This is a genomic window from Streptomyces sp. NPDC056527, assembly GCF_042794475.1.
Lineage (GTDB): Bacteria > Actinomycetota > Actinomycetes > Streptomycetales > Streptomycetaceae > Streptomyces.
On sequence record NZ_JBHTTQ010000010.1, the window covers coordinates 1 to 55,853 of the forward strand.

Consider the following 55,853-nt stretch of genomic DNA (forward strand, 5'->3'; position numbering starts at 1 on the left):
GTGGGCTTGTGTTGTCCACCCCCCGTATGATTCCGGGGGGGGGGTTTGTGTGGGGGCCGGCCCCCGCGGGGGGGGGGGGGGGGGGGGGTCCGTCTCCGCCCCCCCCCCCCCCCGCCCTGCTTTCCGGGCCCGCCATCCCCCGCCTGGCGGAGGTCGGCCGAGGACCACCCGCTCGGCCCAACGCGGTCGCGCGATCCGTCGAGATTCATCTCTTCGGGGGAACCGGGGAACTGACGGTGCCGAAGGTGACGCCGCAGCTCGACGACCTCGCCCCTCCCGCCGTCCCCGTGCGGGGCGACGGAGCCCAGGCCCGTCGGATCGGTCGCCGAGCGCGACCGGGCGACGCCGTCCGTATACCGGTACGCACCAGGCTCTTGTGAATTGATTCACCTGACCCCTTGGCCCGGCGCACCCGTTCGTGTTGAGATGCGGGCCTGACTCAACAGCTCAATGGCGCGCTCGGGGAGGGCAATGTGGCGGACACCGCCATGTCTGGTTCCGAAACGACGGGTGGCGACGATCCGTCCTCTGCGTACGGCAGGAAGACGCCCATGGAGACGGCCATATGGCGACTCCGCTCACGCGGCTGTTGGACGGACGCGGCCGCTCTGCTCGCACCACGCGCGACCGAACCGGCGGCGGCCCTGGAAAGGGCGGCCCTGCTGATCGAGCGCTGTCTGTACACCGAGAAGGGCTGGGCAGAGGCGGAGGAGGCCCTGCGGGCGGCCGAGGCGGTCGCGCAGAGCGACGAGGAGCGCGGGGCGGCGGCGTGTGAACGCGGCTATCTCGCCTACGCGTCGACACTGCTCGGCGTACGGGACCGGGCCGACGAGGCCACCGCGGCGCTCGGCCGTGCCGCCGCGCTGATCGGGCCCTCGGCCGAAGGGCGTCCGCTGCTGGACTTCCGGCGCGGGCTGATCGCCCAGAACCTCGGTGACTCGCCCCAGGCCGCCCGGGCCGCATTCCGGCGCGCACACGCGGGTGCGACGGACCGGGGGGACACCCTGCTGCTCTCCTCCACCTGGCGCCATCTGGCCGGAATCGCCCTGCGCGAGGGCGAGTTGGCGGAGGCACGGCACGGATTCGCCGAATCGCTGCGGATCCGCGAGGAGCTCGGCTTCCTGGTGGGCACAGCTCCGGCCCTGACCGCCCTCGCGGACACGGAGACGGAGCCGGAGGCGGGCCGACTGCGGGCCGAGGCGGGACGGCTGTTCCGTCTCCTGGGCGGAGTGCCGACCTGGCTCGGCGCCCAACTGTCGCCCCAGCCCGCGACATGACGGTGCCTCACGTCGTCTGACGGCGTCCCTCGTCCAGCCGGAGGAGCGCCTCGTCCATGCCCGCGACCACTCCCCCGTCCGGGGTGATCACCACCGCACGGACGGGTGGGCCGGGGCGGAACGACAGGCGCTCCTTCGTGTCGAGGTGGTGGAGTTCGATCAGGCCGTCGGCCCAGGCGATCGCGAGCGACGGGCCTTCGGGAGTCGGCGCGGCGTGCAACGCCACGACCGGGCAGGGACGTTCGGCCAGGGGCTCGGGGTGCGGGTCCTGGCCGGGGGTCCAGAGCCGTACCGTGCCGTCGAGCCCCCCGCTGCACAGGAAGGGCGTGGGTGGTGCCTCGACCGCGGTGACGGCCGTGACGCGTCCGCTGTGCAGCGCGGCCTGGTGAATGCCCGTCAGACCGAAGGCGTGCACGGATCCGAGCCGGTCGCCCACCACCACGGACCCGCTGATCGCCGCGAGCGCCGTGCCGGGGTGCCGGGTGAGGGTCGCCGCGACGGCCGCGGTGAGCCGCTCCAGGTACGGCGGGCGCGGTCCGGGCAGCCCGCGCACCGTGTGCAGCCGGCCCCGTTCGTCCAGGAGCAGCAGGGTGCCGTCCGGCGCGGGCGCGAGCGTCTTGATACGCCGGGCGGGGCTGGCGAAGGTCTGTCCGGCGGGGGCCGCGTCGGCCGTGCGCAGCAGGTGCACGGCGTCGGTCGGACCCGCGACGAGGAGCCGGTCGCCGATCGTCCCGAGCGCGGTGACGGGTCCCGGCCAGGGCGGCGTCAGATCCCCCCGTACCCGGGTCCACCGCATCCGCCACGGCGCGTCCGCGGCGAGTTCCCGCAGGGCGGGCCGGAGCCGGGGGTCGGCGCCGTCACCGAGGGCGCCGAGCAGCACCAGGGCGCGGTCCTCGGGCTCCTGGTCCCGGCAGAGCGACTGTCCGGCGCGCAGCCAGGCGGATCGCAGACCGCCACGGTCGTCGCCGGAGCCGCCCGTGTAGCCGGCGGTGACGAGCAGCGGGTCGGCCTCGCACACGGCGACGGGATCGGCGAGATCGACCGCCGCGCGTACGAACCGCTCCGCGGCCCGGCCCGCCCGTCGCCGCTCGGCCGCGCCGTCCGTGTCGGCCGGCTCGGGCACGTCCACGACCGTGGCGCGGCGGGCGGCGAGGAGGGTGTGGGCGGGGGTGCCCGTGCGGACCTCGACGACGAGCCGGATCCGGCCCAACTCCGAGAGCTCTCCGATGAGTTCGGCGATCGCCTCCGGCTCCGCCGCTCCGTGCAGGTCCGTCAGGACGAGGAGCGCGCGGCGGGCTTCGGTGGTGGCGAGGACCTGGACCAGTTCGCCGGGTGTCCGAGCCACGACGCCGAGGCGGTTCGCGATCGTCCAGGCCGTACCGAGCGCGCTCTGCCCGGCGAGCGGGATCAGTTCGCGCGTCGTTCGCCTGCGGCGCGCCCCGGAGCGGGCGCCGTGCGCGGCGAGCCAGGAGAGGAGTGCGGACTTGCCTCGGAGGGGATCACCGGTGACCAGGCAGAGCCGGGGCGCGTCCGGGTCGGTGAGCCAGCCGAGCAGGGCCGCCGCCTGGGCCTCCGTACCGGCGGCGGGGCGCCCCCCGCGGGCGGATCCGGTCACGGGCGCCGTCCCCGTGCCGGGGACGGAGTCGCGGACGGCATGGGACACCTCACGGACGGCGCTGTGCGAGCGGGCTGACGGCAACGACCTTAGTCGTCAGCCCTGCGATCCGGTGAAGTGCTCCCGTACGAGTGACTGCACGACGGTGAGATCCTGGGCGATGAGCGCGTCGAGGAGGGCGGTGTGTTCCGCCGCGTCCGCGACCAGTTCGCCGTGGCGGGTCGCCGGGGCGCTCATCAGGGGCCACTGGGAGCGGCGGTGGAGGTCGTCGGCGACGGCGAGCAGCTGTTCGTTCCCGGCCAGGGAGAGGACGGCGCGGTGGAAGGCGCGGTCGGTCTCGGCGTAGTGGGCGCGGTCGCCGCGGGCGGCGGCTGCCGAGGTGGCCTCGGCGAGGGGACGGAGCTCGGACCAGCGGGCGGCCGGGACCGTACGGGCCAGGCGGAGCATGACCGGGATCTCGATGAGCGCCCGGACCTCCGCGAGTTCGGCGAGTTCGCGCGGGGTGCGTTCGGTGACGCGGAAGCCGCGGTTCGGCACCACCTCGACGGCGCCTTCGGTCGCCAGTCGCTGCATCGCCTCGCGGACGGGGGTCGCCGATACGCCGAAGCGTTCGGCGAGCACGGGGGCGGAGTAGACCTCGCCGGGGACGAGTTCGCCGCCGACGAGGGCGGTGCGCAGGGCCTGGAGGATCTGCCCGCGCACGGAGTGGCGCCGGACGGGACGGGGGACGAGCCCGGGCGCGGGCGGCTCGCTGTGGGTGTGCTCGCCGCGGGCGGGCGCGGAGGGGGACTCCGAGGGGTGCGCCGGGGGTACGGACCTGCCGCCGCGCGCCTGTCCGGGGACCCGTACGGCGTCGCCGAACGGAGGGTACGGCTCCTGTCGCGCCCGCTCGCGCGCTCTGCCCTGCTCCACCCGGGTCCTCCTGCGGGGTCGTGCCGGGCCCGGCTCGCGATACCGGTGCCCCCTGTGCACCATATGCGAGACAGGACCGCATCGGGGGGTTCGGGGCTTGCCCACCGGACGGTAGGGGCAAACTTCGATCGCGTCGGGTAAGGTAAGGCTAACCTGCTAACGATCGCGATTCGGTGGTCCCGTATGGCCGTCCCCGCTCTGCTCCCCGCCCCCTTCACCTCGCCTGTCGCGGCTTCGTACGCCCGCCTCGGCGAGGTGTTCTCCGGCCTGCGGATAGAGGAGCTGGACCAGGCCGGCAGTGCGCCCAGAGGCGGCGGCTGGGTCGGCGCGGACGAGCTGGCGGCCGGGGGCCCCGCGCTGGACGCCTTCCTCGCCTGGGACAACGCCCAGGTGCTGCGCGACTACGGGCAGCAGGCCCGCCCCGACGTGGTCGCCAGCTTCGGACTGCACCGGTACGCCTGGCCTGCCTGCCTCCTGGTCACGGTCCCCTGGTTCCTGCACCGCCGGGTTCCCCGGATGCCCGTCCGGAACGTCGCCTTCCAGCGCGCCCTGGGCCGGATGACCGTCCGCGTCGAGGAGTTCGCCTGCCTCCCGGACGATCCCGCCGCCACTCTGCCCGGCGCCCGGGTCGTCCCTGACGAGGAGGCGCTGCGCGCCGAGGTCCGGGCCTCGCTCGCCGAGCACTTCGAGTCCGTCCTGGCCGGCTTCGGACCGCGGATGCGGCGTGGGCGGCGGGCACTGTGGGGCATGGCGACGGACGAGATCGTCGAGGGCCTCTGGTACATCGCGGCGCTGCTCGGCGAGGAGGAGCGGGGGATGCGCGAGCTGGATCTGCTGATGCCGGGCACGGCCAAGCCGTACGCCGGCGCCGCCGGCTTCCGCGAGCTCGCCGGTTCCGTGGACGCCGACGGAACGACCCGCTCCACCCGGGACCGGGCGACGTGCTGCTTCTTCTACACATTGCGCCCCGAGGACACGTGCATGACGTGTCCGCGCACCTGCGACGCCGAGCGGGTCCGTCGGCTCGCGGCCACCGCCTGACCCTCCCGTGGGATTACGCCACCCGCAGGGGTGGCGTAAATCGAACGCAACTCCCTTGATCCGCGCGACCGTTCGACCAGATGGCACCTATTCGTATGCTGTGCGGTCCCAATGGCGTGCTCTTGCCGCGAAACCCCTTGTGGGCCCTCCGAGGTCGGCCAGTATGGGCGGCCGAAAGGCCCTACTGCGATGCAAGGGACACCGCATGAGACTGACCGACATATCGCTGGACTGGCTGCTTCCGGGTGGCGTCATGGTGGCCGGAGTCCTGACGGCGGTGGCGGTGCTCGCGCGCGGCAAGCGCGCCGGTGACCAGGCCGCGGCCGAGGACTCCTGGGAGCGCAGCGAGGAACGCCGCAGACGCAAGGAAGCCGTCTACGGGACCGCCTCCTACGTCCTGCTCTTCTGCTGTGCGGCCGTCGCCGCCGCACTCTCCTTCCACGGACTCGTCGGCTTCGGCCGGCAGAACCTCAGCCTCACCGGGGGCTGGGAGTACCTCGTCCCCTTCGGCCTCGACGGCGCGGCGATGTTCTGCTCGGTCCTCGCCGTCCGCGAGGCCAGCCACGGTGACGCGGCTCTCGGCTCGCGCCTCCTCGTGTGGACGTTCGCGGGCGCGGCGGCCTGGTTCAACTGGGTCCACGCCCCTCGCGGCCTGGGCCACGCGGGCGCCCCGCAGTTCTTCGCGGGCATGTCCCTCTCGGCGGCGGTCCTCTTCGACCGGGCCCTCAAGCAGACCCGCCGGGCGGCGCTGCGCGAGCAGGGCCTGGTGCCCCGCCCGCTGCCGCAGATCCGGATCGTGCGGTGGCTGAGGGCGCCCAGGGAGACCTTCGCGGCCTGGTCGCTGATGCTGCTCGAAGGCGTGCGCACGCTCGACGAGGCGGTCGACGAGGTCCGCGAGGACCGTCGCGAGAAGCAGCAGAACCGGCTGCGCAGGCGCGATCAGGAGAAACTCGACCGGGCCAGGCTGCGGGCGATCAACCGGCAGCACCGGGCTTTCGGGCTCGGCCGCGGCGGCGGCCGTCAGGTCGAGATGCCGGCGCTGAACTCCGGCGCGGGATCCGCGGGCTCCGCGACGGCGTCCGTGGGGACACCCGTCGCGGAGCCGGCCATAGCGGACCCCGGACAGCTGCCGCTTCGACACCGGCCCTCCCTCCAGGCCGTGGGTACTGAGCCGCGGACGGTGGATCTCACCGCCGAGGACGACACCCAGGCGCTGCCACGGCTCGACTCCCTGGAACGCAAACTCAAGGACCTCGAGCAGCAGTTCGGCTGAGATCGGGAGAACACACGAACGGCGGGGCCGGCTGTCAGGCGGCCCCGCCGTTCAGTTCGAACCACACCACCTTGCCCACGCCGTGGTCCTCGACCCCCCAGGAGTCGGCGAGTTCCTGGACCAGGACGAGGCCCCGCCCGTGCGTACCGTCGTCGGCGACCGGTACCCACGGCTCGGGCAGTCCGGAGACGAAGTCGCGCACTTCGACCCGGAGGCTGTCGGGGACGACGGTCGCGGTGACGACCGCGCCGTGGTCCGTGTGGATCAGCGCATTGGTGACCAGCTCACTGGTGAGCAGCTCCGCCACGTCGGAGGCCCCGGGCCCGCCCCACTTCCGCAGCATCGCCCGTAACGCATGACGCACCTCCGGCACCGCGGTGAGATCCGCGCATCCCACCTTCCTGAGCAGTTGAGTCGGCTGTCTCGCCTCCCCGGCCATAACCCCCACCCACATATCGGAACGACTCGCCTCGAACAGGCTCACGGGGATGCATGCCCCACCGACCGTCCCGCATTCATGCCGGAGCGTCACCGAACGGACATGGCCTACGGGCAGCTGTTGCGGGTGTCTCCCGCGTCGGTCGTGCAGGTGTCGAAGCCGAGGCCCCCGAACGCCTGGTCGTTTCCGGTGACGCCGTCCCTGGTGTCGAGGTTGTCGTTTCCGGAGTCGCCGTTGAGGCGGTCGTTGCCGCTCTGGCCGATCAGCCGGTCGCCGCCGTTGCCACCGTTGACCACGTCGTTGCCGGGCCCGGCGTGGACCGTGTCGTTGCCGCCGCCTCCGTTGACGGTGTCGTTGCCGCTGAGTGCGCAGATCACGTCGTTGCCGAAGGTGCCGGTGAGCGTCTCGCCGGTGCTCCTGCCGATGATCGTGCAGCCGCGGGCGTTGTTCACCGTGGTGGTCGCGGTGGCGGTGTTGTTCGCCGGGACCGGATCGGCCTCGGCCGCCGTCGTCGTCACCCGGTCGGTCAGGGTGCCGGTGGCCCGCGGTTCGGCGACCACGGTGACGATGGCGGTGGCGCCGGGGGCGATCGCGCCCAGGGCGCAGGTCATGGTGGTGGCGTTCACGGTGCAGGGGCCGCCCTGGCCGGGCGTGGCCGACAGCAGGGTGCCGGAGGCGCCGGTGAGGGTGTCGGAGACGGATACCCCGGTGGCGGTGGCGGTGGTGCTTCGGTTGGTCACCCGGACCGTGTACGTGGCCTGGTCACCGATGCTGATGGTGGCGGGTCCGGTCTTGGTGACCGCCAGGTCCACGGTGGGCGGCACGGGCGTGCCGGTGACCGAGTAGCGGGCCACCGCGTGGTTGTCGCTGCCGTTGCCGGCGACGACGATCCTGCCGTCGGTCTGCAGGGCCACCGCGCGGCCCTCGTCCCAGTTGCCCTCGAAGTCGGTGGTCACCCGGCCGTCGCCGCCGCCGAAGTCGCTGTCCAGGGTGCCGGCCGTGGTGAACCGGGCGAGGGCGAAGTCGCCGTTGGCGACGCCCGCGACGACGATCTTGTCGTCGTCCTGGAGCGCCATGTCGTGCCCCGTGGCGCCGTTGCCGCCGAAGCCGGTGGTCACCGTGCCGTCCCCGGCGAAGGTCGGGTCCAGGTCGCCGTTCCCGTCGTAACGGGCCACCGCGAACTGGGTGCTGACACCGGTCCCGTGGGACCCGGCCGCGACGATCTTGCCGCCGGCCGCGAGCTCCACGCCCTCGACCGCGTTGCCGAACGGGGTCGACACCTGGCCGTTGTCACCGAAGGTCGCGTCCCGGCCGCCGAACTCCATGTAGAGGCGCACCAGGCCGAATCCGGCCGGGCTGGAGCCGCCCGCGATGATCGTCTCGCCGCCGTACACGGCCAGGGAGTGGATCGCCGAGTCGCCGCCGGCGAACGGGAAGACGGCCTTGCCCGAGTTGTCGTCGCCGAAGACGTCCAGGCCCCCGGAGGCGGTCAGGCGGGTCACCATGGCGTCGCCACCGTAGGAACCGCCGATGAGGATGTTGTCGTCGGTCCCCATCAGCACCGCGTTGCCGATGGTGGGGACGGTCCCGCCGAAGCTGGTGACGACCTTGCCGTCGCCGTCGAAGGTGGTGTCCAGCGAGCCGTCCGCGTTGTAGCGGGCCGCCGCGAGCTGGGGCCGGCCGCCGTCGGCGGTGTCGCTGCGGCCCACCGCGACGATCTTGCCGGGGCCCGCCAGGGTCAGGGCGTGGGCCTCGTCGTCGGTGGAGCCGCCGAAGTCGGTGTGGACGATGCCGTCTCCGCCACCGAAGGTGGTGTCCAGGGTGCCGTCGGGGTTGTAGCGCACCAGGATGAAGTCGTTGGGGCCGTCGAAGTCGAAGCCGATGCCGAGCGTGACGATCTTGCCGTCCGGCTGGATCACCACGTCCCGGCTGTCCTCGATGGCGGCGGTGTCGGTGATGACCTTGCCGTCGCCGCTGAAGGTGGGGTCCAGATCGCCGGGGGCGGCGGTCGCCGCTCCGGGCAGGCTCACGAGCAGCGCGAGGGCCGCCGCGCTCACCGTGGCGATGCGCCCGGCCCGGCGCAAGGGGGAATGGAGGGACATGAGAGAGCACTCCGTCTGTCGGTACATGGGGCACACAGCTTTCTGCGGCGCCGGTGCCTTCCGGGTCACGGCATGACGGGGCTGCGCCCACTGGACCCCGGGTTCCACCCCCAGGAGTGAGGCGTCAGGGACGGGGCACGTTGCGGAGGTTGGAGCGGGCCATCTGGAGCATGCGGCCGACGCCGCCGTCCAGGACGATCTTGCCCGCGGAGAGGGCGAACCCGGACACCATCTCGCGGCTGATCTTCGGCGGGATGGAGAGGGCATTGGGGTCGGTGACGACGTCGACGAGCGCCGGGCCCTTGTGCTTGAAGGCGTCCTTGAGGGCGCCCGCGAGCTGCTTGGGCTTCTCGACGCGGACGCCGTAGGCGCCGGCCGCCCGGGCGATCGCGGCGAAGTCGGGGTTGCGGTTGGTCGTCCCGTACGAAGGGAGTCCGGCCACCAGCATCTCCAACTCCACCATGGAGAGCGAGGAGTTGTTGAAAAGCACGATCTTCACGGGCAGGTCGTACTGGACCAGGGTGAGGAAGTCGCCCATCAGCATGGTGAATCCGCCGTCTCCGGACATCGAGATCACCTGACGGGAGCGGTCCGTGAACTGCGCGCCGATGGCCTGCGGCAGGGCGTTGGCCATCGAGCCGTGCGAGAACGACCCGATGATGCGGCGGCGCCCGTTCGGCGAGATGTAGCGCGCGGCCCAGACGTTGCACATACCGGTGTCGACGGTGAACACGGCGTCGTCGTCGGCGAGTTCGTCCAGGACGGAGGCGACGTACTCGGGATGGATCGGGACGTGCTTCTCGACCTTGCGGGTGTACGCCTTGACGACACCTTCGAGCGAGTCGGCGTGCTTCTTCAGCATCCGGTCGAGGAAGCGGCGGTCGGTCTTGGCGCGCACGCGCGGGGTGATGCAGCGCAGGGTCTCCCGTACGTCACCCCAGACGGCGAGGTCGAGCGTGGAGCGGCGGCCGAGGCGTTCCGGCCTGACGTCCACCTGCACGATCGACACGTCGTCGGGCAGGAAGGCGTTGTACGGGAAGTCCGTCCCGAGCAGGATCAGCAGGTCGCACTCGTGGGTCGCCTCGTAGGCGGCGCCGTAGCCGAGCAGACCGCTCATGCCGACGTCGAACGGATTGTCGTACTGGATCCATTCCTTGCCGCGCAGCGCGTGCCCGACGGGCGACTTCACGCGCTCGGCGAACTGCATCACCTCGGCATGGGCGCCGGCCGTGCCGCTGCCGCAGAACAGGGTCACCCGATCGGCCGCGTCGATCATCCGCACCAGGGCGTCGATCTCGGCGTCCCCCGGACGGACGGTGGGCCGGGAGGTGACCAGCGCGGTCTCCCACGCCTTCTCCGGGGCGGGCTCGGAGGCGATGTCGCCGGGCAGCGAGACGACGCTGACTCCGCCCTGTCCGACGGCGTGCTGGATGGCCGTCTGGACCAGTCGGGGCATCTGCTTCGGGTTGGAGATCAGCTCGCTGTAGTGGCTGCATTCGGAGAAGAGCCGGTCGGGGTGGGTCTCCTGGAAGTAGCCGAGTCCGATCTCGCTCGACGGGATGTGCGAGGCGAGCGCCAGGACGGGGGCCATCGAGCGGTGGGCGTCGTACAGGCCGTTGATGAGGTGGAGATTGCCGGGGCCGCAGGAGCCGGCGCAGGCCGTGAGCCGGCCGGTGATCTGTGCCTCGGCCCCGGCCGCGAACGCGGCGACCTCCTCGTGCCGGACCTGGATCCAGTCGATGTCGCGGGTGCGACGGATGGCGTCGACGACGGGGTTCAGACTGTCGCCGACGACTCCGTACAGCCGCTGGACGCCCGCCCGGACGAGGATGTCGACGAACTGTTCTGCGACATTCTGTTTGGCCATGCGTCCATCAACACATGGGCCGAAGCGTTACGCCTCCCAGACGGCCACGCCCGTACGGTCATCGGCGTACCCCTTCACCCTGAGCTGTACGTCGGCGAGGAACGCGGCGAGCCCGGGCGGCTCGGGGGCGGCCCAGCGCTCGGCGAGCTCCTCGGCGAGGGCGGGCTCGCCGCGCATCGGCTCGGCGAGTCCGTTCGACGCGAGGAGGAGGGTGTCGCCGGGGCGGGCGACCGAGGCACGGAAGCGGAACGGTTCGGCGGGAGGGCGCGAGCGAACCGAGCCGGGGGTCCCCTCGGCCGGAGGCTGGGGTTGTTCCTCCGCGAACGGGGCGCCCGGAGGGCCGGTGACGCCGAGTCTCATGGTGTGGCGGTCACCCTCCTCCGTCTCGGCGGGAGGCGAGCCGAAGCCGACGACGGGTGCACCGCCGAGCGCGGCCGGTTCGGGGATCAGCGGCTCTATGTCCTGCCAGGCGCCGTCGCGGAGCCGGAAGAGCCCGCCGCGGCCGATGCCGAAGAAGACGCGGGTGCGGCAGTCCGGATCGGCGGAGAGGAGCAGACAGCGCAGGCTCGCGGTGTACTCCTCGGGCTCCACGCCCAGTTCGGCGGCGCGGGCACGGAGTCTGCCGAAGGTGCGGTCGGTGAGGCGGTGGAGCCCCGACTTCAGGTCTCCGCGGCGGCCGGCCCTGATGTCCTCGGAGAGCCGGGCGTGGCTGCGGCCGACGGCCTCGCCGATCCAGCGGCAGGCGTCGGCGGCGGCGAGATGGGCGGCGTCGGCGGTACGGGCGCCGCCGGCCACGGCGACGAGGACGAGCGCCGCCTCGGCGTGGCCGAAGCGGGCGGTGAGCAGGGCGTCTCTTCGTGGGTCGCCGCGATAGCGGGCGGAGTCGCCGCGCAGGGAGGCGGCTCGCAGGGTGTAGGCGCCGTAGCGGGCCCCGTCGAGGACGGTGTCGGCGACGAGATCGAGGAGTTCGTCGGGCCGGGCGGCGGGCAGCGCGGTGGGCTCGGGCTCGTAGGTGGGCGGTCTGCTGCCGATGTGGGCGGTACGGGGTCGGGGCACGGTCGGGCGGGTGGCGTCCGGGACGGTGTCGCCGTCCGGCCGCTCGGACAAGGGGCGCTGCTCCGGCGCGGGCGAGGCCGCAGCGGCGGGCGGGGCGGTGGGATCCGGCGGCGCGGGTGGCGCGTCCGGCGGAGGCGGCACCGCTTCGGGCGCCCGCCCGGCGGGCGTCGGGGGCAAAGGCGGGGCGACCGGGGCCGGTGGCTGCGGTGACGCCGGTGGTGGCGGGAAGGCGCGGGGGCCGGGGGCCGGATCGTCGAGGGGCTCCCAGGGGGCCCGGGGCGGCGGCTGCTGCGCCCCCGGGCGAGTCGCCTGTGACGCCGAGTCGAAGCGGTCGTCGAGTGTGTCACCCGTCGCGTTCGGCACCGTGTCCGGTGCCGCGTCGTCGTAGAGCTTGTCCCACCAGTTGTCCCCCTGCTGAGTCATGCCCTTATTGTCCACCGCGCAGGCAGCCAGAAAACGGGACATGACGAAAAAGGGGGTCCGCCGGACGACCCCACCCCCCACGGGAAGGACGTCCGGCGGACCGGCGTGATCAGCGCACGTCGTAAGCGCGGACCACGGTCTGGGTGACGGAGTTGCCGTTGGCGTCCGTCAGTTCGGTCTTCAGGGTGACCGGCTTGCCGGCCGCGCCCGCGTGGTTCACGGTCGCGGTCCACACACCGCCCTGCTGCGAGACCTGCGCCTCCGTCCAGGTCGTGCCTCCGTCATAGGAGTACGAGAGCCTGGCCGAGGTGAGCGCGGCCACCTGATAGGCCGCGTGACCCGTCGCGGTGAGGCCGATCTTCTGGCCGTCGGTCGCGGCGAGGGTCTTGAGTCCGTCCTCCGGAAGGGTGTACCGGGGGAAGAGAATCGGGATGCCTTGAGAGTAGACGCTCTCGTCGGCCTGAGAGGTGAATTTCCAGACCGAGTTGACGGAAGTGGAGCGGTTCCACACCTTGCTGCCGATCTTCATCGTCCGCTGTTCGAGCGTGTACGTGCCGCGCTCGGACGGGACTTCGAAGACTCCGAACGGCCATCCGGTCTCGCCGAGGACCTCGCCGTCCTTGCTCAGCGTCAGTCCGCCGATGTCACCGAACGAACCCTGCTCGGCGTGGTGGGTGCTGTCGCCCCACATCGAGTTGGCGAAGCCGATGAGGTTGCCCTGGCGCTCGGCGACGAGGACCGGCTTGCCGGCCGCGTCGCGCGGGGCGGTCGGGGCGACGACGCCGTCGTACCAGCGCTCGGTGCGCTTCTCCCCCGCCTTGTAGGCGCGCTTGGACCCGATCATGAACTCGCCGAACGGGAAGCTGGAGGACAGCATCTGGTCCCACCGGGTGTCCCCGGGCGTGTAGTACTCGGTCCGGGTGCCCGGCGCGGGGACCGGCTCGATGGCTCCGAAGTAGACGGACGTGCCGTTGGGACGGTACGCGGCCGCGTTGTCGATGAAGTCGGTGGCCACGCCCATGGAGCCGTAGGTGGACTCGGTGCGGCCCAACTCGCCGTCCCGGACCCGGTAGGTCCTGTCGTCGCGGATCGAACCGGCCTCGGGGAAGGCCAGGTTGTAGAGGTACGGGCTCTTCGCCGTGGCCTTCCAGGAGAGGGTGACCTCGCCGGCGGCGAGCTTGGCGAGCAGTGCGGCGCCCTCGGCGGAGTCGACGGCGAGGACCGGGAACCCGGCTCCCGTGAAGCCGGCCGTCGGGTACCAGCGGGCGGTCGAGGTGCGGTACGCGAGGACCGCGACGGCTCCCTCGGCCTTGGCGTTCCGGGCGACCGTGGCCGCGTTGGTGGAGGTGTCCGGGAAGCGGACCAGGGCGACGCGGCCCCGGACGCCGGCGGCCTTCAGCTCCTCGGGGGTTCCGGTCCCCGCGTCGACGAGCCGGGCGGAGCCGGTGCCGTCGAGGTTGTCCGAGCCGAGGGAGGCGGTGACCGGGTGCAGGACGGTGCCGTCGCCCGTCTTCAGCTCGGAGATCTGCGGGGCGACGGTGCGCCAGTAGCTGCCGAACTCGAAGTCGCCCTCGTCCGCGCGTCCTTCGACCGAGGCGTAGTAGCCGCGGATCGAGCGCACACCGGCGGCCGAGCCGGAGTGCATCCAGGTGTCGTCCCAGGAGCGGGAGAACGCCAGGGTGGTGCCGCGCTGCTCACCGGGCTTGTCGGTCCTCACCGACAGCTTGTGGGCCTTGCGGGCGTCGAGGACGACGGTGGTGTCCTTCTTCACCTCGATCTGCGGGCGGGCCAGGTAGCTGAGCGAGTCGTTCAGCGTGGCGCCCTCGCCCGTGTCGCCGGTGGTGACGAAGGAGGTGAGGAAGTAGCTGCCGGGCCGCACCTGGAAGACCTGGTCGGCGGCGCCCTCGTTGAAGCGGCGCTCGCCGCTGGCGTCGTCGGTGCCGATGAGGTCCAGGGACGAGGCGCCGGCGGCGGGCTTGCCCTGACGGTCGATCAGCTTGACCCGCAGGGTGACCGTCTCGGGCTGGACGTAGAGCGAGAACGGCGTCGAGACGTGGATTCCGCCGGGTCCGGTGGCGACCACACGGCCGGTGACGTCGCCGTACTGGGCGCGCTCCAGTTGGGCGGCCGGGTCCAGGTGCAGCGGGACCTCGACGGTCGCGCCGGCCGGGACGGTGACCGTGTGCTTGGCGAGGCGGGCGACGGAGGACCGGACGCGTGAGCCGTCGTTTCCGGTGACCTTCTCGACGGCGAGCGTCAGGGTGACCGCCTTGTCGGAGGTGTTGCTGTAGGGGACGGAGACCGAGGTGCGGTCGCTGTCGTCCTGGGGCCAGTCGAAGGTGCCGCCCTGGACGGCGTCGGCGCCGAGGACCGTCTGGTCGATCGCGGCCTTGACGTCGAGGCGGCCGCCACCGACCTCGCGTACGTCGCCGGGGACGGAGGTCGCGGCGGAGGAGACGAGCGCGGCCTTGATCTGCTGGGCCGTCCAGTCTGGGTGGCGCTGCTTGACGATGGCGGCGGCGCCCGCGACGTGCGGCGTGGCCATCGACGTACCGGACATGGCCTGGTACGCGTACACGCCCCGGCCGCCGGCCGCTGCGGCGGAGATGCCGACGCCGGGGGCGGCGATCTCCGGCTTGAGGGTGTGGCCGAGGGTCGTCGGGCCGCGGCTGGAGAAGTACGCGGTGGAGTCGTCGCGGTCGGTGGCGCCGACGGTGAGGACGCTCGGGGCGCAGCCGGGCGAGGAGACCGTGTTGAGCGAGGGGCCGGTGTTGCCGGCGGCGACGACGAACAACGTGCCCTCGTTCTGGGCGAGTTCCTCGGCGGCGATGCTCATCGGGTCGGTGCAGTCGGTCTCGGAGGGGTTGCCGAGGCTCATGGAGACGACGTCGGCGCCCTGGGCGACGGCCCATTCCATGCCGGCGATGATCCAGGACGTCGCGCCGGAACCGGAGTCGTTGAGGACCTTGCCGTTGAGGAGCTCGGCGCCGGGCGCGACGCCCTTCATCCTGCCGCCGCTCGCCGCGCCGGAGCCGCCGACGGTGGAGATGGTGTGGGTGCCGTGGCCCTGGCGGTCGTCGGCGCTGTCGGAGTCGGTGAAGTTCTCCGAGGCGACGACCCGGCCCTTGAGGTCGGGGTGCTCGACGTCGGCGCCGGTGTCGAGGACGGCGACCTTGGTGCCCTTGCCATCGAAGCCCGCGGCCCAGGCCTCGGGGGCGTGGACCTGCTTGGTCGAACGCTCCAGGGTGGCCTCGACCTTGCGGTCGAGCCAGAGCTTCTTCAGACCGGAGGCGGAGCGGGCGGCGGGAGCGTTCACGTCCGCCCAGAACGCCGCGGCCTGCTTCTTGTCGGCCTTGAGGGCGACGCCGTCGACGGCCTTGAGGACCTGCCCGCGCTGGGCGCCGCGCGGGGCGGCCGGGACGGAGCGGGCGAGGTCGGAGCCGTAGACCGCGATCAGGGGGAGCGTCTTGGTGCCGGCGTCGTCGTAACCCTGCCGGATCAGGCCGGTGACGTTGAAGAGCTCCTCGTCGACACGGCCCGCGGCGAGGGCGGTGGTGGCGCCCTCGGGGTAGACGTACAGGTCCTGTCCCGAGCGACGGGTCTGGACGAAGGGCACCGTCCCGTCCTCGCGGGGCAGCGCGGCGGCGGCCGGGTTACCGGCGGCGTCGCGGGTGACGAGGACCCGGTCACCCGTGACCAGCGTGACGGTGGCGGCCCGCTCCCCGGCGCGGGCCTGAGCCTCGCTGCCGACCAGCGGTCGATTGCCGGTCGTGTCGTCCTGCGGCGCGGCTGCCGTGGACGGCGCGACCGCGGTGACGGCCAGGACGGCGGCGGTCGCCGCCCCCAGGGCCGTACGCGAAATCGGGCGCATCGCTCTCCCCATCTGATTCCGGGCATAGGTAGGCAAAAGGCCTTTGTCCGGAGGCTGTTGGTGCTGCGGTGTCGCCACATTGGCAGAGGTGAGGGTGGTGCAGGGATGATGTGCGCGGCGGGAATGCGTCGTGGCCGATTCCCGCCAAAGCACCGACGGAACGAATGCGTCCGGTTAACGTCCCGGGAATGTCCGGGACGTCCCAGGACGTCCGGCGAGGGGTGGGGCAGCGATGCTGGGAGCGATAGGTCTCGACGAACGGCAGGAGTCGGCGTACCGCGCGCTCGTCGCGCTGGGCGCGGCCGAGGTGACGGATCTCGCGCACCGGCTCGCCCTGCCCGAGACCGACACCGAGCGGGCGCTACGACGCCTGGAGTCGCAGGGGCTGGCCGCACAGTCCTCGGCTCGGACCGGACGGTGGGTCGCGGCGCCGCCGGGGGTGGCGCTGGGGGCGCTCCTCACCCAGCAGCGCCACGAGCTGGAGCAGGCGGAGCTGGCGGCGGCGCTGCTCGCCGAGGAGTACCGCGCGGAGGCGGCGGAGCCGGCCGTCCACGACCTGGTGGAGGTGGTGACCGGCGCGAGCGCCGTCACCCACCGCTTCCTCCAGCTCCAGCTCGGGGCGACCGAAGAGGTCTGCGCGCTGGTGACGGGCAAGCCGATCGCGGTCACCGGGATGGAGAACGACGCGGAGGAGCTGGTGGCCGGGCGGGGCGTGTCCTACCGCGTGGTCATCGAGCGGGAGGTGCTGAACCTGCCGACGGGGATCATCGAGCTGTCGGCCGCGCTCGGCCGTGACGAGCAGATCCGCGTGGTGGACCGGGTCCCCACCAAGCTGGTGGTCGCGGACCGGGCCCTGGCGATGGTGCCGCTGACGGGCCGCGGGGCGGAGCCGGCGGCGCTCGTGGTGCACTCGAGCGGGCTCCTGGAGTCCCTGATGGGTCTCTTCGAGGCGGTCTGGCGCGACGCGCTGCCGCTGCGGCTCGGGGCGGGCGCGCAGGTCACGGAGACCGAGGTGCCGGGTCCCGACGTGACGGACCTGGAGATCCTCTCGCTGCTCCTGGCCGGCATGACGGACGCGAGCGTGGCCAAGCAGCTCGATCTGGGCCTGCGCACGGTGCAGCGCCGTGTGAAGGGCCTGATGGAGCTGTCGGGCGTGACGACCCGGCTCCAGCTGGGCTGGCACGCGTACGAGAAGGGGTGGGTCGCGCGGGGGTGACCCCGCGCGCGGGTGGCCGTCCGGCCCCCCGTACGTACCCTGCGACCTGCGAGAAGATCATCGGTCCTGCACGCTTGGCAGATGGGTGTGTGGCAGCTGTTGCTCGTTGCGATGGTCATGCTGCTCGGCCTGTTCGGGGTGTTGGCTCCCGGCGTGCCCGGGCCGTGGCTGGTGTGGGCGGCCATGCTCTGGTGGTCCTTGAACGAGCAGAGCGGGCTCGCCTGGATCCTGCTCGTCTCCTCGACGGCGCTGCTCCTGCTCACCCAGGTGGTCGTGTGGCAGCTGCCGCCGCGCCGGATCCGCGGCGTCGGGATCACCCGGCGGATGGTGACCTATGCCGGTGTCGGCGCGTTCCTCGGCTTCTTCCTGATCCCCGTGCTCGGCGCGATCCCCGGTTTCATCGGCGGCATCTACCTCTCGGAGCGGCTCCGCCTCGGCGGCCACGGCCAGGCCAGGGCCTCCACCCGGACGGTGATGCGCGCGGCCGGGACGAGCATCCTCGTGGAGCTGTTCTCCTGCCTGCTGATCGTCGGGGCGTGGTTCGGCGCGGTGATCTGGGGCTGAGGTCCTAGGCCCTGCGGGACGCGGGCCTAGGACGGATCGCCGATGCACCGGGCCCGGTCGGCGCGCGACCCTGGTCCCATGAGGGATTTCGAGGGATTCAGCGAGGACGAGCGCGCCTATCTGCGGACCCAGCGGCTGGCCCGGATGGCCACGGTCGATCCCGACGGCCAGCCGCAGGCCAACCCGGTCGGCTTCTTCCCACAGGAGGACGGCACGGTGCTGGTGGGCGGTCTCGCGATGGGCCGCTCGAAGAAGTGGCGCAACCTCCAGGCGAACCCCAAGGTGGCGCTGGTCGTCGACGATCTGGCGAGCGTGCGGCCCTGGCGGGTGCGCGGGGTGGAGATCCGTGGGGTGGCGGAGCTCCTGGTCGGACCGCACGAGCTCGGCCCGCACTTCAGCGAGCAGGTCATCCGGATCCACCCCCGCAGGATCCACAGCTGGGGCCTCGGCTCTACTTCGGAAGATCGATCTGGTACCTGATGAAGCCGGTGTTCCGGGCCACCTGGTCGTAGAGCCGGCGGGCGGTGACGTTGGACTCCTGGGTGTTCCAGTAGACCCGGTCGCAGTCCCGCTCCCGCGCCCACTCCGTCACGGCGGCGATCAGGGCGCGGGCGACGCCCCTGCCGCGCGCCTCGGGGTCGGTGAACAGGTCCTGCAGGTAGCAGACGTCCGGACCCGAGGTGTTGGGGTGGACGAAGAAGTGGGTGAAGCCGACGATCCGGCCGTCGAGCCGGGCCGCCAGGGCATGCAGCCGGGTGCCGCCCCGGAAGGCCGTCCAGGCCCGCTCGTACATGGCGGCCGGCTCGCTGCGGCCGTAGAAGTCGATGTACGCGCGGAAGAGGCGCTCCCAGGCGTCCCGGTCGTCCGGTCCCAGCGGGTCGATGCGGACCTGGTGCTCATTGCTGATCATGAGCTCATTCTGCCGGGGCGGGGGCGAGCTCCCGATACCTGAGGGCGTACGACCGCCAGGGCCGCCAGGCTTCGGCGTCCGGGGTGCCCTCGGGGGCGACGTCGGGGTCGCCGAGGGCGCGCATCCGGATGAGGGCGGCCTGCCCGGCGGTGATGCCGGGAACGGTCCGCAGGGCGCGTTCCGCCTCGTCACGGTCGGCGCCCGGATCGAGGCGTACGGCCCCGGTGGCGAGCGCTTCCGCGAGGGGCCCTGCGACAGGGTGGGCGGTCAGTGCGGCGGGCTCGGGAAAGACGTGGGTGAGGGTGCCGCAGGCGCTGTCCAGCGGCGTGCCGTGCGCCGACACCAGCCGCGCCGCCTCCTTCGGGCCGACCACGGTCCGTACCGCGAACTCCACCGGATCGGCGGCGCCCGGCGACCGTACGCCGGGACGGGCCGCGACCCGGGCGGCGAGTGCGGGGTCGGCGCCGAGGCGCTCGGCGACGGCGTAGGGGTCGGCGTCCAGGTCGAGCAGGCGGCGCAGCCGCTGGACGGCGGTGGTGAGGTCGCGCAGATCGGTGAGGTGGATCCGGGCCTCCAGCCAGGGCCCGGCGGAGCGCTCGTCGACGGAGACGATGCCGGTGCCGTACGGGAGGCGGAGCGTACGGCGGTAGGTGCGGGTGCCGGGGGTGCCGAGCACCTCCTCGACGTGGGGCAGCGCCTCGGCGGCGAGCAGGTCGAAGACCTCGCGGGCGGCGTAGGGGCCTCGGTGGGCCAGCCGCAGCGGCACCCCGGCGGCAAGGGCTGTGCGGGGTCCCGCACCGGTGCCGGACTCGGTGCGCAGTTCGGAGGGGGTGCGGGCGTAGATGCGTCGGATCGTGTCGTTGAACTGGCGCACGCTGGCGAACCCCGAGGCGAAGGCGATGTCCGTGACCGGGAGCCCGGTGGTCTGCAGGAGCAGCCGGGCGGTGTGGGCCCGCTGGGCGCGGGCGAGGGCGACGGGGCCGGCGCCGAGCTCGGCGGTGAGCTGCCGCTGGACCTGCCGGGCGCTGTAGCCGAGGCGCCCGGCGAGACCGGGCACGCCCTCCCGGTCGACGACCCCGTCCCCGATCATCCGCATGGCGCGCCCGACGACGTCGGCGCGGACGTTCCACTCGGCCGACCCGGGCACGGCGTCGGGGCGGCAGCGTCGGCAGGCCCGGAAGCCGTGGCCCTGGGCGGCGGCCGCGGTGGGGAAGAAGGTGACGTTCTTCCGCTTGGGCGTCACGGCGGGGCAGCTGGGGCGGCAGTAGATCCCGGTCGTCTCGACGGCGAAGAAGAAGGCGCCGTCGAACCGGGCGTCGCGGCTGCTGACCGCCTCGTACCGGGTGTCCTCGCTGGTGTCGTGGTCGCTCACGCATCCAGTGTGCGGGACCTCCGGATGCCCGGCTGGCGGTTTTCGGACACCGCGCTGCCCCGGCGCTCCCCTGCCGGACGACCGGCCCGGACGGCCGGAGGCGGCCGTCCGTACGCGATCACCCGGGTCACCCGGCCTGGGCTACCAGCCGTTGCGCGAATCCCGCGCGCGACCGCCGCGCTTGATCTCCATCGCCGCACGGCCCTCCGCGCCCTTGCGCTTCCAGTCCTTGAGCCTCTCGGCACGGAGCCGGGCGTCCGTCTTGGCGACGATGCGCTGGTTCTCGCGCAGGAGCTTGCGGTAACTCTCCAGGCGGCGCACCGCCAGCGAGCCGTCCTCGACCGCCGCCGTCACGGCGCAGCCCGGTTCCGCCTCGTGGGCGCAGTCGTGGAAGCGGCAATCCTCGGCCAGCTGCTCGATCTCGGAGAACACCTGGCCGACGCCGGTCTCGGCGTCCCAGAGCCCGACACCGCGCAGACCGGGGGTGTCGATGAGGACGCCGCCCCCGGGCAGCACGAGCAGGTTGCGCGTGGTCGTGGTGTGGCGTCCCTTGCCGTCCACGTCACGGGCGGCCTGGACGGTCATCACGTCCTCGCCGAGGAGGGTGTTGGCCAGCGTCGACTTGCCGGCGCCGGAGGCCCCGAGCAGCACGCTGGTCCCGCCGGACACGACAGCGGCGAGCACGTCGAGCCCCTCGCCGGTCTGCGAGCTGAGCGGCACCACCTGCACCCCCGGCGCCACGGACTCCACGTCCTCCACGAGGTAGGAGAGGCCCACCGGGTCGGGGACGAGGTCGGCCTTGCTGAGCACGACGAGCGGCTGCGCGCCGGACTCCCAGGCCAGGGCGAGGAAGCGCTCCACGCGGCCGAGGTCCAGCTCGACGGCGAGCGAGACCGTGATGATCGCGTGGTCGACATTGGCGGCGAGGATCTGCCCCTCGGACCGCTTCGACGAGGTGGACCGCGCGAACGCCGTGCGGCGCGGCAGCAGCGTCCTCACGTACTGGGGGTCGCCGGCCGCGTCGACGGCGACCCAGTCCCCCGTGCAGACGACCCTCAGCGGGTCGTGGGGAACGACGAACTCGGTGTCGCCACGGACGATGCCGACAGGGGTGATCACGTCGCACTGACCGCGGTCGACCCGCAGCACACGGCCGGGCAGCAGACCCTGCGCGGCGTACGGAGCGAACGCGTCCGCCCAGTCGTCGTCCCAGCCGTACGGGGCGAGCGTGTGCGCGGAGGTGGAGAGGGATGCCTGAAGAGAGGCGAAAGACAAGGGGGGACCCTTCACAAGGGTGGCCCCGGCACGCGTCGTACGGACGCGGAAGTGAGGAAGGTCAGCCGGCGGCCACGGAGGTGGAGTTGATGAACTTCTGAATGAGGGCAGAGCCCGTCGTCATGACAGCCATCGGTCACACCTCCTGGTTCGCGCAGAGCGGCTTGTCACGGCCGGCACACCGGCCGGTCCGCAAGAACGATCACACCTTAACGAGGCTCCCCCCGGAAGCGCCACGTATTTTCTTCGCCTTCTCGGAGACGGCAGGAGGAGCACCCGGACGTACGCCCTGAAGTGGCGGAAGAAGGGGCCGGGCCGTCACCGTGGATGGTGCGGCGTCGGTTCGGAAGACCCCGCGGTTGCATGATCATGCGGAATCCTGCATACTCTTCCTATGTCCAAGGTCCTCACCTCCCTTCCCGCCGGCGAGCGCGTCGGCATCGCCTTCTCGGGCGGTCTCGACACGTCCGTCGCGGTCGCGTGGATGCGCGACAAGGGTGCCGTCCCGTGCACCTACACCGCCGACATCGGCCAGTACGACGAGCCCGACATCGCCTCGGTGCCCGGCCGTGCGAAGACCTACGGCGCCGAGATCGCGCGCCTGGTCGACTGCCGCGCGGCGCTGGTCGAAGAGGGCCTTGCCGCGCTCACCTGCGGGGCGTTCCACATCCGCTCCGGCGGGCGTGCCTACTTCAACACCACCCCGCTCGGCCGCGCCGTCACCGGCACGCTGCTGGTCCGGGCGATGCTCGAGGACGACGTCCAGATCTGGGGCGACGGCTCGACGTTCAAGGGCAACGACATCGAGCGGTTCTACCGGTACGGGCTGCTCGCCAACCCGCACCTGCGGATCTACAAGCCCTGGCTGGACGCGGACTTCGTGACCGAGCTCGGCGGCCGCAAGGAGATGTCGGAGTGGCTCGTCGCCCACGACCTTCCCTACCGCGACAGCACCGAGAAGGCGTACTCCACCGACGCCAACATCTGGGGCGCCACCCACGAGGCCAAGACCCTGGAGCACCTGGACACCGGCGTGGAGACCGTGGAGCCCATCATGGGCGTGCGGTTCTGGGACCCGTCGGTCGAGATCGCCACCGAGGACGTGACGATCGGCTTCGACCAGGGCCGCCCGGTGACGATCAACGGCCAGAAGTTCGACTCCCCCGTCGACCTGGTCATGGAGGCGAACGCCATCGGCGGCCGCCACGGCATGGGTATGTCCGACCAGATCGAGAACCGGATCATCGAGGCCAAGAGCCGCGGCATCTACGAGGCGCCCGGCATGGCCCTGCTGCACGCCGCCTACGAGCGTCTGGTCAACGCGATCCACAACGAGGACACCCTCGCCCAGTACCACACCGAGGGACGCCGGCTCGGGCGGCTGATGTACGAGGGTCGCTGGCTGGACCCGCAGGCGCTGATGATCCGCGAGTCCCTGCAGCGCTGGGTCGGCGCGGCCGTCACCGGCGAGGTGACGCTGCGACTGCGGCGCGGCGAGGACTACTCGATCCTCAACACCACGGGCCCCGCGTTCAGTTACCACCCGGACAAGCTGTCCATGGAGCGCACCGACGACTCCGCGTTCGGTCCGACGGACCGGATCGGCCAGCTCACCATGCGCAACCTCGACATCGCCGACTCGCGCGCCAAGCTGGAGCAGTACGCCGGGCTCGGTCTGATCGGCACCGGCCACCCCGCCATCGGCGCCGCCCAGGCGGCCGCGGCCGGGCTGATCGGCACCATGACGGAGCTGCCGGAGGGCGGCGCCGAGGCCATCGCCTCCCGTGGCGAGGTCGCCGAGGACGACGAGATGCTGGACCGCGCCGCGATGGAGTTCGGCACGGACTGACCGGCTCACGAAAGAAGGCCGGCTCGACGCCCCATGGCGTCGGGCCGGCCTTTCGCCTGCCCGGCCCGGCCGACCCCTGTTCCTCACGCCATGGCATGGTCACGACTGCGAACTGTCCGTAGCATTCGCGTCACACGTGCAACATGGTTCTCGGAGTCGGGGGATGTCCATGGACGAGCGGCGCCAAGTCCTGCTGGCGGACGAGCTGCAGGCGTGGGCCGGCGAGCGCGGCAATGTGTACCGCTCGGCGAGGGACATGGTCGTCGTCCACGGCGGCGTGACCGAGCACCATCACGAGCACTACCACTCCGGTGGCGAGTCCAGGTCCAGGACCTCCTCGCCCTCCGAGGGCGAGGAGTGCCCCTACCCCGGACTACGGGCCTTCGACACCCACGAGGCCGAGTGGTTCTTCGGCCGGGAAGCCCTCGTCAGCAGGGTCATGAACCGCCTTGAGCTTTGCGTGCGCGACCACAGCCCGCTGGCCGTCGTCGCGCCTTCCGGCGCCGGCAAGTCGTCGCTGCTCCGTGCCGGGGTTCTCCCGGGGCTCGCCCAGGGGCGGTTACCGGGTTCCCGGCACTGGCCGCAACTGCTGCTGTCCCCCACGGCCGAGCCACTGGCGGCGCTCGCGTCGGGGCTCGGCCGGCTCACGGACGCCGAACCGGCACGGGTCACCGAGGAGATGGAGGCCGGCCGGCTCACCTCCTTCGTACGCGAACGGCTGGACCTCTGGTCGGACCGCCGGTTCGTGCTCGTCGTCGACCAGCTGGAGGAGCTCTTCACCCTCTGCCAGGACGAGTCCGTCCGCCGCCGCTTCGTCGAGGTGCTCGCCGAGCTGACGGGTGCGCCCCCGGCCGAGGGCGCGCCCGGCGAGGAGACCCCCGTCGCCCTGGCCGTCTACGGACTGCGCGCGGACTTCTACGGCTCCTGCAGCGCCTTTCCGTATCTGCGCGACGCTCTGGTGAAGCGTCAGGTCATCGTCGGGCCGATGAGCGACGACGAGGTCCGCCGGGCGGTGACCATGCCCGCCGAGAGGGCCCGTCTGACGCTCGCGCCCGGTCTCGTCGACGTCGTCCTGCGCGACCTCCGCGGCACCGCGCCCCGCGACGAGGGCGCCTACGAGTCCGGACGGCTCCCTCTCCTCGCGCATGCGCTGCGGGCCACCTGGCTGGAGCGCAGGGGCGACACGCTGACCGTGGACAGCTACCGCGACAACGGCGGCATCGACGGCGCGGTGGCGGCCACGGCCGAGGAGGAGTTCGGGAAGCTGACCCCGTCCGCGCGGCGGGCGGCACGGCAGATGTTCCTCGGCCTCGTCAGGATCGGCGAGAACGGCGAGGTGACCCGCCGCCGGCGGACCCGCGCCGACCTGCTCCTCGCCGCCGCCGACCCGAGTGAGGTGCCCGATCTCGCGGAACGCTTCACCCGCGCCCGGCTGCTCACCCAGGGCGTGGAAGGGCGGATGGGCACGGTCGTCGTCGAGGTCACGCACGAAGCCCTGCTCTGGGCGTGGCCACGACTCCGCCGCGGCTGGATCGGAGTGGGCAAGAGCGGCATGCCGGTACGGCAGGAGGTGGAGGAGGCGGCTGTGGCCTGGGAGCGCGGCGGTCGCAAGGACGCGACGGCGCTGCACGCGGGGGCCAAGCTCGTGCTCGCCCGATCCTGGGCCTCGGAAGCGAGCCCCGAGGACCTCACGCCTCTGGTCACGGAGTTCCTCGCCGCCTCCGAGCGGCAGGAGCGCCGGGGCCGCCTGATCCGACGCGGCGCGGTGACCGCCGTCTCCGTACTGGCGGTGCTGGCCATGGTCGCGGCGACGATCGCGTTCCAGAAGAGTGGTGAGGCGGTCGAGCAGCGCGACAACGCCATCTTCGACCGGGTCAGCGCCGAGGCGGACCGCCAGCGGGAGACCAACGGCGCGCTGGCCGCGCAACTCGACCTCGTCGCCCATCGGATGCGTCCGACGGAGCGACTGAACACTCGGCTGACGACTGCGGCGACCTCGGTGCTGCCCTCGACCCTGCCGGGCCAGTTCGGCACGTCCCCACCGGTCGCGTTCGGCCCGGAAGGACGGGTGGCCACCGGCGGGAGCTCCCTGCGGTTCTGGGACGCCAAGGACGCGGCCCGCCCGGCATCCCTGGCCGACGAACCCGGCGCGGGAAAGGGGATCGACGCATCCGCGATCGCGTACAACGCGAAGGGCGACCTGCTCGCCCGTGGCGACACGGACGGCAAGGTGCAGCTCCTGGACGTCTCCGACCCGAAGCGGCCGGTGGCTCTGAACGCTCCGTGGTCGTCTGCCCAGCGGGGCATCGTGCAGAGTCTGCAGTTCAGCCCCGACAGCCGGACCCTGGCCGTCGTCGTCACGGACAACAGCGGCAGCGAGACCAGCGGGACCGTCTACCTGATCGACGTCAGCGATCCGCGCCGTCCACGAACGGTGAGCACGGTGGTGGCCGCCGAATGGCAGCTCGTCACGTCCGTGGCCTACAGCCGTGACGGCCGCACGCTCGCCGTCACCGGGGGTACGGGACGCCCCGGCAGCGACCGCAGACTGCTCGTGCGGCTGTGGAACGTGTCGGATCCGGCCCGGCCCAAGGCGCTCGGCGGCGAGCTGGGCGAGCATTGGGGCATCGTCCACAAGGCGGCGTTCAGCCCCGTCGCCGCGGTGCTGGCCACCGCCGGAGGTGACGGAAGGGTGCGGATCTGGAACGTGTCCGACCCTCGTCGGCCGAAGTTGACCAACACCTTGTTCCCCGGGACGACGGTCACCTCGCTCGCGTTCAGCGCGGGCGGCCATCTGCTCGCCGCCGGGGACAACTCCGGGAACATCAACATCTGGAACATGGGAGACCCCGCACAGGCCAGGTGGGTCGTCCCGACCCTGCGGGGGCACGACACGCTCGTCATGCATCTCGCCTTCGCCCCGACCGGGCTCACGCTCGTCAGCAGTGGCGGGGACGGCAAGGTTCATCTGTGGCGGCTGCCCACGGGCCTGTCCGTCCTGGGCGGCGGCCTGGCGGCCGAGGCGCTGGCGCTGACCGGTGACGGGCGACTGCTCGCGGTGGCTTCGGGCGCCAACGTCTCGCTGTTCGACCTCTCCGACCCGACGTACCTGAAGTACGTCGGTGGACTTACGGGGTCCTACGGCACGGTGTCGTCCGTTGCCTTCATGCCCCGCAAACGCGGCTCGTCGGCGGCGTCGGAGAAGAACGTGCTGGCCACCGGCGGCTGGCGCGGCGACGTCCGGCTGTGGGACGTGTCCGCCCCCACTCGGCCGGTGGCGATCGGCAACTCGCTGCCAGGGCAGACGAAACCGGTCTCCGCACTGGCCTTCGGCGCCGACGGGACCACTCTGGTCGCGGCGTCGATGAACCTCGACGGCGGTTACTACGGTGGCCTCCGCGCCTGGAACGTGGCCGATCCGGCGCGCCCCGCCCCGCTCGGCGGCGAGCTGGACGGCGACAAGCGGGCGACCAAAGGTCTGGCCGTCGCAGGCGGGTCGGGCCACGTCTACTCGGCAGAGGCATACGGCGACGTCCGGGCCTGGCGAACGGGCGAGGGAACCGCTCCGGTCAGCGAAGGCAGCCGGCTCGACTCCAAGGTGGCCATCTCCCTCGACGTCCATCCACGTGCCCCGCTGGTCGCGACAGGCGGTGGGGACAGCCGGATCAGGCTCTTCGACGTGTCCCAGCCGGCCTTCCCGAAACCCGTCGGCAAGCCGCCGCTCAGCGGCGGCGCGGTGTGGAGCGTCGGCTTCGCCCCGGACGGGACCATGCTCGCGAGCGGCAACTCCGTCGGCCAGATCCGGTTCTGGAACATCTCGGATCCCGCTCGCATCACCGCGTACGGTCTGCCCGTCATCGGGCACAACGGATCGGTCAACGCGCTGCGGTACACCCCGCGTGGCGATGTGCTGGTGACGGCCGGTCAGGACGGCACCGTACGGCTCTGGCAGACGGATCCGGCCCGCGCCCGCGCGATCCTGTGCGCGTCGACGCGATCGGCGATGAACCCCGACGTGTGGAAGGAGTTCGTGTCCCCGGCCCTGCCCTACGACCCGCCCTGCGGCAAGTGACGGGTCCGATGGGTGCCCTGACCAGGGAGCCGTACTCCGTCCAGGAGCCGTCGGGCGCCCGGTCGCCTCAGACGACGACCACGTCGACCGCCGCCACCGGGTTGCAGCCGTAGCCCTGGGCGTTCCACGGCGCCCGCGGCGGCTGGATGTCGCCGTGCGCGTCGGTCGCCCGGGCCAGCAGCCGGTACCGGCCCGGCCTCCGGGGCGTCCACCGGTACGACCAGCCCGTCCAGGCGTACGGCCCGGTCGGCTCCTCCAGGTCGGCGTCGTGCCAGTCCGCGTCGCCGGCGAGCTCCTCTCCCGGGCGGTTCTCGTCTTCGTGCTCCGCCCGGACCTCGACCCGTCCCACGGCCAGTCCGGCGCCCGACCACGCCCGGCCGCGTACGACGGTCTGCATGCCGCGCCGGAGGTCGTCGTCCGGTTCGGGCGCACTGATGAACGACTTGACCCGGATGGCCCCGACGGGCCCGTCCGGTGTGCCCCGCGACGTGACGTACACGTACTCCTCGGCCTGGAAGACGCCCGTGAAGGGTTCCGTGACGGCCCTCGCCTCGACCAGCCATTTCACGTCGGCGACCGCGTACCGGCCGGGGACGACGAGGCGGACCGGGGCACCGTGCTCGGGCGGGAGCGGCTCGCCGTTCATATGGGTTGCGAGGAGGGTGTCCGGGTGGAGGGCCTCGGCGAGCGGGAGGCTGCGTTCGAAAGCCGCCGGCCGGCCGTGCACGGTACCGGCGTCTGCCCCGGCGAAGACGAACTCGACCGTCTCCGGCGCGATGCCGGCGCGCTCGGCGACCAGGTGGAACGGAACGCCCGCGAACCGCGCGCAGCCCACTGCCCGTTGGTCCCAGGGCAGTCCCGGCGGGCGGGGGCTCATCAGGGCGCGGCCGTTGCCGGCGCACTCCAGGACGACGTCGAACTCCCGGCGTCCGAGGCGTCCCAGGGCGAGCAGCTCCTCAAAGCCGAGGGTGGTCGGTGCGGTCACCGCCCCGCCGATCCGCAGCTCCCAGTCGGAGAGCGCCGTCCGCGGCACCCCGAAGTGGTCCCGTACGAACAGCGCGTCCGCGGGAGTGACGCGCTCGGTCAGCGCGGCCCTCGGCGTCTGGGCGTTGTACGGGTCGGTGGTCACCGTCTCGGGCGCCCAGACGGTCGCACCGGGCCCACGTGGAACGGCCGATGCGGTCATGACGGCACCTCCGTCAGGCACGGTTCCGTTCCAGCGTACGTCCGGCCGGGGCACCCCACGAGGCCGGGAGGCGCGAGCGGGACCACGGCGAGCGGTGCCGCCCGCCGGGCCCGTCGCCCCGCCCGCGCGTCCGATTCGTACAAGACCCGCGATTCCCCGTCTGCCTACGGTGCCCCCATGAACACACCACGTCTCGACGTCATCGGCCTCGTCGTCTCCGACATGGCCGCCTCACTCGCCTTCTACCGCCGGCTCGGCCTGGAGATTCCCGTCGAGTCCGACACCGCGCCCCATGTGGAAGCCGACCTGCCCGGCGGGATGCGGATCGCGTGGGACACGGAGGAGGTCATCGCCTCCTTCGATCCCGGCTGGTCCCGCCCCCAGGGCGGCGACCGGATCGGGCTCGCGTTCCGCTGTGACTCTCCGCGGGACGTGGACGCCGCCTACGAGTCGCTGGTCTCTGCCGGGTACCGCGGGCACCTCAAGCCGTGGGACGCGGTGTGGGGGCAGCGCTATGCCGTCGTGCTCGACCCGGACGGCTGCGGGGTCTCCCTCTTCGCCCAGTCCGAGGCATAGGCGGACGGCGTCGTGCCGGCCAGGGCCCGGGTCTCGCGTGCCAGGTGGGCCTGGTCGACGCAGCCGGCCCGAAGAGCCGCCTCGGCGTACGGCAGCCCCGCCCTGACCAGGGCGAGCGCGCGCTGGAGGCGGAGGATACGCGCCAGGGTCTTGGGCCCGTAGCCGAACGCGTCCAGTGACCGCCGGTGCAGCTGCCGGGCCCCGAGCCCGACGGCCTCGGCGGTCTCGGCGACCGGTCGGCCCGCCCGGAGCCGCTGTACGACGGCACGGAGCAGCAGGTCGGGAGCGGGGGCTTCGGTGGCCCGGTGCAGCGCGAGGGCTTCGAGCCCGGCGGCGGGGTCGGGCGCGTCGGCGACCCGCTCGCCGAGCCTGCGCGCCCTCGCCTCTCCCCACAGCGCCCCGAGCTCGACCCGCCTGTCGCGCAGTTCGCTCGCCGGTACGCCGAGCAGCGCGGGCGCGTCACCGGGCGCGAAGCGGATCCCGGCGTAGCGGCCCGCCCCGCCCTCGGGGACGTACGCGAAGGTGTCGGGTCCCGCGACGAGCAGCCGGCCGTCGCACCAGATCACATCCATGCAGCCGTCGGGCAGCACGGGCACCGGTGGCGCCCCGACGCGGGGCGTCAGGCTCCAGAGGACGGCGCCGTCCAGGCGCGCGGGACGTTCCTGGTACACGCTGCCGAGGGTAGTCCGCCGGACGGGACCGGGTGTGGCCGGGAGGTCACGCCCGGTCGGCGTACCAGGGCGGGCGCTCCGACGCGCCGGGGCCGAACCTGGAGTCATGCACCTGCCCAGAGTGGTGGTGGAACCACCGGACAAGCGCGGTCTGCGACCGGTCCGCCTGGGTGATCAGGTGGTCGGCGCCGCCTGGTCGGCGCGCGAACTCAGGGACATCCTCGTCCGCGAGGGCTTCCCGGCGGACATGGACCTCGACGACCGCGCGCTGATCTGCTGGCGCGAGGCCGGGAGCGACACCTGGCCCGACCGGAGACGCGACAGACTCGTGACCGCCGCGGCCATGGCGGCGGGCCTGGTCATGTCGGGCGCCGTCCTCATCGTCATCGGCAGCGAGGACGCCTTCGGTGCCCTGACCTTCGCGTCGCGGGTGACCGGCTTCCTCTTCTTCCTCGCGGGTCTTCTCCAGTTGGCGGCCGCTCTCGCGGTACGGGACTACTGGGGCAAGCGGAACCTGCGGTACTCCGGCCTGCTGGTCATGGTGGGCGTTCTCATCGCGCTGCAGGTCCACACCATGCTTCTGACCCTCTGGTTCGAGGAGATGGAGTTCACGCCCTGGATCCTCACCTACATGCCGCTGTCGATCTGGGCGATCTGGGCGACGTGGATCGTCATCCGGGAGAAGGCCTGGCAGGGCATCCCGCACCCCCGGAAGGTCGCCGCGGGCGTGCTCGCGACCGCGCTGCTCGCCGCCGCGAACTTCGCCTACTCGGCGGCGTACCAGCCGTACGCGGCACACGTCCAGGTGACGCTCAGCGCCAAGTTCGGCAAGCCGGAGCTGGACCCGAGGGAGCCGGTGATCCACGTCCCGGTGACCTTCTCCCTGCAGAACACGGGAAAGGTGCCCGTCAGCGTCATCAGCAGCGTGTTCTGGGTGAAGGGCAGAACCTCGCAATTCACCGGGGACGCGAAGAAGCTCGCCGGGGCCACGGAGGACGTCGAGGAAACGGCGGACAGCGAGCTCTACGCCGGACTGCCGACACGGCGCCTGCTCGCGACAGGGCTGATCGTCGATCCCGGGGACTGGTTCGATCCGGGGACGGGCCAGGTCGAGAACGTGGTGGTGCAGGTGCCCAAGGGAGCCGACTACGAGAGTCTGGAGGTCGACGGGGACATCACCGTGCTGAGGAAGGACCGCGGACGGGTCGACGACGCCTTCGTGTACCCCCTGCACTCCTGGTGGGAGGGAGAGACGGACATGGTCGAGTGTCCGGAGGAATGCGGGGACTACGTCTTCTACATGGGCGAGCTGACCCACAACAACAACATCATCAACGTGACGCGGAAGCAGCGCTATGTCGTCGCGATCCGGCTCCTGGGCGAGGATTCGGACATGTACGCGGCCGTCTCCCCGCTCAACGCGCATGGAAGGGTGTCGGGCTGGAACCTCGATCCCGATGACAAGTACGGAGTCGAGACGATCCTGACCGGAACCGTCGTCATCCCCTTCGCCACCGTCCTCAAGACCGCCGCCTGAGGCACCGGCCTTCTCCGCCCTAGTCCTTCTCCCAGCCCGAGTGCAGGCGCGACTTGACGTCGTCCGGAGGCAGGAACCGGGACCAGCGCTCGGGGAACTCCGACGGCATGTCCGGGTCGTCCTCGTCGACGTCGTCCGCCTCCGCGCGCAGCCGGGCGACGAGGTCGGCGGCCTGGGCGGCGCGGGCGCGGTCGCTGGCCTCGCGGGCGGCGGCGGTGGCCACGGAGGGCCAGACACGGTCGATCGCCGCGTTCACCGCCGCGCCGACGAGCACGGCGAAGGCCGAGATGCCGATCCAGAGCAGGACGGCGATGGGCGCGGCGAGCGAGCCGTAGATCGTGGGTCCCTCGACCTGGCTGGTCAGATAGATCCGCAGCAGGAAGCTGCCGAGCACCCACATCCCGAGGGCCACCAGCGCGCCGGGGATGTCCTCGATCCACGGGGAGCGGACCGGGACGGACACGTGGTACAGCGTCGTCAGGAAGGCGATGGAGAGCAGGATGACGACCGGCCAGTAGAGGACGGCGACGACTTCCGTGCCCCACGGGATCAGCTCCACCACCCGGTCCGGGCCGACGACGGCGAGCGGCAGGACGACCGCGCCGATGAGCAGCGCCACGAGGTAGAGCAGGAAGGCGAGCAGCCGGGTCTTGACGATGCCGCGGTGTCCGTCGAGCCCGTACATCACGGTGATGGTGTCGATGAAGACGTTCACGGCGCGCGAGCCGGACCAGAGGGCGATGGCGAAGCCGAGCGAGATGAGTTCGGGGCGTTGGCCCTGGGTGACGTCGTCCAGGAGGGGTTTGGCGATGTCCCGTACGCCGCGGTCGGAGAGGACCGTTCCGGCGGCGCGGAGGATGTTCTCCTGGATGCTCGCGACGGTGTCGGTGTTGGTCCAGTCGTCGGCGTAGCCGAGGAGCGCGATCAGACCGAGCAGCAGCGGGGGAAGGGACAGAAGGGTGAAGAACGCCGCTTCGGCGGCGAGGCCGAGGATGCGGTACTCGATGCACGAGTTGACGGTGTCCTTCAGGAGCAGCCAGACCATCTTCCGCTTCGAGACGTTGCGGTAGAGGACTCGCGCCCGGTGGAGTCTGCTCCTGGGCCGCCGCTCGGGTGTTTCGTTTGCTGCCTGCACCTCCTTACCGTATCGGCATGGCAGCCACCACCCACACAGTGACCAACCAGGCTCCGCCCCTGGTGGGATACGACGCGTACACGTCCGACCGGGCCCTGACGGAGGCCGTCGAGCGTCATCTTGCGCCGGAGATCTTCGCGGAAGCGCGCGAGGAGCTCGTCGCCCAGGGCCGGTCCGCCGGGTCGGCGCAGGGGCAGAAGTGGGGGACCCTCGCGAACGAGAACCCGCCGCTGCTGCGTACGCACGACCGGTACGGGAACCGGATCGACGAGGTGGAGTTCCATCCGGCCTGGCACCGGCTCCTGGGGCACTCGGTGGGTGCGGGTCTGACCGATGCCTGGGGCCGTCCGGGTGGTCATGTGCGCCGGGCGGCGGGGTTCATGCTCGCGACGCAGACCGAGGCGGGGCACGGCTGCCCGCTGTCGATGACCCATGCCGCGGTGCCCGCGCTGCGGACGGACCCCGCGCTCGCCGCCGTATGGGAGCCGCTGCTGACCTCGCACGCGTACGAGGAGGGGCTGCGGCCGCCCGGTGAGAAGGCGGGGGCGCTGCTCGGGATGGGGATGACGGAGAAGCAGGGCGGCAGCGACGTACGGGCGAACACGACGGAGGCGCGGCCGCTGTCCGGGGCCGGCGAGTACGTGCTGACCGGGCACAAGTGGTTCTGCTCGGCGCCGATGTCGGACGGCTTCCTGGTCCTCGCCCAGGCCCCGGGAGGGCTGAGCTGCTTCCTCGTGCCGCGGGTCCTGGAGGACGGTACGCGCAACGCGTTCGCGATCCAGCGGCTCAAGGACAAGCTGGGGAACCGCTCGAACGCCTCCGCCGAGGTGGAGTTCGACGGGACGACCTGGGCGCGCCGGGTCGGGGACGAGGGGCGCGGGGTCCGCACCATCATCGGGATGGTGGCGGCGACCCGGCTCGACTGCGTGCTGGGTTCGGCTGCGCTGATGCGGCAGGCGCTGACGCAGGCCGTGCACCACTGCGCGTACCGCGGCGCGTTCGGCGGTCCGCTCGTCGACAAGCCGCTGATGCGTAATGTGCTGGCCGATCTGGCGCTGGAGTCGGAGGCGGCGACGGTGCTCGGGATGCGGCTGGCGGCGGCGTACGACGCCGACACGGAGGCGGAGCGCGCTTTCCTGCGGATCGCCGTGCCGGCGGCGAAGTACTGGGTGACGAAGCGGTGTACGCCGATGGTGGCGGAGGCCCTGGAGTGCCTGGGCGGCAACGGCTATGTGGAGGAGTCGGGGATGCCGCGGCTGCTGCGCGAGTCACCGCTCAACTCGATCTGGGAGGGCTCCGGCAATGTGCAGGCGCTGGATGTGCTTCGGGCGTTGCAGAGGGAGCCGATGGCGCTGAACGCCTTCCTGACGGAGGTGGGGAGGGCGCGGGGCGCGGACCACCGGCTCGACGGGGCGATCAAGGGGACGCTGACCGAACTGGCCGACCTGGACGGGATCGAGGGGCGGGCCCGGCGGCTCGTGGAGCGGATGGCGCTGGTGCTCCAGGGTGCGCTGCTGGTGCGGTGGGCGCCGGCGGAGGTGGCGGACGCGTTCTGCGCCTCGCGGCTGGGCGGCGACCGGGGCTCGGCGTTCGGGACGCTGCCGACCACGCTGGATCTGCGGGCGGTGGTGGAGAGAGCGCGCGTGGAAGCCTGACCCCTCGGGCGCACGCCCCCGGCGCGCGCGAGTAAAGCTGAGCCGCGCGCGCCAGGGGTGGACCCGAAAAAGGGTCGGCACGCGCGGAAAAGCCGAGGGTGGTGCTGCGCCGACACGGCACCACCCTCCGCTCGCACCACCCTCGTGTACGAGAGCGGTTGCGGCCAGAGTTGCAAAGGGTTGCAGGATTACCCGAAACGCGCTCTGCCGGACGGCACGGGGCGGCACGATGGGCACCACGACCCGGGAATGCAGCAGAACCGATACAGCACTGCAGGTGGCTGGGAGAGACCGATGAAGAACACTCAGCTGAACAACACTCGGCTCGACATGAAGCGGCTGTCCACCATGGACGCCGCCCAGGCGACCCGACTGCTGCACCGGGTCCGGGAGGAGACGCTGGCCGGACGCGTCCCTCCGATCGCGCCCCGTCCGGTCATCGACGCCTCCTGGCAGCGGATGTTCCGGCTCGGCCTCGACCCGGACCAGACCACGAGCAGTGTGCTCCTCCAGCGCGACGAGCTGGAGGAGCGGCGGCGGTCGACGGTGCTCGGCGAGGTGATGCGCACCCTGAGCACCGGGCTCGCGGGGATCGCGGACGCCTCGATGCAGATCATGGTGGTCACCGACGAGCAGGGCCGGGTGCTCTGGCGGGAGGGCAACTCCTCGGTGCTGCGGCAGGCCAACGGGATCTGTCTGGAGGAGGGCGCGGCCTGGACCGAGCACACCACCGGCACGAACGCGGTGGGGACGGCGCTGGCGATGCGTCGGGCCGTCCAGGTCCACTCGGCCGAGCACTACGTGCAGACGCTCCACAACTGGACCTGCGCCGCGGCGCCGGTCCACGATCCGCGCGACCAGCGACTCCTCGGGATCGTGGATGTGAGCGGTCCGGCGTCCAGCTTCCATCCGGCGACGCTGGCGCTGGTCGGCTCGGTGGCGCAGCTCGCCGAGGCGGAGATGCGCGACCGCCATCTGCGGTCGATCGAGCGGCTGCGCTCGGTGGCCGCGCCGATCCTGTGCCGGGTGGGCGGCCGGGCGGTGGCGGTGGACACGCACGGCTGGACGGCGGCGGTGACCGGGATGGCGCCGGTGGACCGCTTCGCGCTGCCGAAGTCGTTCCGCGCGGGGCGCACCTGGTTGCCGTCGCTGGGGATGTGCGCGGTGGAGCCCCTGCCGGGGGGCTGGCTGCTGCGGGTCGAGGAGGAGACCCGGGCGGCGGCCTCGGAGGCGCGGGCGGCGAGCCGGGTGGTGCTCGATCTGAGCCGGCCGCGCCGCTGGACGGTGGCGGTGTCGGGCGCGGCGGGCAGCTGGACGCAGGAGCTGAGCCCGCGCCACGCCGAGCTGCTGTACGTCCTGGCCCGGCACCGCGACGGGCGGACGGCGGCGGAGCTGGCCGAGGACGTGTTCGGCGACCGGACGAGGACGGTGACGGTACGGGCGGAGATGTCGCGGGTCCGCCGCAATCTGGCGAGCGTGCTGGCACACCGCCCGTACCGCTTCAGCGAGGAGGTGGAGGTCGAGATCGTCGCCCCGGCCCACCCGGCCGACCTCCTGCCCCACTCGACGGCCCCCGCGGTCCGGACCGCCCGCACGGGGCCGACGCCGGTGTGAGGGGTCCCGCGGGAGGACCCCTGTGGGATCCGGACGCTCCGCATGATGCGATGGACGTATGAGCATCACTCTCACCACCTGGTCCCTCGAACAGACCGCGCCGTCCGACCTCCGGCCCTCCCCCGTCCCCGAGGGCGACGAGGTCACGATCAAGCGGGCCGAGGTGCCCTCTCCCGAATACAGCCGCTTCCTCTATACGGCGGTCGGGGCTGACATCCGCTGGAACGATCGGCTGTCGCTCACGTACAAGCAGTGGCTGGAGATCGTCGAGAAGCCCGGGGCCGAGATCTGGGTCGCCTACGACCGGGGCACACCGGCCGGATACGTCGAGCTCGACCCGCAGGACGACGGTGTCGTCGAGATCGTCTACTTCGGACTGATCCCGGCCTTCCGCGGGCGCCGGATCGGCGGCCATCTGCTCTCGTACGGTGTCCAGCGCGCCTGGGACCTGGCCGACCGCTGGCCGGACCGCGAGGAGACGCGCCGGGTGTGGCTCCACACCTGCTCGCTGGACGGACCGCACGCGATGGACAACTATCTGCGGCGGGGCTTCCGGCTCTTCGACACCAAGGTGGAGGAGGTCGAGGAGTCCGAGACGCCCGGCCCCTGGCCCGGCGCACACGCCTGACACCTTCCTGACCAGCCGAAAGTGACCCACGGCACACCGTCTCGCGATGCGGGACGGTCGTGTCCACATTCCGGACGAAGCTGGACTGGGTCCAAAGTCCCGTGACACGCTTCCGTCATGTCTGGAACTGGAATTGCCTTGGTGAGTCGGCGGCACGTCGACCTCGGCCGCATGTCCAGCGCCATGTGTCCGGTGCGCTGAGAGAACCAGCACCGCCGCGATCTCCCTTTCTGACCCACCCACTGCGCACCGTCGCGCCGTCCCCTGACCGCAGCACGAGTGTGCAGGTCAGAGCCGCCCTCCCGCAGTCCCGAAGGACAAAACGCCATGGCCGCCACCCCCGAAAACCCCGCACCCGCAACGCCCCGCCGCAAGGTGAGCCGTCACCGTGGCGAGGGTCAGTGGGCCGTGGGGCACTTCACCCCGCTGAACGGCAATGAGCAGTTCAAGAAGGACGACGACGGTCTCAATGTGCGGACACGTATTGAGACGATCTACTCCAAGCGTGGATTCGACTCCATCGACCCCAACGACCTGCGCGGCCGTATGCGGTGGTGGGGCCTCTACACCCAGCGCAAGGAAGGCCTCGACGGCACCAAGACCGGTGTCCTGGAGCCGGAGGAGCTGGACGCGGAGTACTTCATGCTCCGGGTCCGTATCGACGGCGGCCGGCTGACGACCGAACAGCTGCGGGTCGTCGGCGAGATCTCGCAGGAGTTCGCGCGGGGCACCGCCGACATCACCGACCGGCAGAACGTCCAGTACCACTGGATCCGCATCGAGGACGTCCCGGAGATCTGGAACCGCCTGGAGGCGGTCGGTCTGTCGACCACCGAGGCCTGCGGTGACACCCCGCGCGTCATCCTCGGCTCCCCGGTCGCCGGGATCGCCGAGGACGAGATCATCGACGGCACCCCCGCCATCGACGAGATCTACCGCCGGATCGTGGGCAACAAGGACTTCTCCAACCTGCCCCGTAAGTTCAAGTCGGCCGTCTCGGGCTCGCCGCTGCTCGACGTGGCGCACGAGATCAACGACATCGCCTTCGTCGGCGTGAACCACCCGGAGCACGGCCCCGGCTTCGACGTCTGGGTCGGCGGCGGTCTCTCCACCAACCCCAAGCTGGGCGTCCGCCTCGGCACCTGGGTCTCGCTCGACGAGGTCCCGGACGTCTACGAGGGCGTCATCTCGATCTTCCGCGACTACGGCTACCGCCGGCTGCGCACCCGCGCCCGCCTGAAGTTCCTCGTCGCCGACTGGGGTCCCGAGAAGTTCCGCCGGATCCTGGAGGACGAGTACCTGAAGCGGAAGCTGACGGACGGGCCCGCCCCGGCGCAGCCCGCCGGCCAGTGGCGCGACCACGTGGGCGTCCACAAGCAGCAGGACGGCCGCTACTACGTCGGCTTCGCGCCGCGCGTCGGCCGGGTCGACGGCACCACGCTCACCAAGATCGCGGAGATCGCCGAGGCGCACGGTTCGGGCCGGGTCCGTACCACCGCCGAGCAGAAGATGATCGTCCTGGACATCGAGGAGGGGCAGGTCGAGTCGATCGTCTCCGCCCTCGAGTCCCTGGACCTGCGGGTCAACCCCTCGCCGTTCCGGCGCGGCACGATGGCCTGCACCGGCATCGAGTTCTGCAAGCTGGCGATCGTCGAGACCAAGGCGCGCGGCGCCTCGCTCATCGACGAACTCGAGCGCCGCATCCCCGAGTTCGACGAGCCGATCACCATCAACATCAACGGCTGCCCCAACGCCTGCGCCCGTATCCAGGTGGCGGACATCGGTCTCAAGGGCCAGCTGGTCCTCGACGACGAGGGCAACCGCGTCGAGGGCTACCAGGTCCACCTGGGCGGCGCCCTCGGCCTGGAGGCCGGCTTCGGCCGCAAGGTCCGTGGCCTGAAGGTCACCTCGGCCGAGCTGCCGGACTACGTCGAGCGGGTCCTCACGCGCTTCCAGGAGCAGCGCGAGGACGGCGAGCGCTTCGCCACCTGGGCGGCGCGCGCCTCGGAAGAGGCCCTTTCGTGAGCGCTGGGGGCACCTCCCGTGCCCGAAGGGCTACGGGGGAGAGCGAAACGAGGGACACAGTATGAGCGAGCGAGCCGCGCCCTTCTACTGCCCGTACTGCGGCGACGAGGACCTGTTCCCGCACGAGAACGGTCACGGAGCCTGGGAATGCCGGGCGTGCAGTCGAGCCTTCCAGTTGAAGTTCCTGGGGCTCCTCGCTCCGGGCACTTCGAGCAACTCCACTGGAGGGGATCCGATATGACGACGACTCAGGCCGCCGAGGCCACCGACCTGAAGGCGATCGCCGAGCAGGCCGGCCGCGACCTGGAGGACGCCTCCGCACTGGAGATCCTCCGCTGGGCGGCCGACACCTTCGGCAAGAGCTTCTGCGTCACCTCCTCCATGGAGGACGCCGTGGTCGCCCACCTCGCCTCGCGCGCCATGCCCGGAGTCGACGTCGTCTTCCTCGACACCGGCTACCACTTCCCCGAGACCATCGGCACCCGGGACGCGGTCGACGCGGTGATGGACGTCAACGTCATCACCCTGACCCCGCGTCGGTCGGTGGAGGAGCAGGACGCCGAGCACGGCGCGAAGCTGCACGACCGCGACCCGGACCTGTGCTGCGCCCTGCGCAAGGTCAAGCCGCTCGAGGACGGCCTGACCGCGTACCGCGCTTGGGCGACGGGGCTGCGCCGGGACGAGTCCCCGACCCGGGCGAACACCCCGGTCGTCGGCTGGGACGAGAAGCGGCAGAAGGTCAAGATCTCCCCCATCGCCCGCTGGACGCAGGACGACGTCGACGCGTACGTCGCCGAGCACGGCGTCCTCACCAACCCGCTCCTCATGGACGGTTACGCCTCCGTCGGCTGCGCGCCCTGCACCCGCCGCGTCGCCGAGGGCGAGGACGCCAGGGCCGGCCGCTGGGCCGGCCGGACCAAGACCGAATGCGGGCTGCACGGCTGATGACCACCACAGAGACTTCCCAGGAGAACCACGTGACCGGTGCCACCATCTGGCTCACGGGCCTGCCGAGCGCCGGCAAGACCACGATCGCATACGAACTCGCCGCCACGCTGCGCGGCGAGGGCCACCGCGTCGAGGTGCTCGACGGCGACGAGATCCGCGAGTTCCTCTCCGCGGGCCTCGGCTTCGGCCGCGAGGACCGGCACACCAACGTGCAGCGGATCGGATTCGTCTCCGAGCTGCTGGCCTCGAACGGCGTGAAGGTCCTGGTCCCGGTCATCGCTCCGTACGAGGACAGCCGCGAGGCCGTCCGCAAGCGTCACCAGTCCGAGGGCACCCCCTATGTCGAGGTGCATGTCGCCACTCCGGTGGACGTGTGCTCCGTACGCGATGTGAAGGGGCTGTACGCCAAGCAGGCCGCGGGCGAGCTCAGCGGCCTGACCGGGGTCGACGACCCGTACGACGAGCCGCGGAACCCCGATCTGCGGATCGAGTCCCAGAACCAGACCGTGCAGGAGTCCGCGGCGCAGCTCCACGCGCTGCTCACCGAGAGGGGCCTGGCGTGACCACCACCGTTGCCCATGTTCATGAGGAGACCGACAGCCCGTTCGCGCTGTCGCACCTGGACTCGCTCGAGTCCGAGGCCGTCCACATCTTCCGTGAGGTGGCGGGCGAGTTCGAGCGGCCGGTGATCCTCTTCTCCGGCGGCAAGGACTCCATCGTCATGCTGCACCTGGCGCTCAAGGCGTTCGCGCCCGCGCCGGTGCCGTTCACGCTGCTGCACGTCGACACGGGTCACAACTTCCCCGAGGTCATCGAGTACCGCGACCGCGTCGTGGCGCAGCACGGGCTGCGGCTGCACGTCGCCTCCGTGCAGGAGTACATCGACGCCGGGAAGCTGCGCGAGCGTCCCGACGGGACGCGCAACCCGCTCCAGACGGTGCCGCTGACCGAGGCGATCCAGCAGCACCGTTTCGACGCGGTCTTCGGCGGCGGCCGTCGCGACGAGGAGAAGGCCCGCGCCAAGGAGCGGGTGTTCTCGCTGCGCGACGAGTTCTCGCAGTGGGACCCGCGCCGCCAGCGCCCGGAGCTGTGGCAGCTCTACAACGGCCGCCACGCCCCCGGCGAGCACGTCCGCGTCTTCCCGCTCTCCAACTGGACCGAGCTCGACGTGTGGCAGTACATCCAGCGGGAGAAGATCGAACTCCCCGAGATCTACTTCGCCCACGAGCGCGAGGTGTTCGCCCGCAGCGGCATGTGGCTGACGGCCGGCGAGTGGGGCGGTCCGAAGGAGTCCGAGACGGTGGAGACGCGGCTCATCCGCTACCGCACCGTCGGTGACATGTCCTGCACGGGCGCCGTCGACTCCGACGCGACCACGCTCGACGCCGTGATCGCCGAGATCGCCGCCTCCCGCCTCACCGAGCGGGGCGCGACCCGCGCCGACGACAAGATGTCCGAGGCCGCGATGGAAGACCGCAAGCGCGAAGGGTACTTCTAGCCATGACGAGCACCACCGAGCAGTTCGCCGACGTGGCGGCCACCACCCTGCTGCGCTTCGCCACCGCGGGCTCCGTCGACGACGGCAAGTCCACCCTGGTGGGACGCCTCCTGCACGACTCCAAGTCGGTCCTCACCGACCAGCTGGAGGCCGTCGAGGCCGCGTCCCTCAAGCGCGGCCAGGAAGCGCCCGACCTGGCGCTGCTGACCGACGGACTGCGCGCCGAGCGCGAGCAGGGCATCACCATCGACGTGGCCTACCGCTACTTCGCGACCCCGCGCCGCCGGTTCATCCTCGCCGACACCCCCGGGCACGTGCAGTACACCCGGAACATGGTCACCGGCGCCTCGACCGCCGAGCTGGCCGTGGTCCTGGTCGACGCCCGTAACGGTGTGGTCGAGCAGACCCGCCGCCACGCGGCCGTCGCCGCGCTGCTGCGGGTGCCGCACGTGGTCCTGGCCGTGAACAAGATGGACCTCGTCGACTACGCGGAGCCCGTCTTCGCCGCGATCGCCGAGGAGTTCACGCGGTACGCCTCCGAGCTCGGCGTCCCGGAGATCACCGCGATCCCGATCTCGGCGCTGGCCGGCGACAACGTGGTGGAGCCGTCCGCCAACATGGACTGGTACGGCGGTCCGACCGTCCTGGAGCACCTGGAGACGGTCCCGGTCAGCCATGACCTGACGGCCTGCCACGCGCGCTTCCCGGTGCAGTACGTGATCCGTCCGCAGACCGCCGAGCACCCGGACTACCGGGGCTACGCGGGGCAGATCGCGGCCGGCGCCTTCCGGGTCGGCGAGCAGATCACCGTCCTGCCCTCCGGCAGGACGTCCACGATCACCGCGATCGACGCGCTGGGCGAGTCGGTCGACATCGCCTGGGCCCCGCAGTCGGTGACGATAAGGCTGGCCGACGACATCGACATCTCGCGCGGCGACCTCCTCGCGCCGGCCGGTGACGCCCCCGCCACCAGCCAGGACGTCGAGGCGACGGTCTGCCACGTGGCGGACCAGCCGCTGACCGTCGGGCAGCGGGTGCTGCTGAAGCACACCACCCGTACGGTCAAGGCGATCGTCAAGGAGATCCCGTCCCGGCTGACCCTGGACGACCTCTCCCAGCACCCCGAGCCGGGGCAGCTGGTCGCCAACGACATCGGCCGCGTCAAGGTCCGTACCGCCGAGCCGCTCGCGCTCGACGCGTACGCCGACTCCCGCCGTACCGGCTCGTTCCTGCTGATCGACCCCGCGGACGGAACCACGCTCGCGGCGGGCATGGCGGGCGAGGCGTTCGCCGGCGCCGAGGCGGCGGCCGTCACGGAGACCACCGAGGACGAAGGGTGGGACTTCTGATGAGCATCGACGTCTACAGCACCTTCGCCAAGGAGGGCGGCCGGGTGGGTTCCGGCGCGCTCGGCGCGGGCCGCGGAGGTGTCGCGCGATGTGCGTGCTGACGCCGATGCGCCGCGTACGCGGCGCGATCCCGCTCCACCCGCTGCACTCCGAACGACACAGACGAAGAAGACTTCGAAGACCCTGAGGGGAACACCTCCGTGCCTGCCTCCCGTACCACCCTGCGCCGCTCACTCGCCGCCGCCGCGGCCCTGCCGCTGCTGATCGGCGCACTCGCCTCCTGCGGCTACGGCTCACAGGCCAAGAACGACGAGAAGAAGGTGGCCGCCGAGGGCGAGAAGCTCTCGGCCGACACGGTACGACTCGGGTACTTCCCGAACCTGACGCATGCCACCGCCCTGGTGGGCGATCAGGAGGGCATCATCCAGAAGGAGCTGGGCGGCACGCAGCTGAAGGTCTCGACCTTCAACGCCGGCCCCTCCGAGATCGAGGCGCTCAACGCCGACTCGATCGACATCGGCTTCATCGGCCCCTCCCCCGCGATCAACGGCTACACCAAGTCCAAGGGCAAGAACCTCCGCATCGTCTCCGGCTCCGCGTCGGGTGGTGTGAAGCTGGTCGTGAACCCGGACAGGATCAAGTCCCTCGACGACGTCAAGGGCAAGAAGATCGCCACCCCGCAGCTCGGCAACACGCAGGACGTGGCCTTCCTCAACTGGATCTCGGAGAAGGGCTGGAAGGTCGACGCCCAGAGCGGCAAGGGCGACGTCTCCGTGCTCCGTACGGACAACAAGGTCACCCCGGACGCCTACAAGTCCGGCTCGATCGACGGTGCCTGGGTGCCGGAGCCGACCGCTTCCAAGCTGGTCAGCGAGGGCGGCAAGGTCCTGCTCGACGAGTCCACGCTGTGGCCCGAGAAGAAGTTCGTGATCACGAACATCATCGTGTCGCAGAAGTTCCTCAGCGAGCACCCGGACGTCGTCGAGGCGGTCCTGCGCGGCACGGTGAAGACCAACGAGTGGATCAACGCCAACCAGGCGAAGGCCAAGGAGTCGGCCAACGCCAAGCTCGAGGAGCTCACCGGCAAGCCGCTCGGCGCGAAGGTCCTCGACGGTGCCTGGCCGTCGATCCAGTTCATCAACGACCCGCTGGCCGCCACCCTGCAGGCCCAGGCGGACCACGCGGTGAAGGCCGGTCTGCTCAAGCAGCCCGACCTGGCCGGCATCTACGACCTGAAGCCGCTCAACAAGGTCCTGAAGACCGCCGGGCAGCCCGAGGTCGCCGACGCCGGTCTCGGCGTCAAGTAACCAGTCCGCAGCTCATACCCAGGAGGTGACGACCATGGCCACGACCGCGACGCTCGCCAAGGCCGACGACCGTACGGCGGTGACGCACGCCGCCCGTATCGAGCACGTCTCGAAGTCCTTCGGCGGACCCAGCGGCGGACAGCTCGTGCTCGACGACATCTCGCTCGATGTCGCCCCGGGCGAGTTCGTCACCCTCCTGGGCGCCTCGGGGTGCGGAAAGTCCACCCTGCTCAACCTGGTCGCCGGGCTCGACCGGCCGTCCGCGGGGTCCATCGAGACCCCCGGCGGCCGGCCGGCCCTGATGTTCCAGGAGCACGCCCTCTTCCCGTGGCTCACCGCGGGCAAGAACATCGAACTGGCCCTGCGGCTGCGCGGGGTGCCGAAGGCCGAGCGCCGCCCGGAGGCCGAGCGCCTGCTCGAACTGGTGCGGCTCTCCGGCTCGTACGGCAAGCGGGTGCACGAGCTGTCCGGCGGTATGCGCCAGCGTGTGGCGCTGGCCCGGGCGCTCGCCCAGGCCAGCGATCTGCTGCTGATGGACGAGCCGTTCGCGGCGCTCGACGCGATCACCCGCGACGTGCTGCACGACGAGCTGACCCGCATCTGGCGGGAGACGCGGCTGTCGGTGCTGTTCGTCACCCACAACGTGCGCGAGGCCGTGCGGCTGGCCGAGCGCGTGGTGCTGCTGTCGTCCCGGCCGGGGCGGATCGCCCGGGAGTGGACCATCGACATCCCGCAGCCGCGCCGCATCGAGGACGCCGCCGTGGCGGAGCTCTCCGTCGAGATCACCGAAGAACTGCGTGGGGAGATCCGCCGCCATGGCCAGCACTGACACGACCACCACGACGGCCGCGAAGGCCGACGACCTGGCCGGTCTGGAGGCGGGCCTCGACGCGCTGGACGCGGTGCAGGTCCGCCGCACCCCGGTGCGCGAGGTCCTCACCGGCAAGGTCCTGCCGCCCGTCATCGCCGTCGCCCTGGTGCTGGTGGTGTGGCAGCTCCTGGTGATGGCCAAGGTCACCGACGAGTCCAAGCTGCCGCCGCCGTCCGCGGTGTGGGACAGCGTGACCACCATGTGGATGGAGGGCACGCTCCTCGAAGTCCTCTGGACCAGCGTGTCGCGCGCCCTGCTCGGCTTCCTGATGGCGCTCGCGATCGGCACCCCGCTGGGTCTGCTCGTCGCCCGGGTGAAGTTCGTCCGGGCCGCCATCGGACCGGTCCTCGCGGGACTGCAGTCGCTGCCGTCCGTGGCCTGGGTCGCCCCGGCCGTGCTGTGGATCGGGCTCAACGACTCGATGATGTACACGGTGATCCTGCTGGGCGCCGTGCCGTCGATCGCCAACGGTCTGGTGGCCGGCGTCGACCAGGTCCCGCCGCTCTTCCTGCGGGCCGGACGCACCCTCGGGGCCACCGGGCTCAAGGGTGCCTGGCACATCGTGATGCCGGCCGCGCTGCCGGGCTATCTCGCGGGTCTGAAGCAGGGCTGGGCTTTCTCCTGGCGTTCGCTGATGGCCGCCGAGATCATCGCCTCCTCGCCCGACCTGGGTCTGGGACTCGGCCAGTTGCTGGAGAACGGCCGGAACAACTTCGACATGCCGGGGATCTTCCTCGCGATCATCCTGATCCTGCTCGTCGGTGTCGCCATCGACCTGCTGATCTTCAGCCCGCTGGAGCGCGCGGTACTGCGCCGTCGCGGACTGCTGGTGAAGGCCTGACATGAGCGCCCCCGTTCTTCTCGTCATCGCCCACGGCAGCCGCGATCCGCGGCACGCGGCGACCGTGCACGCGCTGGTGCGCCGTGCCCGGGCGCTGCGGCCCGGGCTGCGCGTGGAGACGGCGTTCCTGGACTTCAACCTGCCGTCGGTACCGGGAGTCCTGGACCGGCTCGCGGCCGACGGGGTACGGGACGTGGTGGCCCTGCCGCTGCTGCTGACCCGGGCCTTCCACGCGAAGGCCGACATCCCCGCCGTCCTGGGCCAGGCACCTCCCGCCCTGCGGATCCGCCGCGCGGAGGTGCTCGGCCCCTCGCCGCTGCTCGTCGCGACGGTGGAGCGACGGCTGTACGAGGCCGGGCTGACCCCCGGCGAAAAGAGCTCGACCGGGGTCGTCCTGGCCTCGGCGGGCTCCACGGACCCGGAGGCGATCGCAGCGATCGCAGAAACGGCGCGGGAGCTGCGGCGCACCGGTTGGTGCTCCGTGCGGCCTGCGTTCGCCTCCGCATCACTCCCACGGACCGAGGACGCCGTCCGCGCGCTGCGCGCCGACGGCGTGCGCCGCGTGGCGGTGGCCCCGTACGTCATCGCCCCCGGCCGGCTGCCGGACCGCATCGCGGCGGGCTCGGCGGAGGCCGACCACCTGGCGGACGTCCTCGGCCCGTCCCCGGAGCTGGCCCGGCTGCTGATCGAACGGTTCGAGCAGAATCTCGCGTCGCGCGTGGAGAACCTCGCGACGCGGGCGGCGGGCTAGGACCCGTCCGGTCGCGCTCCCCGGTCCGGGGCGCACAGGCCCCGGTGGTCGAGTGTCGCCAGTGCGTCGTCGATGGGGTGGTGCCGCGGGGTACCGGAGGAGTCCACCTCGTTCCACCTCTGGAGATTGACGCCGAAGGACATCTGGCGGGCGCCGTCGGAGCGGGTCCAGGAGACCGTTCCGGCCCCCCAGACCGTGCCGTCGTGGCCCCAGAAGGTTCCGCATCCCGGGATGTCGAGGCGGTGCAGGCCGAGTCCGTACTGGATCATCGTTCCGTCCAGGGCGACGACCGGGATCGTGCGCTGCATCTCCGTCAGCGACGACCGGCTGACGATCCCGCCGTCGAGGAGCCTGCCGTAGAAGCGGTTGAGATCCGGCATGGTCGACACCAGCGCGGCTCCCGTCCCGGTCCAGGACATGTCGTAGACGCTGTAGTCGCGCGGCGGTTCGAGCGCGCCCCACAGGGCCTCGTACATCCGCGAGTGCGGCCCCTCGATGCGTGGGCCGGTCGGGAACCCGGTGTCGCGGAGCCCGGCGCGCTCGATGACGTTCCGGGTGATGTACTTCTCGGCCGTGGTGCCGGTCACCCGCTCCAGGAGTTGGCCGAGCAGCAGGTAGTTGGTGTTCGAGTACACCCCGACCGGACCTCCGGGCTCGCCGGTGGGGGGTGCGTCGAGCCCCAGCCTGATCAGCTCGACGGGGTGGAACCGCCGGAACCGGTTGTCGTCCAGGCTCGTGGACGAGACGTCCGGGAACCCCTGGAGGGACGGGAACGCGTAGGGGATGTAGTCCGGGATGCCGCTGGTGTTGTTGAGCAGCATCCGTACGGTGATCTTCCTGCCGCGCTCTCCCGGTACGAGATGCGGCAGATGGTCGCCGATCGGCGCGTCGAGCCTGATCCGGCCCTGCTCGACCTGCTGCATGATCGCCGCGGCGGTGAAGGTCTTGGTGATGCTGCCGACGCGGTGCCGCATGTCGGGCGTGACGGGGCGGCCGGTCCTGACATCGGCGACCCCGGAGGCGCCGCGCCATGTCCGGCCGGCATCGCGCACCTCGGCGTACACGCCCGGAATCCCGGCCCGGTGGACTCCGTCGAGGGCGGACTTCAGCTCCGCCCGGTTCTTCGGCTCCGCCCCGTCGAAGTCGGTCGACGGCACGGTCCTCGTCTCGTGGGGCGGCGCGGGGGCTGCCGCCACCGTGCCGGCACCCACGCCGAGCGCGACGACGCTCGCGCACAACACCATTCGGATCTTCAAGACGTCGGTCCTTTCGTGATGGATGCGGGGGACGGGACGCTCACGCGGACAGCGCGCGGCGCAGGACGGCACCGAGGTCGGCGATCTGCCGCTGGGAGATCTCGGCGGAGAGGATCGCCTGTGACCCGTGGAAGGTCCCGGGCCACTGGTGCAGTTCGACGGAGACGCCCGACTGCAGCAGGCGCAGCGCGTAGGTGATGTCCTCGTCGCGGTTCGGGTCGAACTCGGCGGTGGCGATGTAGGCGGGTGGCAGGCCGGACAGGTCGGCCGCCCGGGCCGGCGCGGCGTACGGGGTGGCGGGCGCGGAGCCCAGGTAGTGCCGCCACGAGGCGGTGACGACATCGCGATCGGACCAGGGCGTGTCGGTGAAGTGCCGTGCAGACCAGGTCTCTTGACGGTCGTCGAGCGATGCCTCGTTGAGCAGTTGGAAGCAGATCCGAGGCCCCTGCTCGTCGCGCGCCCGCAAGGTCACCGCCGCAGTGATCCCCGCGCCGGCGCTGTGACCGCCGACCGCGATCCGCTCCGGGTCGATGCCGAGTTCGTCGGCGTGCTCGGCCGTCCAGGTCAGGACGGCGTACGCGTCGTCCAGGGCGGCCGGGAAGGGGTGCTCGGGGGCCAGACGGTAGCCCACCGAGATCACCACCGAGCCGGAATCCTGGGCGAGTCGGGTGGCCCACGGGTGCTCGGTGTCCACGTCACCCATGACGTAGCCGCCGCCGTGCAGCCAGATGAAGGCACCGCGGGCACCGCGCGGACGGTAGATCCGCACCGGCACGGCCGGACCGGCGGGCACGACGCGGTCCTCGATCTCCAGGTCCGCGGTGTCCGGTGCCGGCTTGGCGGCGGCCAGTTCGGAGTAGATCTTGCGCCCGGCGGCCGGGTCGGCCACCGGGAGTCGGGGGAACAGCGGGACGAATGCTTCGAGTTCGGGATCCATGCCGATCATCCTGGGGCTCGCCGCCCGAGGGGTCATCCGCCATCCGTCGCGCGTCCCGTCCCGATGACGCGCCGACCGGCGCGCCCTCCTCCTTCTATCCTTCAGGCATGGAGGCACTGGCGGTACGGCTGTCGGGACTTGATCCGTACGTCGACGGCGCGATCCGCATCGTCGCGTTCTACGACACGCTGATGCGCCGGCGCGTGGACCTCCCGGCGCTCGCGCGGGCCTCGGCGGGCCTTGCCGAGTGCGTGGCCGGGATCCGGGTCCACGGCACGGGGCGGTCGATCAGGGTCTCCCCCGAGGGCAGGGATGCCACCGCCCCGCCCGCACCCGCCACGACCACGGTGCCGATCGTCCTCGACGAGGAGGAGATCGGCACGGTGTGGCTGGAACGCGGCGGCCCGGTCAACCAGCTCGACGACGTCCTCCTCGACCGGCTCGCCCTCGCCGCCGCGGCGGCCGTCGAGCGGTACGGCCCGGCCCGCACCACCATGGCCGACCCGGCCCTCGTCGAGCTGGCTATCAGCGCCGAGACCGACGAGGCGGCCAGAGCACGGGCGTTACGGCTCCTGGGGTTCGCCGCCGACGTGCCGGTCCGCGTCGTCGCCGTACGCTCCCGGGTCCCGCTGGACCGCATCGGCGGCCTGGTCTGCCCGTCCCGCCCGGTGAAGGCGGCGCCTCTCGCCGACGTGGGCGTCATCCTGGCGACCACCGTGCACCGGGACCGCTTTCCGGCAGACGCGCGCGCGGGCATCGGCGCCGCGGACAGCCCCCACCGGTCCTGGCGGGAGGCCCGCACCGCCCTCCGCTTCACCAGCCCGCGCGAACCCGTCGTCCACCACGCCGACCTGGGCGCGCTGGCCCTGCTGGCCGAGGTCCCGCGGGAAACCTCGCGTGACAACGCCGACGTCGCCGGGATCGCCCGCGTCGCCGCCGCCCCGGAGGACCTGGAGACGCTGGACACGTACTGCGCCACCGGCTCGCTGCGCCGCGCGGCCGACCTCCTCCATCTGCACCACAGCAGTGTCGCCCGCCGTATCGAACAGATCGGCAGGACGCTGGGCATCGACCTCACCGACCCCACCGGTCTGACCCGGGCCAGGCTCGCGCTCACGGCATGGCGGCTGCTCGCCGACTGACGTACCGGCGTTCCTGCGTTCCCCGGCCCCGGTCCGCCGGACACCCCCTAGCCTCTGGGGTCGCGGCCGCTGGTCGCGAGGGCGCGGGCGAAGGCGGGGGCGTCGTGGTGGGCCTCGAAGGGCTCGGCGAAGCCGTCGTAACGGCGGTAGGTCTCGGCGTGCTCCTCGACGACGCCGAGCAGGAAGCGCCCCGTCGCCTCCGGGACGGTGAGGTCCTGACCGGTGGAGCGGGCCAGGTCCCAGCCGTGCAGGGCGAGTTCCTTGACGAGCAGCGAGGCGATGACCGTCGCCGGCATGGTCACGTGGCCGGTGTCCACCTCGCCGTCCCAGACGTCCGGCTTCTCCCAGGCCGCGAGCGCGCGGTCGAGCTGGTCCGCGTATCGCCGCGCCCAGTCGGCGTCCGCCGTGAAGTCCCGCCGGACGATCTCCTCGGGGAGCTGTCGGCGCCGGGCGCGGTGCTCCAGGCCGTGGCCGGTGTAGAGGACGAGGTGGTTGACGAGCTCGCGGACGGTCCAGTCGGCGCAGACGGACGGCCGGGCGAGTTGGTCGGCGGTGACACCGCGGGCGATACGGGCGGCCTCGGCGGCGGCGACGGTGAGGTGGACGTGGATGTCGTTCATGCCGCCGAGGCTAGGACGGGCCGCTGCCGCCGCTCTTGAAGAATCGCGACAGCCCGGGGGTTCAGCCGAAGTCGAGCCCGCCGGTCCGGGTCCGCTTGAGTTCGAAGAGGTCGGAGTGGCCTGCGAGCACCCGGAAGCTGTCGAAGAGCTCGGCCGCCTTCGGGCCGCGCGGGATGGCCCGCAGGACCGGCCCGAACCAGACCGTGCCGTCGACATGGATCGTCGGCGTGCCGACGTAGCCGTCCGCCTCCGGGTCCTTGCCGGCGTCGTGGCTGCGGCGGACCGCCTCGTCGTACGTGTCGTCGTGCGCGGCCTCGGCGAGCTCGGCCGGCAGGCCGACCTCCGCCAGGGACTCGGCGATCACCGCGTCGAAGTCCTTCTGCTTCTCCTGGTGGATGCGGGTTCCGTACGCGGTGTAGAGCGGGCGCAGAACCTCGTCGCCGTGCTTCTCGGCCGCCGCGGCCGCGACCCGGACCGGGCCGATCGACTTGTCGACGAGCTCCCGGTACCACTCGGGCAGTTCGTTGCCGACGTTGTGGAAGTACAGGCTCATCACCCGGAAGCGCAGCTCGATGTCCCGGTGCCGTTCGACCTCCAGCATCCAGCGGGAGGAGATCCAGGCGAAGGGGCACGCGGGGTCGAAGTAGAAGTCGACGACGGTCCTGGGCTGCGTTTCGGTGGTCATGGCAGGAGCCTAACCAGCAGGCGGCCGCCGTCGGCGGTCCAATCACGACTCCGTCAACTGGGCCACTTCCGGCGGCCGTCCATGATTGTTGTAGCGTCCACCCATGGTCTTGGAGACGTTCACGCTGGGCGGCTGTCTTCCCGTACGCCGACTCGGATACGGCACGGCGCAACTCACCGGACCCGGCTACTGGGGGCCGCGCGGCGAGCGGGCGGATTCGGTCGCCGTCCTGCGGCGGGCCGTGGATCGCGGCGTCACGCTGATCGACACCGCCGACAACTACGGCCCCGGTATCGCCGAGGAGCTGGTCGCGGAGGCGCTGCACCCCTACCGGGACGAGCTCGTCGTCGCGACCAAGGGCGGGGTCGTACGGACCGGCGACAGCGCCTGGCACATCGAGGGGCGGCCGGAGCGGCTGCGGGAGATGTGCGAGGCGAGCCTGCGGCGGCTGCGGACGGACCGCATCGACCTCTACCAGCTGCACCGGCTCGATCCGCGGGTGCCGATGGCGGAGCAGCTCGGCGCGCTCGACGAGCTGCGCGCGGCGGGGAAGATCCGGCACGTCGGCCTGGACTCGGTGACGGCGGAGCAACTGACGCAGGCGCTGACGCTGACGTCCTCGATCGTCTCGGTGCAGAACCGCTTCAACCTCCTCGACCGGGAGTCGGCGGCTGTGCTGAAGGTGTGCGAGGCGCACGATCTGGCGTTCCTGCCGTGGTTCCCGCTGGCCAACGGCGCGCTGACGGGTGAGGCCGCGGCCGCGCTGGACTCGGTGGCCGACCGGCTCGGGGCGAGCCGGGGACAGATCGCGCTGGCCTGGCTGCTGCACCACTCCCCCGTGCTGCTGCCGACGCCCGGCACGGGCTCGCTCGCACATCTGGAGGAGAACCTGGACTCCGCCGCACTCCGCCTCGACGCCTCCGACATCTCCCTCCTGGACGCGCTCGCCGACAGAGCCGCCTAGCGGGCCCGGGCTTCGCAGCCCGCTCGTGTCAACCATGGTTGACACGAGCGGGCTGTCAACGTAGGTTGACAACATGACCGATGCAACCGATCTCGCCGAGCGGGCGGGTGATCGCGACCCCCGGGTCGGGCTCCGCGCCGTCTCCGCACTGAGGCGGCTCCTCGAACAGCTGGAGGCCGTTCAGGTACGCAGCGCCCGCGCCCAGGGCTGGTCGTGGCAGGAGATCGCCGCGGAGCTGGGCGTGAGCCGTCAGGCCGTCCACAAGAAGCACGGGAGGCATTGATGTTCGAGCGCTTCACGAAGGGGGCCCGGGCGGTGGTGAAGGGGGCGGTCGTCCAGGCCGAACGCCAGGGCGCCCCCGTGGTCACCGAGGAGCATCTGCTCCTCGCGCTCCTCGACGCGGAAGGGACCAAGGCGTCCTTCGTCCTGCGGGCCCTGGGAGTGACGGATCGGCGGGAGTCGCTGGAGGCGGCGCTCGCGGACGCCCGTCGACGGGGCGGACTGTCCAAGGCGGACACGGACGCGCTGGCGGGACTCGGGATCGACGTGACCGAGATCGTCGCCCGGGTCGAGGAGGCGCACGGTCCGGGCGCGCTCGCCGACGACCGTGACGGGCGGGTCCGTCGCTCCGGACACCGGCCCTTCACCGGCGAGGCGAAGGGTGTGCTGGAGCGGTCCCTGCGTGTCTGTCTCGGCCGCCGCGAGAAGGCGATCGGCGACGAACACCTGCTCCTCGCCCTCACCGCCCGCCCCGGTGTCGTCGCCGAGACCCTGGCGGACCACGGCGTCACCTACGCCACGGTGGAACGAGCCCTCGGCTAGGAAGGCCACCCCGTCCGGCGATCTTTGAGAAGCTGGACGAGGGCCACCCCCAGCTGAAAGCCTCTCCGCACCAGGCCGAGGCCGACGAGGAGGACACCATCGACACCGCCGAAGAGGGCCAGCACCCGCTGGACTCCGCCAGCGTCATGAACGCGAAGAAGACCCTCCTTGAACTCCTCGGCCGCGCGGGAGTGTTCCACGTCGACGCCGAGGAGCTGATCGCGCTCGTCGAGGCCGGGGCGATCTCGGAGGCGCACAGCGAGATCGGCAAGATCCTGGGGGTCCCGCCGGAGGGCGACGAGCCGTACGCCTCGGGCTGGCTCGCCGGCGCGCGGGCCGTCGACGGCGAACTCGTCAACCTCGCCGAGCGGGCCCTGCGGCGCGCCATCGGCCCGGCCATGACCGACCACCCCCTGCGCGGGAGCGGCCGGGAAGGCGCCGCGCGTGTGCGCACCCCGGTCGGGATGGTGGACGTGGAGCGGGCGAAGGTCGCCGTGACACCGCTCTACCTCGCGTTCAGCCACGCCTCGGATCTCGATCCCGAGGTGTCGGACGAGGTCCTCACCGCGGTCCTCGGCACGATGGGCGTCGTCGAACGGGTCGGATACGCGGGACGGCTCGAGGAGTTCGCCGAGACCCATCGGAGCCGGCTGGCCCAGGTGTACGCGCGGTACGGGCCCGGCAGCCGTATCGCCGTGCACGGCCGCTACTCCCTGATCCACTCCCCCACCAGCATCGCCGTCCTCGAACGACTCACCGCCACTCCGTCCGCGCTGCGGACGGAGTGGGAGGACGCCGAGCTGCCCCCTGCGTGGCTGGAGGGTCTGGCGATCGCCTGGCGAGCCGCGGACGACTCCCCGCCGGCCTGACGTTCGTTACGAAGCCTCCGGGCCGCGCGGTTCGCGCCACATCCCCCACAGCACCGGTCCGCCTCCCGGGAGCCGCAGCTCCTCACGCACGGTGAAGCCGAAGTGCTCGTAGACGGGGATGTTCGACGGCTTGGAGGACTCCAGATACGTGGGCAGACCCGCCGCGTCGGCCTTGGCGAGACCCGAGCGGAGCAGGGCGGACCCGTGCCCCTGTCCCTGGACGGCCGGGTCGGCGCCGATCAACGCCAGGGACCAGTGCGGCTCCTGGGGCGTGTGCGCCGCGGCGGTCTCGACGGCGTCCCTGAACAGCAGGGCCCGGTCGCCGAGGATGTCCTGGAGTTCCCGGATGGTCTCCGCGTCGGGAACGGCCTTGGCCTGCGCCTCCGGCGGCGCCCAGAACGCGGCGGCCGCCTCGGTACGCTCGCACACCCCGTGACGGACGTACTGCCGCGTGAAGATCGTGGTGAAGTAGCGGCCCAACGACGCCTCGCGCGAGGCGTCGTCGGGGAAGAACCAGCGCATCATCGGGTCGTGGTCGAAGGCGCGGGTCAGGGTGCGGCCGATCGGCGCGGCGTCGTCGATCGTTGCCGTTTTCGGTATGTTCGTCATCGACATACGGGTCATTCTGCACCCGGATGATCTTGAACGGGCAGGTGGGGTCCCTCACCGCTACGAGCGGGTCATCTCCACCAGCTTGACCACGGTGTTCCAGTTGCGCGAGGTGGCCACGATCCCCTTGAAGAGGGCGGGGCGGGAGAGCGCCTCGCCGAGCTTGGACCTGCCGAGGCCGTCGGGTGCGTACAGGTAGAGCGCGCGGTCGCCGAGCCGGAACTCCTCCGGCAGGAAGGCCGGCTGGTCGATGGCGGCGAAGCGCTCGGGGTCGACCCGCTCGGAGAGATACGTGACGTGGAGCTGCTTCCCCTCCAGCTCGGCGGCGGGGAAGGGACAGTCGTCGGCGACGGCGGCGAGGTACTCCGCGTCGCGGACGAGGCAGTCGACACGGAAGCCGAAGCGCTTCTCGATGGCGTCCTCGATGCCGGAAGCCAGTCCGCGCTCGTCGGCGTCGGTGGTGAAGACGGCGTTCCCGCTCTGGAGGTAGGTCCTGACGTCGCGGTGACCGAGGCCGTCGAGAAGGGTACGGAGCTCCGCCATGGGCACCTTGCGGTGTCCGCCCACGTTGATTCCGCGCAGCAGAACGGCGTACGTCTTCGTCATGGTCACACGATAAGGCGGCCGCCGTGCCCCGTGGGGGAGGGCACGGCGGCCGCCGGTCATCGGGCCGGGGCCGCTACTCGACGATCTTGAGCAGCTTGTTGGCGGTGCCCTCGGAGGGGTTGGAGATCTTGTCGGGCGTCGCTCCGGCGACCAGGGCCTCGGCGACCTGGTCCGGGGTGGCGTCCGGGTGTCCCGCGAGGTAGACGGCTGCCGCACCGACCACGTGCGGGGTCGCCATGGACGTACCGGAGATGGTCTTGGTGCCGGTGTCGCTGTCGTTCCAGGCCGAGGTGATCTCCGAGCCCGGGGCGTAGAGGTCCACCACGGAGCCGAAGTTGGAGAAGCTGGACTGCTGGTCGTCCTCGGTGGACGAGGCGACCGTGATCGCCTCCTGGACACGGGAGGGCGAGCCCTGGCCCGCGTCCGAGGACTCGTTGCCCGCGGCGACGCCGAAGGTGACGCCGGCGGCGATGGCCTTCTTGACGGCGTCGTCGAGGGCGGGGTCGGCGCCTCCACCGAGGCTCATGTTGGCGACGGACGGACCCTGGTGGTTCTTGGTCACCCAGTCGATGCCCGCGACGACCTGCTCGGTGGTGCCGGAGCCGTTGTCGTCGAGGACGCGGACGGCGACGATCTTGGCCTTCTTGGCGACACCGTGGGCGGTGCCCGCGATGGTGCCGGCGACGTGCGTGCCGTGGCCGTTGCCGTCCTGGGCCGTGTTGTCGTTGTCGATGGCGTCGAAGCCGTCGGCGGCACGGCCGCCGAAGTCCTCGTGGCTGACGCGGACTCCGGTGTCGATGACGTACGCGGTGACGCCCTCGCCGCCCTTGTCGGGGTACGTGTACTTCTTGTCCCCGGCGGTCTCGGCCTGGTCGACCCGGTCCAGACCCCAGGAGGGCGGGTCCGTCTGGGTGGCGTTGATGGAGAACTTCTTGTTCTGGACGACCTTGGCGACGGCCGGGTCGGCGGCGAGGCGCTTGGCCTCGGTCTCCGAAAGCCCGTTGACCGAGAAGCCGTTGACCGCGGAGTCGTAGCTGCGGCGCAGGGTGCCGCCGTACTCCTTCGCGAGCTCGCCCTTGTCGGCCTTCTCGTCCAGCAGAACGACGTAGCTACCTGCGACGGCGCCTTCCGCGCCGAGGCCGTAGACAGTTCCGAGGGCGGGCGTGGGGGCCGCGCCGGCGAACTGGGTGGTGAAGACGGTGACTCCGGCCGCGGCCGCGATCGCGGTCGAGACGGCGATGAGCTTCGTCCGGCGGACACGCTTGTGTATTGCCATGAAGAGGGGTCTCCTCGTCAGGATTTGTGGGGGGAAGAGCCACTGGAAGGAAACTCTCCGGTAGCTGCCTCGAAACCCTTGCTCATTGACGAGTGCAAATCAAGACCTTCGTACACCTGTGACTTACTCAACAAGCTTTCGTAATAATAAATCGGTCAACTCGCCCCAACTCGACGCACGCAGAAGGCCCCCGGTGACCGGGGGCCCTCAATTGCGTAACGGCCTAGGACAGTTCGGCCTCGATCAGGTCCGCCGCCCGGCGCGCTCCCCCCTCGCTCGCCATCCGCTCCTGGATCTCCTTGGCGCGGAGGGCCACTTCGGGGTCCTCGACGAGAGCGAGC

At 71.8% G+C, this 55,853-nt stretch carries 50 protein-coding genes (1 of these 50 running past the window's edge); 29 read left to right on the forward strand and 21 right to left on the reverse strand.

The window, feature by feature from the left end:
- Positions 1-488: 488 nt before the first annotated feature.
- Complete coding sequence (locus tag ACFQ7Q_RS08110; RefSeq protein WP_383551203.1) at positions 489-1,277, forward strand: hypothetical protein; 789 nt, start codon at positions 489-491, stop codon at positions 1,275-1,277.
- A 7-nt stretch (positions 1,278-1,284) separates the two neighbouring features.
- Here ACFQ7Q_RS08110 and ACFQ7Q_RS08115 read toward each other — a convergent pair whose 3' ends face one another.
- The gene (locus tag ACFQ7Q_RS08115; RefSeq protein ID WP_383551205.1) at positions 1,285-2,892 is read right to left on the reverse strand and encodes a WD40 repeat domain-containing protein; all 1,608 of its coding nucleotides are present in this window, start codon (positions 2,890-2,892) and stop codon (positions 1,285-1,287) included.
- Positions 2,893-2,988: 96 nt separating this feature from the next.
- Positions 2,989-3,804, reverse strand: coding sequence for a GntR family transcriptional regulator (locus ACFQ7Q_RS08120; RefSeq protein WP_383551207.1), 816 nt, complete (start codon positions 3,802-3,804; stop codon positions 2,989-2,991).
- A 183-nt stretch (positions 3,805-3,987) separates the two neighbouring features.
- Here ACFQ7Q_RS08120 and ACFQ7Q_RS08125 point away from each other — a divergent pair, with 183 nt between their 5' ends.
- Positions 3,988-4,845 (forward strand): (2Fe-2S)-binding protein, encoded by an 858-nt coding sequence (locus tag ACFQ7Q_RS08125; RefSeq protein ID WP_383551208.1) that lies wholly within the window; start codon positions 3,988-3,990, stop codon positions 4,843-4,845.
- Positions 4,846-5,050: 205 nt separating this feature from the next.
- Positions 5,051-6,118 carry a DUF2637 domain-containing protein gene (locus ACFQ7Q_RS08130; RefSeq protein ID WP_383551210.1) on the forward strand — a complete coding sequence of 356 codons (1,068 nt, stop codon included), beginning with the start codon at positions 5,051-5,053 and terminating at the stop codon, positions 6,116-6,118.
- A 34-nt stretch (positions 6,119-6,152) separates the two neighbouring features.
- On the opposite strand, the gene ACFQ7Q_RS08135 is transcribed toward ACFQ7Q_RS08130, so the two are convergent.
- From ACFQ7Q_RS08135 to ACFQ7Q_RS08155, 5 genes are all read right to left on the reverse strand, one after another.
- Positions 6,153-6,572 (reverse strand): ATP-binding protein, encoded by a 420-nt coding sequence (locus tag ACFQ7Q_RS08135; protein ID WP_383551212.1) that lies wholly within the window; start codon positions 6,570-6,572, stop codon positions 6,153-6,155.
- Between the two features lie 92 nt (positions 6,573-6,664).
- A complete protein-coding gene (locus tag ACFQ7Q_RS08140; protein ID WP_383551214.1) occupies positions 6,665-8,659 on the reverse strand; it encodes a calcium-binding protein in 1,995 nt (664 codons plus the stop codon).
- Positions 8,660-8,783: 124 nt separating this feature from the next.
- Positions 8,784-10,526 (reverse strand): pyruvate dehydrogenase, encoded by a 1,743-nt coding sequence (locus ACFQ7Q_RS08145; protein WP_383551216.1) that lies wholly within the window; start codon positions 10,524-10,526, stop codon positions 8,784-8,786.
- 27 nt (positions 10,527-10,553) lie between these two features.
- On the reverse strand, positions 10,554-12,005 hold the full coding sequence (locus tag ACFQ7Q_RS08150; RefSeq protein WP_383551218.1) for a protein phosphatase 2C domain-containing protein: 1,452 nt from the start codon (positions 12,003-12,005) through the stop codon (positions 10,554-10,556).
- A 109-nt stretch (positions 12,006-12,114) separates the two neighbouring features.
- Positions 12,115-15,876 carry a S8 family serine peptidase gene (locus ACFQ7Q_RS08155; RefSeq protein ID WP_383551220.1) on the reverse strand — a complete coding sequence of 1,254 codons (3,762 nt, stop codon included), beginning with the start codon at positions 15,874-15,876 and terminating at the stop codon, positions 12,115-12,117.
- A 232-nt stretch (positions 15,877-16,108) separates the two neighbouring features.
- Here ACFQ7Q_RS08155 and ACFQ7Q_RS08160 point away from each other — a divergent pair, with 232 nt between their 5' ends.
- The 3 genes from ACFQ7Q_RS08160 (at position 16,109) to ACFQ7Q_RS08170 (ending at position 18,136) form a co-directional block, all read left to right on the forward strand.
- Positions 16,109-17,092 (forward strand): helix-turn-helix domain-containing protein, encoded by a 984-nt coding sequence (locus ACFQ7Q_RS08160; protein ID WP_383551222.1) that lies wholly within the window; start codon positions 16,109-16,111, stop codon positions 17,090-17,092.
- Positions 17,093-17,173: 81 nt separating this feature from the next.
- Positions 17,174-17,656 carry a DUF456 domain-containing protein gene (locus ACFQ7Q_RS08165; protein WP_383551224.1) on the forward strand — a complete coding sequence of 161 codons (483 nt, stop codon included), beginning with the start codon at positions 17,174-17,176 and terminating at the stop codon, positions 17,654-17,656.
- Between the two features lie 78 nt (positions 17,657-17,734).
- Positions 17,735-18,136, forward strand: coding sequence for a PPOX class F420-dependent oxidoreductase (locus ACFQ7Q_RS08170; RefSeq protein ID WP_383551226.1), 402 nt, complete (start codon positions 17,735-17,737; stop codon positions 18,134-18,136).
- Here the strand turns inward: ACFQ7Q_RS08170 and ACFQ7Q_RS08175 are convergent.
- The 3 genes from ACFQ7Q_RS08175 to rsgA all read right to left on the reverse strand — a co-directional run bounded on the left by ACFQ7Q_RS08175 (position 18,108) and on the right by rsgA (position 21,213).
- The gene (locus ACFQ7Q_RS08175) at positions 18,108-18,566 is read right to left on the reverse strand and encodes a GNAT family N-acetyltransferase (RefSeq protein ID WP_383551228.1); all 459 of its coding nucleotides are present in this window, start codon (positions 18,564-18,566) and stop codon (positions 18,108-18,110) included. The two genes, ACFQ7Q_RS08170 and ACFQ7Q_RS08175, sit on opposite strands and share 29 nt — an antisense overlap.
- Before the next feature lie 4 nt (positions 18,567-18,570).
- The gene (locus tag ACFQ7Q_RS08180; protein WP_383551230.1) at positions 18,571-19,938 is read right to left on the reverse strand and encodes a bifunctional transcriptional activator/DNA repair enzyme AdaA; all 1,368 of its coding nucleotides are present in this window, start codon (positions 19,936-19,938) and stop codon (positions 18,571-18,573) included.
- 141 nt (positions 19,939-20,079) lie between these two features.
- Positions 20,080-21,213 (reverse strand): ribosome small subunit-dependent GTPase A, encoded by a 1,134-nt coding sequence (gene rsgA, locus ACFQ7Q_RS08185; protein WP_383551232.1) that lies wholly within the window; start codon positions 21,211-21,213, stop codon positions 20,080-20,082.
- Between the two features lie 394 nt (positions 21,214-21,607).
- Here rsgA and argG point away from each other — a divergent pair, with 394 nt between their 5' ends.
- Together argG and ACFQ7Q_RS08195 are read left to right on the forward strand one after the other, a co-directional pair.
- Positions 21,608-23,062, forward strand: a complete 1,455-nt coding sequence (gene argG / locus ACFQ7Q_RS08190) for an argininosuccinate synthase (RefSeq protein ID WP_383551234.1) — start codon at positions 21,608-21,610, stop codon at positions 23,060-23,062.
- 163 nt (positions 23,063-23,225) lie between these two features.
- Positions 23,226-27,134, forward strand: a complete 3,909-nt coding sequence (locus ACFQ7Q_RS08195) for a hypothetical protein (protein ID WP_383551236.1) — start codon at positions 23,226-23,228, stop codon at positions 27,132-27,134.
- Positions 27,135-27,201: 67 nt separating this feature from the next.
- Here the strand turns inward: ACFQ7Q_RS08195 and ACFQ7Q_RS08200 are convergent, their stop codons facing one another.
- Positions 27,202-28,320, reverse strand: a complete 1,119-nt coding sequence (locus tag ACFQ7Q_RS08200) for a molybdopterin-dependent oxidoreductase (protein ID WP_383551238.1) — start codon at positions 28,318-28,320, stop codon at positions 27,202-27,204.
- Positions 28,321-28,497: 177 nt separating this feature from the next.
- On the opposite strand from ACFQ7Q_RS08200, the gene ACFQ7Q_RS08205 reads away from it, so the two are divergent.
- Complete coding sequence (locus ACFQ7Q_RS08205) at positions 28,498-28,896, forward strand: VOC family protein (RefSeq protein WP_383551240.1); 399 nt, start codon at positions 28,498-28,500, stop codon at positions 28,894-28,896.
- Here the strand turns inward: ACFQ7Q_RS08205 and ACFQ7Q_RS08210 are convergent.
- Positions 28,833-29,567: a helix-turn-helix domain-containing protein gene (locus ACFQ7Q_RS08210; protein ID WP_383551242.1), complete on the reverse strand. Its 735-nt coding sequence runs from the start codon at positions 29,565-29,567 to the stop codon at positions 28,833-28,835. The genes ACFQ7Q_RS08205 and ACFQ7Q_RS08210 overlap by 64 nt on opposite strands.
- 106 nt (positions 29,568-29,673) lie before the next feature.
- Between ACFQ7Q_RS08210 and ACFQ7Q_RS08215 the strand changes: the two genes are divergently transcribed.
- On the forward strand, positions 29,674-31,104 hold the full coding sequence (locus tag ACFQ7Q_RS08215; RefSeq protein ID WP_383551244.1) for a hypothetical protein: 1,431 nt from the start codon (positions 29,674-29,676) through the stop codon (positions 31,102-31,104).
- 19 nt (positions 31,105-31,123) lie between these two features.
- Here the strand turns inward: ACFQ7Q_RS08215 and ACFQ7Q_RS08220 are convergent, their stop codons facing one another.
- Positions 31,124-32,239, reverse strand: coding sequence for a YihY/virulence factor BrkB family protein (locus tag ACFQ7Q_RS08220; RefSeq protein ID WP_383551246.1), 1,116 nt, complete (start codon positions 32,237-32,239; stop codon positions 31,124-31,126).
- Between the two features lie 17 nt (positions 32,240-32,256).
- On the opposite strand from ACFQ7Q_RS08220, the gene ACFQ7Q_RS08225 reads away from it, so the two are divergent.
- From ACFQ7Q_RS08225 to ACFQ7Q_RS08290, 14 genes are all read left to right on the forward strand, one after another.
- Positions 32,257-33,894 carry an acyl-CoA dehydrogenase family protein gene (locus ACFQ7Q_RS08225; RefSeq protein ID WP_383551248.1) on the forward strand — a complete coding sequence of 546 codons (1,638 nt, stop codon included), beginning with the start codon at positions 32,257-32,259 and terminating at the stop codon, positions 33,892-33,894.
- Between the two features lie 294 nt (positions 33,895-34,188).
- Positions 34,189-35,508: a GAF domain-containing protein gene (locus tag ACFQ7Q_RS08230; RefSeq protein ID WP_383551250.1), complete on the forward strand. Its 1,320-nt coding sequence runs from the start codon at positions 34,189-34,191 to the stop codon at positions 35,506-35,508.
- A 58-nt stretch (positions 35,509-35,566) separates the two neighbouring features.
- Positions 35,567-36,136 (forward strand): GNAT family N-acetyltransferase, encoded by a 570-nt coding sequence (locus ACFQ7Q_RS08235; RefSeq protein WP_383551252.1) that lies wholly within the window; start codon positions 35,567-35,569, stop codon positions 36,134-36,136.
- Positions 36,137-36,253: 117 nt separating this feature from the next.
- Entirely contained in the window at positions 36,254-36,337 is an 84-nt protein-coding gene (locus tag ACFQ7Q_RS08240; RefSeq protein ID WP_329125294.1) for a putative leader peptide, read from the forward strand.
- Positions 36,338-36,463: 126 nt separating this feature from the next.
- The gene (locus ACFQ7Q_RS08245; protein ID WP_383551255.1) at positions 36,464-38,161 is read left to right on the forward strand and encodes a nitrite/sulfite reductase; all 1,698 of its coding nucleotides are present in this window, start codon (positions 36,464-36,466) and stop codon (positions 38,159-38,161) included.
- Between the two features lie 61 nt (positions 38,162-38,222).
- Positions 38,223-38,402: a hypothetical protein gene (locus ACFQ7Q_RS08250; RefSeq protein ID WP_383551257.1), complete on the forward strand. Its 180-nt coding sequence runs from the start codon at positions 38,223-38,225 to the stop codon at positions 38,400-38,402.
- A complete protein-coding gene (locus tag ACFQ7Q_RS08255) occupies positions 38,399-39,106 on the forward strand; it encodes a phosphoadenylyl-sulfate reductase (RefSeq protein ID WP_383551259.1) in 708 nt (235 codons plus the stop codon). Before ACFQ7Q_RS08250 ends, ACFQ7Q_RS08255 begins: the two co-directional genes overlap by 4 nt.
- Positions 39,106-39,672, forward strand: coding sequence for an adenylyl-sulfate kinase (cysC, locus tag ACFQ7Q_RS08260; protein WP_383551261.1), 567 nt, complete (start codon positions 39,106-39,108; stop codon positions 39,670-39,672). Before ACFQ7Q_RS08255 ends, cysC begins: the two co-directional genes overlap by 1 nt.
- Positions 39,669-40,607 carry a sulfate adenylyltransferase subunit CysD gene (gene cysD, locus ACFQ7Q_RS08265; protein ID WP_383551263.1) on the forward strand — a complete coding sequence of 313 codons (939 nt, stop codon included), beginning with the start codon at positions 39,669-39,671 and terminating at the stop codon, positions 40,605-40,607. Before cysC ends, cysD begins: the two co-directional genes overlap by 4 nt.
- A 2-nt stretch (positions 40,608-40,609) precedes the next feature.
- Positions 40,610-41,956, forward strand: coding sequence for a sulfate adenylyltransferase subunit 1 (locus tag ACFQ7Q_RS08270; RefSeq protein WP_383551264.1), 1,347 nt, complete (start codon positions 40,610-40,612; stop codon positions 41,954-41,956).
- Positions 41,957-42,156: 200 nt separating this feature from the next.
- Positions 42,157-43,263, forward strand: a complete 1,107-nt coding sequence (locus ACFQ7Q_RS08275) for an aliphatic sulfonate ABC transporter substrate-binding protein (protein ID WP_383551265.1) — start codon at positions 42,157-42,159, stop codon at positions 43,261-43,263.
- Between the two features lie 34 nt (positions 43,264-43,297).
- Positions 43,298-44,092: an ABC transporter ATP-binding protein gene (locus tag ACFQ7Q_RS08280; RefSeq protein ID WP_383551267.1), complete on the forward strand. Its 795-nt coding sequence runs from the start codon at positions 43,298-43,300 to the stop codon at positions 44,090-44,092.
- Positions 44,079-44,975: an ABC transporter permease gene (locus ACFQ7Q_RS08285; protein ID WP_383551269.1), complete on the forward strand. Its 897-nt coding sequence runs from the start codon at positions 44,079-44,081 to the stop codon at positions 44,973-44,975. Before ACFQ7Q_RS08280 ends, ACFQ7Q_RS08285 begins: the two co-directional genes overlap by 14 nt.
- 1 nt (position 44,976) lies before the next feature.
- Positions 44,977-45,726, forward strand: coding sequence for a sirohydrochlorin chelatase (locus ACFQ7Q_RS08290; protein ID WP_383551271.1), 750 nt, complete (start codon positions 44,977-44,979; stop codon positions 45,724-45,726).
- Here the strand turns inward: ACFQ7Q_RS08290 and ACFQ7Q_RS08295 are convergent.
- Together ACFQ7Q_RS08295 and ACFQ7Q_RS08300 are read right to left on the reverse strand one after the other, a co-directional pair.
- Entirely contained in the window at positions 45,723-46,982 is a 1,260-nt protein-coding gene (locus tag ACFQ7Q_RS08295; RefSeq protein WP_383551273.1) for a serine hydrolase domain-containing protein, read from the reverse strand. The genes ACFQ7Q_RS08290 and ACFQ7Q_RS08295 overlap by 4 nt on opposite strands.
- A 40-nt stretch (positions 46,983-47,022) precedes the next feature.
- Entirely contained in the window at positions 47,023-47,919 is an 897-nt protein-coding gene (locus tag ACFQ7Q_RS08300) for an alpha/beta hydrolase (RefSeq protein ID WP_383551275.1), read from the reverse strand.
- 107 nt (positions 47,920-48,026) lie between these two features.
- Between ACFQ7Q_RS08300 and ACFQ7Q_RS08305 the strand changes: the two genes are divergently transcribed.
- A complete protein-coding gene (locus ACFQ7Q_RS08305) occupies positions 48,027-49,061 on the forward strand; it encodes a helix-turn-helix domain-containing protein (RefSeq protein WP_383551277.1) in 1,035 nt (344 codons plus the stop codon).
- Positions 49,062-49,108: 47 nt separating this feature from the next.
- Here the strand turns inward: ACFQ7Q_RS08305 and ACFQ7Q_RS08310 are convergent, their stop codons facing one another.
- A complete protein-coding gene (locus ACFQ7Q_RS08310; RefSeq protein WP_383551279.1) occupies positions 49,109-49,681 on the reverse strand; it encodes a TIGR03086 family metal-binding protein in 573 nt (190 codons plus the stop codon).
- A 61-nt stretch (positions 49,682-49,742) separates the two neighbouring features.
- The gene (locus ACFQ7Q_RS08315; protein WP_383551281.1) at positions 49,743-50,366 is read right to left on the reverse strand and encodes a DsbA family protein; all 624 of its coding nucleotides are present in this window, start codon (positions 50,364-50,366) and stop codon (positions 49,743-49,745) included.
- 103 nt (positions 50,367-50,469) lie between these two features.
- Between ACFQ7Q_RS08315 and ACFQ7Q_RS08320 the strand changes: the two genes are divergently transcribed.
- From ACFQ7Q_RS08320 to ACFQ7Q_RS08335, 4 genes are all read left to right on the forward strand, one after another.
- A complete protein-coding gene (locus ACFQ7Q_RS08320; RefSeq protein WP_383551283.1) occupies positions 50,470-51,330 on the forward strand; it encodes an aldo/keto reductase in 861 nt (286 codons plus the stop codon).
- 73 nt (positions 51,331-51,403) lie between these two features.
- Complete coding sequence (locus ACFQ7Q_RS08325) at positions 51,404-51,613, forward strand: helix-turn-helix domain-containing protein (RefSeq protein ID WP_329114377.1); 210 nt, start codon at positions 51,404-51,406, stop codon at positions 51,611-51,613.
- Complete coding sequence (locus ACFQ7Q_RS08330; RefSeq protein WP_383551285.1) at positions 51,613-52,152, forward strand: Clp protease N-terminal domain-containing protein; 540 nt, start codon at positions 51,613-51,615, stop codon at positions 52,150-52,152. Before ACFQ7Q_RS08325 ends, ACFQ7Q_RS08330 begins: the two co-directional genes overlap by 1 nt.
- Positions 52,153-52,298: 146 nt before the next feature.
- A complete protein-coding gene (locus ACFQ7Q_RS08335) occupies positions 52,299-53,021 on the forward strand; it encodes a hypothetical protein (RefSeq protein ID WP_383551287.1) in 723 nt (240 codons plus the stop codon).
- 6 nt (positions 53,022-53,027) lie between these two features.
- Here the strand turns inward: ACFQ7Q_RS08335 and ACFQ7Q_RS08340 are convergent, their stop codons facing one another.
- The 4 genes from ACFQ7Q_RS08340 to mgt form a co-directional block, all read right to left on the reverse strand.
- Positions 53,028-53,636 carry a GNAT family N-acetyltransferase gene (locus ACFQ7Q_RS08340; RefSeq protein WP_383551289.1) on the reverse strand — a complete coding sequence of 203 codons (609 nt, stop codon included), beginning with the start codon at positions 53,634-53,636 and terminating at the stop codon, positions 53,028-53,030.
- 54 nt (positions 53,637-53,690) lie between these two features.
- Positions 53,691-54,236 (reverse strand): DUF1697 domain-containing protein, encoded by a 546-nt coding sequence (locus ACFQ7Q_RS08345; protein WP_383551291.1) that lies wholly within the window; start codon positions 54,234-54,236, stop codon positions 53,691-53,693.
- Positions 54,237-54,309: 73 nt separating this feature from the next.
- Positions 54,310-55,512 (reverse strand): S8 family serine peptidase, encoded by a 1,203-nt coding sequence (locus ACFQ7Q_RS08350; RefSeq protein ID WP_383551293.1) that lies wholly within the window; start codon positions 55,510-55,512, stop codon positions 54,310-54,312.
- Between the two features lie 223 nt (positions 55,513-55,735).
- On the reverse strand, positions 55,736-55,853 hold the end of the coding sequence (gene mgt, locus ACFQ7Q_RS08355; RefSeq protein ID WP_383551295.1) for a macrolide-inactivating glycosyltransferase. The gene runs 1,079 nt beyond the window's last position; the window shows 118 of its 1,197 coding nt (coding positions 1,080-1,197); its start codon lies beyond the right edge, outside the window; its stop codon occupies positions 55,736-55,738.

Excerpts from the sequence above, each read along its gene's own strand:
- ACFQ7Q_RS08110 (WP_383551203.1), top strand. The coding sequence starts at position 489 with ATGTCTGGTTCCGAAACGACGGGTGGCGACGATCCGTCCTCTGCGTAC.
- ACFQ7Q_RS08125 (WP_383551208.1), top strand. The coding sequence starts at position 3,988 with ATGGCCGTCCCCGCTCTGCTCCCCGCCCCCTTCACCTCGCCTGTCGCG.
- ACFQ7Q_RS08130 (WP_383551210.1), top strand. The coding sequence starts at position 5,051 with ATGAGACTGACCGACATATCGCTGGACTGGCTGCTTCCGGGTGGCGTC.
- ACFQ7Q_RS08135 (WP_383551212.1), bottom strand. The coding sequence starts at position 6,572 with ATGTGGGTGGGGGTTATGGCCGGGGAGGCGAGACAGCCGACTCAACTG.
- ACFQ7Q_RS08140 (WP_383551214.1), bottom strand. The coding sequence starts at position 8,659 with ATGTCCCTCCATTCCCCCTTGCGCCGGGCCGGGCGCATCGCCACGGTG.
- ACFQ7Q_RS08145 (WP_383551216.1), bottom strand. The coding sequence starts at position 10,526 with ATGGCCAAACAGAATGTCGCAGAACAGTTCGTCGACATCCTCGTCCGG.
- ACFQ7Q_RS08150 (WP_383551218.1), bottom strand. The coding sequence starts at position 12,005 with ATGACTCAGCAGGGGGACAACTGGTGGGACAAGCTCTACGACGACGCG.
- ACFQ7Q_RS08155 (WP_383551220.1), bottom strand. The coding sequence starts at position 15,876 with ATGCGCCCGATTTCGCGTACGGCCCTGGGGGCGGCGACCGCCGCCGTC.
- ACFQ7Q_RS08160 (WP_383551222.1), top strand. The coding sequence starts at position 16,109 with ATGCTGGGAGCGATAGGTCTCGACGAACGGCAGGAGTCGGCGTACCGC.
- ACFQ7Q_RS08165 (WP_383551224.1), top strand. The coding sequence starts at position 17,174 with ATGGGTGTGTGGCAGCTGTTGCTCGTTGCGATGGTCATGCTGCTCGGC.
- ACFQ7Q_RS08170 (WP_383551226.1), top strand. The coding sequence starts at position 17,735 with ATGAGGGATTTCGAGGGATTCAGCGAGGACGAGCGCGCCTATCTGCGG.
- ACFQ7Q_RS08175 (WP_383551228.1), bottom strand. The coding sequence starts at position 18,566 with ATGATCAGCAATGAGCACCAGGTCCGCATCGACCCGCTGGGACCGGAC.
- argG (WP_383551234.1), top strand. The coding sequence starts at position 21,608 with ATGTCCAAGGTCCTCACCTCCCTTCCCGCCGGCGAGCGCGTCGGCATC.
- ACFQ7Q_RS08195 (WP_383551236.1), top strand. The coding sequence starts at position 23,226 with ATGTCCATGGACGAGCGGCGCCAAGTCCTGCTGGCGGACGAGCTGCAG.
- ACFQ7Q_RS08200 (WP_383551238.1), bottom strand. The coding sequence starts at position 28,320 with ATGACCGCATCGGCCGTTCCACGTGGGCCCGGTGCGACCGTCTGGGCG.
- ACFQ7Q_RS08205 (WP_383551240.1), top strand. The coding sequence starts at position 28,498 with ATGAACACACCACGTCTCGACGTCATCGGCCTCGTCGTCTCCGACATG.
- ACFQ7Q_RS08215 (WP_383551244.1), top strand. The coding sequence starts at position 29,674 with ATGCACCTGCCCAGAGTGGTGGTGGAACCACCGGACAAGCGCGGTCTG.
- ACFQ7Q_RS08225 (WP_383551248.1), top strand. The coding sequence starts at position 32,257 with ATGGCAGCCACCACCCACACAGTGACCAACCAGGCTCCGCCCCTGGTG.
- ACFQ7Q_RS08230 (WP_383551250.1), top strand. The coding sequence starts at position 34,189 with ATGAAGAACACTCAGCTGAACAACACTCGGCTCGACATGAAGCGGCTG.
- ACFQ7Q_RS08235 (WP_383551252.1), top strand. The coding sequence starts at position 35,567 with ATGAGCATCACTCTCACCACCTGGTCCCTCGAACAGACCGCGCCGTCC.
- ACFQ7Q_RS08240 (WP_329125294.1), top strand. The coding sequence starts at position 36,254 with ATGTCTGGAACTGGAATTGCCTTGGTGAGTCGGCGGCACGTCGACCTC.
- ACFQ7Q_RS08245 (WP_383551255.1), top strand. The coding sequence starts at position 36,464 with ATGGCCGCCACCCCCGAAAACCCCGCACCCGCAACGCCCCGCCGCAAG.
- ACFQ7Q_RS08250 (WP_383551257.1), top strand. The coding sequence starts at position 38,223 with ATGAGCGAGCGAGCCGCGCCCTTCTACTGCCCGTACTGCGGCGACGAG.
- ACFQ7Q_RS08255 (WP_383551259.1), top strand. The coding sequence starts at position 38,399 with ATGACGACGACTCAGGCCGCCGAGGCCACCGACCTGAAGGCGATCGCC.
- cysC (WP_383551261.1), top strand. The coding sequence starts at position 39,106 with ATGACCACCACAGAGACTTCCCAGGAGAACCACGTGACCGGTGCCACC.
- ACFQ7Q_RS08270 (WP_383551264.1), top strand. The coding sequence starts at position 40,610 with ATGACGAGCACCACCGAGCAGTTCGCCGACGTGGCGGCCACCACCCTG.
- ACFQ7Q_RS08280 (WP_383551267.1), top strand. The coding sequence starts at position 43,298 with ATGGCCACGACCGCGACGCTCGCCAAGGCCGACGACCGTACGGCGGTG.
- ACFQ7Q_RS08285 (WP_383551269.1), top strand. The coding sequence starts at position 44,079 with ATGGCCAGCACTGACACGACCACCACGACGGCCGCGAAGGCCGACGAC.
- ACFQ7Q_RS08290 (WP_383551271.1), top strand. The coding sequence starts at position 44,977 with ATGAGCGCCCCCGTTCTTCTCGTCATCGCCCACGGCAGCCGCGATCCG.
- ACFQ7Q_RS08300 (WP_383551275.1), bottom strand. The coding sequence starts at position 47,919 with ATGGATCCCGAACTCGAAGCATTCGTCCCGCTGTTCCCCCGACTCCCG.
- ACFQ7Q_RS08305 (WP_383551277.1), top strand. The coding sequence starts at position 48,027 with ATGGAGGCACTGGCGGTACGGCTGTCGGGACTTGATCCGTACGTCGAC.
- ACFQ7Q_RS08310 (WP_383551279.1), bottom strand. The coding sequence starts at position 49,681 with ATGAACGACATCCACGTCCACCTCACCGTCGCCGCCGCCGAGGCCGCC.
- ACFQ7Q_RS08315 (WP_383551281.1), bottom strand. The coding sequence starts at position 50,366 with ATGACCACCGAAACGCAGCCCAGGACCGTCGTCGACTTCTACTTCGAC.
- ACFQ7Q_RS08320 (WP_383551283.1), top strand. The coding sequence starts at position 50,470 with ATGGTCTTGGAGACGTTCACGCTGGGCGGCTGTCTTCCCGTACGCCGA.
- ACFQ7Q_RS08325 (WP_329114377.1), top strand. The coding sequence starts at position 51,404 with ATGACCGATGCAACCGATCTCGCCGAGCGGGCGGGTGATCGCGACCCC.
- ACFQ7Q_RS08330 (WP_383551285.1), top strand. The coding sequence starts at position 51,613 with ATGTTCGAGCGCTTCACGAAGGGGGCCCGGGCGGTGGTGAAGGGGGCG.
- ACFQ7Q_RS08335 (WP_383551287.1), top strand. The coding sequence starts at position 52,299 with ATGAACGCGAAGAAGACCCTCCTTGAACTCCTCGGCCGCGCGGGAGTG.
- ACFQ7Q_RS08340 (WP_383551289.1), bottom strand. The coding sequence starts at position 53,636 with ATGTCGATGACGAACATACCGAAAACGGCAACGATCGACGACGCCGCG.
- ACFQ7Q_RS08345 (WP_383551291.1), bottom strand. The coding sequence starts at position 54,236 with ATGACGAAGACGTACGCCGTTCTGCTGCGCGGAATCAACGTGGGCGGA.
- ACFQ7Q_RS08350 (WP_383551293.1), bottom strand. The coding sequence starts at position 55,512 with ATGGCAATACACAAGCGTGTCCGCCGGACGAAGCTCATCGCCGTCTCG.